The following is a 49,088-nucleotide window of genomic DNA, read 5'->3' on the forward strand; positions in this document are numbered from 1 at the left end:
AAACAAGAAAGATCGGACAGCTGCTTCATAACAACAGCTCAAGTAAGGTTGTCTTCAATGATATCTGCGCGGTGCTGACAGATATTCTGGAATCGAATGTCCTTGTCATCAGCCGTAAAGGAAAGGTTCTGGGGGTCGGGCTCTCGGATCACATCGAGGAATTGAACCAGCTGATTGTTGATCATATCGGGGATTTCATAGATGAGATGCTGAATGAGCGCTTCCTGAACATCCTCTCGACGCAGGAGAATGTGAATCTTGAGACGCTGGGATTTACAGGAGAGAATCTTCATAAGTTTCAGGCAATTGTCGACCCGATTGAGATTGCGGGAGAACGTCTGGGAACTGTTTTCATGTACCGGATCGACAAGCCATTTGAGATTGACGATATTATCCTCGCCGAATATGGGACAACGGTTGTCGGTTTGGAGATGATGCGTTCTTTGAATGAGGAAAGCGCAGAGGAAAACAGGAAGGTACAGATAGTCAAGTCTGCGATTAATACACTGAGCTATTCAGAGCTGGAGGCGATCGTACATATTTTTGATGAGCTGGGAGGATCCGAAGGAGTGCTGGTTGCGTCCAAGATTGCAGACAGAGTCGGCATTACGCGCTCCGTCATCGTGAATGCGCTTCGAAAGTTTGAGAGTGCAGGTGTTATTGAGTCAAAGTCATCCGGCATGAAGGGAACCTACATCAAGGTACTGAACGATGCCGTGTATGATCAGCTCAAGGAAATCAAGAAAACGAAGAAACTGTAAAACTGAAAAAAGCAGCAGACTGGCTCCGGAGGTATCTGCAGAATGCGGGATCTTCGGAGTTTTTCTATGTGTATTTTAAAATGAAGATATATAGAGAATAATTGAGGATAAATGAGAATTAATACAATATACGCTGAAATATAAAAAATGAGGATACTTGCAATCTTCGCTGATTTTGTTATTATAGGCAATGTGATTTAGCACTCGAATATAGTGAGTGCTAGCAATAATAAATGACATCAGAGTAATGGAATCAAGAGGATGTGTCAGGAGGTATTGGTTATGAAACTCTATCCGTTGGGTGACAAAGTTGTCCTGAAGCAGCTTGAAGCTGAGGAAACTACTAAATCCGGAATCATTCTGGCAGCAAAGAGTCAGGAAAAGCCGCAGGAAGCGACCGTTCTCGCAGTGGGAGACGGAAAGGTCGATGGCAAGGAAATCGCAATGACGGTGAAGGAAGGCGACAAGGTTGTCTATTCCAAATATGCCGGAACAGAAGTTAAACTTGGTGAAGAGGAGTATGTGATCTGCAAGATGTCCGACATTCTTGCAAAGGTTGAGTAAGAGACGCAATGCGGTTTGAAGGGACATTAAAGGAGGATTAAAACAATGGCAAAGGAATTGAAATATGGAGATGACGCCCGCGAGGGACTGAGAGTTGGCGTTGATAAGCTGGCAGATACGGTTCGTGTTACACTGGGACCGAAGGGCAGGAATGTTGTCCTTGACAAGGAATATGGCAGCCCGGTGATTACGAATGATGGTGTCACGATTGCAAAGGAGATCGAGCTGAAGGATCGCTTTGAGAATATGGGTGCTCAGCTGATCCGTGAGGTTGCTTCCAAGACGAATGATGTTGCAGGTGATGGTACGACCACAGCAACCGTCCTTGCTCAGGCGATGGTTCATGAAGGCATGAAGAACCTGGCTGCAGGTGCTAATCCGATCGTCATGAAGAAGGGGATGAAGAAGGCAACCGATGCGACCGTGAAGGCGATCAAGGAGATGAGCCAGAAGGTAAAGGGCAAGGAGCAGATTGCGAAGGTCGCGGCTGTTTCTTCCGGAGATGAGCAGGTCGGTGAGATGGTCGCTGATGCGATGGAGAAGGTTTCGAAGGATGGTGTTATCACTGTCGAGGAATCCAAGACCATGCAGACAGAGCTGGACCTGGTTGAAGGAATGGAGTTTGACAGAGGATATCTTTCCTCCTATTTTGCAACCGATACCGAGAAGATGGAAGCAAACCTGGATGATCCGTATATCATGATCACGGATAAAAAGATCAGCAATGTCCAGGATATTCTCCCGCTGCTCGAGCAGATCGTACAGTCTGGCAAAAAGCTGCTCATCATTGCGGAGGATGTTGAGGGTGAGGCCCTTACAACCCTGATTCTGAATAAGCTGAGAGGAACCTTCTCCGTTGTTGCTGTCAAGGCTCCGGGATATGGCGACAGAAGAAAGGATATGCTGCAGGATATCGCAATCCTGACAGGCGGCACAGTTATTTCTGATGATCTTGGAATCGAGCTCAAGAGCGCAACGATCGATATGCTTGGCAGAGCAAAGAGTGTAAAGGTCACAAAGGAAAACACTGTTATCGTCGATGGAGAAGGCGACAAGAACAAGATTCATGAGAGAGTCGACCAGATCAGAGCACAGATTGCGGAAACCAAGTCTTCCTTTGATAAGGAAAAGCTTCAGGAGCGTCTGGCAAAGCTTGCCGGCGGCGTTGCAGTTGTCCGTGTCGGAGCAGCTACCGAGACAGAGATGAAGGACGCAAAGTTCCGTATGGAAGATGCGCTGAATGCAACCAGAGCTGCTGTTGAGGAAGGAATCGTTGTCGGCGGCGGCGCTGCACTGATTCATGCGGCAGCAAAGGCGGCAAAGGAATTGGAAGGACTGACAGGAGATGAGAAGACGGGTGCTCAGATCGTGCTGAAGGCTCTCGAGGCGCCGCTGTTCTATATCGCAGAGAATGCCGGACTTTCGGGTGCGGTTGTTGTCAACAAGGTCAAGGAGTCTGCTGATGGAATCGGCTTCGATGCATACAATGACAAGTATGTTGACATGATCGAGGCGGGCATCATCGACCCGGCAAAGGTGACACGGTCCGCTCTTCAGAATGCGGCCTCTGTTTCCTCTGAGCTTCTTACCACAGAAGCAGTTGTCGGAGACATCAAGGAACCGGCTCCGGCAGCACCGGCACAGCCGGCAGGCGGAATGTATTGATCAGAACAGATCAATGGTCCGGCCACTGACAAAAGCTCGCTTCAGGTGATATTACGGGCAGGGGATTCCCCTGCCCGTTTTCAAACCAGATTGTTAGCACTCGACGATTGACAGTGCTAACAATCTGTGCTAGAACAAAAACACAGGGTGATCTGAAGAATTACAATCCCTTACAGGAAAGGGGGCGGAAAGGATGAACATACAGAAATTCACACAAAAATCGGTTGATGCGGTCAACCAGCTTGAAAAGGTCGCTTCTGACTTTGGAAATCAGGAAATCGAGCAGGAGCATCTGCTGTATGCACTTTTGCATCAGGATCAGTCTCTGATTGCACAGCTGGTATCGAAGATGGGAATCGATGAGCGGCTGTTTGACCATGATCTGACGCAGATGATTGAGGCACGGCCGAAGGTTTCCGGCGGGCAGGCCTATATCGGACAGTATCTGAACAAAGCACTACTTGGGGCAGAGGACGAAGCAAAGAAGATGGGGGACAGCTATGTCGCTGTTGAACATCTGTTTCTCAGCATGTTCGATTTTGCATCTCCGTCGATGCGCACATTTTTCCAGAAGGAGAATGTCACAAGAGAGAAATTCCTCCAGGCATTGTCGACTGTCCGGGGTAATCAGGTCGTCAATACAGATACACCGGAAGACACCTACGACGCTCTGGCTAAGTATGGGACGGAGCTTGTCGCGAAGGCAAAGCAGCAGAAGATGGATCCGATCATCGGCCGTGATGATGAGATTCGGAATGTCATTCGGATTCTCTCAAGAAAGACGAAGAACAACCCGGTTCTGATCGGTGAGCCTGGCGTAGGAAAGACAGCCGTCGTAGAAGGACTGGCAGAGCGCATCGCAAGAGAGGATGTCCCGGATTCTCTGAAGAACAAGAAAATCTTTTCACTTGATATGGGTGCCCTCGTGGCAGGAGCCAAGTACAGAGGCGAGTTTGAGGAACGGCTGAAATCGGTGCTGAACGAGGTGTCAAAGAGCGAGGGGGAGATTATTCTCTTTATCGATGAGCTGCATCTGATTGTCGGGGCTGGTAAGACCGATGGCGCCATGGATGCCGGAAACATGCTGAAGCCAATGCTCGCAAGAGGCGAACTCCATTGTATCGGGGCGACAACGCTTGATGAGTACCGGAAGTACATCGAAAAGGATGCGGCGCTGGCAAGGCGTTTCCAGCCTGTGATGGTGGATGAACCGACCGTGGAGGATACCATTTCTATTCTGAGAGGACTCAAGGAACGGTACGAGGTTTATCACCATGTGAAGATCACAGATGGCGCGCTCGTTGCGGCGGCGACCCTTTCGCATCGATACATCTCTGACCGGTTCCTTCCGGACAAAGCCATCGACCTGGTCGATGAGGCCTGCGCCCAGATCAAGACGGAGATGGATTCCCTTCCGGCCGAGCTGGATGAAATGAACCGGCGTATCATGCAGATGCAGATTGAGGAGACCGCACTGAAGAAGGAGACAGACAATGCTTCAAAGGAGCGTCTGGCAAATCTTCAGAAGGAGCTGGCAGATCTACAGGAAAAGTTCAAGGCTGAGAAGGTACAGTGGGAGAATGAGAAGGCAGTGGTCAGCCGCCGCAGTCAGCTGCGCGAACAGATCGAGCAAATCGGCAAGCAGATTGAGGCAGCCAAGCAGAGATCTGATCTGAATGAAGCGGCACGCTTGCAGTATGGGGAACTTCCGAAGCTGAAAGCGGAGCTTAACAAGGAGGAGGACAGCCTGAAGAAGAAGGATTTGTCCCTTGTTCATGAGGCGGTAACGGAGGATGAGATTGCTCGGGTGGTCAGCAGGTGGACCGGTATTCCGGTTGCAAAGCTGAACCAGGGCGAACGGCAGAAGATTTTGCAGCTTGGGGATAAGCTTCATGAACGTGTCATCGGTCAGGATGAGGCGGTGACAAAGGTTGTGGACGCGATCCTCAGGTCCAAAGCCGGGATCAAGGATCCGACCCGCCCGATCGGCTCCTTCCTGTTCCTCGGCCCGACCGGCGTCGGGAAGACAGAGCTTGCGAAGGCGCTCGCACAGAATCTGTTTGATGACGAGAACAATATGGTGCGGATTGATATGAGTGAGTACATGGAGAAGTTCTCCGTGTCCCGGCTGATCGGTGCGCCTCCGGGATATGTCGGGTATGATGAGGGCGGACAGCTGACAGAGGCAGTGAGACGCCACCCGTACTCGGTTGTCTTGTTCGATGAAATTGAAAAGGCACACCCTGACGTCTTCAATATTCTGCTCCAGGTTCTGGACGATGGACGAATCACTGATTCACAGGGCAGGACGGTCGACTTCAAGAATACGATCCTGATCATGACCTCGAACATCGGGTCGCAATACCTTCTGAATGGTATTGAGAAAAATGGCGTGATATCGGAGGCTGTCCGGTCAGAGGTAGATGCAGAGCTGAAGGCCCACTTCAGACCGGAGTTTTTGAACAGGCTGGATGAGATTATTCTGTTCCACCCGCTGTCGAAGGAAAATATTAGCGGGATCATAGACCTGATGATGACGGAGCTGAACCGCAGACTGAAGAGCCAGGGAGTAACGTTGAAACTGACAGAGGCGGCGAAGCAGTCTGTCATAGAGGGCGGATATGATCCGGCCTTCGGTGCTCGTCCGCTTCGACGGTATTTGCAGAAGAATGTAGAGACACTTGCTGCTAAACTGATCCTTCAGGGCGACGTGCTGGACGGAGATACCATCCTTGTAGATGCGAAGGATGGAAAGCTCAGTGCAGGAGTGGTGCATGCAGGCAAAGATGCCTGAAACAGGACAGATTACAGTGGCTGAAGAGCCGGATAGCTTCTCTTCACCGGTTCTTCAGCCAGTCGATCAGAATGGACGCTCCGGAGGTGACCGCGGCATAGAGAGAAAGCGGAAGGAGTGTCGATGCTCCGTGAAGCGTTCTGAGATAAAAGGCTGTCGGAAGGACTGCCTGCAAAGCCGGGATGATCTGAAGATCAAAAAATACCGGCGTCAGGAACAGACAGCCCATCACGACGATTGGGATCGAGGCGGAGAGAAGTGTCATCTTCCCTGTAAGGACACGGACCAGATTGCTGAATCCGCAGACTGCAGGCAGGTAGAGAAGAAATGGTGCCAGCTCTGACAGGCCGGATCCGACGCCGGAGACGGACAGTGCGATGAAGACAAAGAGACCTCCATCCAGAACCGGGATCAGGAGATACAGGTAGTGAAGCCAGGGCCTGAGCGAGGGGGACAGCCACACGAAAAGCTGCCGCTGGTTATCCTGCATCAGAAAGAGACAGGCGGCGAAGCAGATCAGGATCAGTGTGATCGCAAGAAGGCCTCTCAGCGGGGACAGATAGTAGGTGTTGAGTTCCTGGTCCTGAATCAGGTCGCCATTGAGATAGGAGAGCTGGAAAAAATTGCCGGTCACCGTGGAATCCGAAAGCAGTCTATCAAGCCAGGCATCTCTCTTCTCCTTATCGGTCGAAAAATCGTCTGCATGGACATCCATCCATGCTTTCAGAACATATCTTTCGATTTCTGGATATAGTTTTCCAAATAATTGTTCTTTTTCCATCTTCGTGACGATGTCATTGCTACCGCAGATGACGCGAATCGCGTTTTTTTGCATTCCTTTTTTGTCAACTGCCTCGGAATCAGAAGCCCCGAAGGCCTGGCCGAGGATGCTGAGTGCGCCTCCTGTACCCGATGCAGGCACAGCAGCAAAGGATGAAAACAGAGCAGAAAGATCCTTTGGAAACAGGAAGCCGAGGCGGACATCTCCGTCGAATACGGCTTGCCTGAGTTGTTTTTCATTATGATACCGGATATAACGGACTGCGCTGCCCTGATCAGACTGCGTCAGCTGAGCCAGCACCCTGGCGGTCAGCTCATCCTCTGCCTGGCCGGCGCAGACCCCGACAGACAGCAGTGATGTGCTTTCACCGGGAATCTGGCGTGCCAGCAGGGTGGTCAGCGGGATCAGGCACAGAATAAAAAGAAACAGCGGTTTTTTCAGAAAGCGGCGGTTCAGCAGGAAAGACCAGAGAAAAAATTTTTTGATAGATCTCATGCGTGACTCCATGACAGTTTTCTCTTTCTCAGACAGATTGCAAGCAGGATGAAAACAGCAGTTTCTGTCAGAAGGTATACAAGCGGGATCAGTATGCTGTTACCGCGGATCAGGCTCTTCCGGAGATAAAGCATCGCCTGCCCCGTCGGAAGATAGGGCGACAGCACCCGGATGGCTGATGGAAGGCTGGAGAGCGGATAGAAGACGCCGGAAAGGTAAGCCAGCAGAACAGAGGCCAGAAACTGAAGCAGAACGCCGGAGATAAGGCTGTCGGCGAGCTCATAGAGAAGAAGGTCCAGTGCGGCTGCCATCAGGACGACAGGAAACGCCTTCAGGGAGAAGAACAGATAGTTCCGGAAAAATCCGTGAGTTCCGCTGCTCAGCTCTGAGAAGACGATCGGCATCTTTGAAAGCCCCAGCCCGCTGGCAGGCATGAAGACCGCACCTAATAGCAGCATGAATAAAACCAGGGACAGATATTCAGATACGATCTGACTGAATGCATGAAAACCCCGGATATGCAGCAGGACCTCGATGGAATGGTCGGTGCGTATATAGTTACCGGCACACATGACACCTGTCAGGAGCACGAGCAGAAGAAACATGGCACAGAGATAATAGCTTTCAATTGTGAGTGTCCCTGCCGTTTTCATTCGCCGGAGTGTGAACATCTGGCTGCGCGAAAGCAGCTTCCGGATACTCATGTAGAGCAGGTCCGTCTGGGCATCTGAGATGTCCTCCGCACTGGTGACACCTGAAGCTGTATAAAAGTCTGCGAGCGCATAGGAGGCCGATTCCATCTGACCGATTATAACGGAGACGCAGGCTGACAGCTCGCGAATCAGAAGGGGCTCCAGCGATGCGCCCGAATCCGGAAGGATCAGCGTCATTTTAGATGAGACGTCTCCACTCAACAGTTTGTCGGTAAGTCCCTCAGGAATGATAATCACGGCATTCAGTTTTCCCTTTTTCAAAGAGGCAAGGGCGTCTTTATGGCTGAGCTGCTGAAAGCGGACTGCGACCTTGGACGGATCCAGATTCTGGAGCAGCCGGATTCCCATTTTCAGATAGGGGGATGAGTCGGAGCCGACGATTCCGATGGCTGCCTTGCTGTCCTCATCACCGGTCATCGTACTGGCCGCCTTTGAAGACTGCAGATAGAGCATAGCCCCCAGGATCAGAGCCAGCAGACAGGTCATCAGCAGCATGGCTGGATAGGTACGGAAAACTTTTTTAATCTGGAGTTCAGTATAGATAATCAGTTGTCTCATGAGTTTCACTTCCGGTCAGAGTGCATGAACCAGCTTGCCGATGTCGCCGTCAAATGTATATGGTTTCAGAGTGCCATCCTTCAGAATGAAGGTCCTGGAGCAGGAGACAATTTCCTGGATCTCATGGGAGGCCATGATGACAATGCCACCCTGTCTGCAGAATCCCTGCAGGTAGTCGAGAATGACCTGCTTGCAGACCAGGTCCAGCGCCGCGCCTGGTTCATCCAGGATCAGAATCTGCGGGTGGTTGGCAACTGCACAGCCGATGGAAACCCTTTTTTTCATGCCGCCGGACAGCTTCAGAACCTGGCGGTTCAGAAAGTCGTGAACCTGCAGGTCTCTCAGTACACCGGACTTCAGCTCCTGCGAAAGGGTGTCACTGCCTCCGGGGTACCACAGGCGCAGGTTGTCTTTCACAGAAAGCTCCTCAAGGAGCGGTGTGGTTTGGGGAACGTAGCCGACTACATGCGAACGAAGAGCAGGGCGGTGGAGAAGATCGCCGGTCTCCGAGAGAGAGGGCTCTTCAAGAAGAAATTCCCCTTCATCAGCCTTCAGTGCACCTGCAAGGATTCCGAGCAATGTCGACTTTCCGCAGCCATTCTCCCCGAGAATGCCGATTGAGGTTCCTGAGAATGCGGAGAACGTAATATCCTTCAGAACTTCTTTGTGCCGGTAGCTTTTTCGGATATGGGATATCTGGATTTTCATATATGCCTCAGTGACGATCTCTCATTGAACTGTGTCTCTCCTACTTTAACATAGAAGGAACAGGGGTGCACACAGGAAAATGTTTTTATCTGTGACAGAATCGTGTGTAATTGTTGGGCACTCTTACAGTTGTAATCCCTGAATAAGTCTGATATATTGGTCGTACTCATCAAGGAGGCAGGTATATGAAACACAGACGCAGGTTGTTCTGGGCATATGCGCTTGCAGCGGTGATTGCCCTGTCATTTGTCCTTCCGGCAGCCATTGCATCACAGCCGGATTCAGAGTCACATCCGGGAGCTTCTACAGAAAGCACGGAAGGATCCGCAGCGGGGAACGAGACGGAGACGGAAGCGCTCTCCCAGGTGATCGGACAGATTCTATCCAGAGGATATGATCTTTCGCTCGATGTAAGCTTTGAGGAGCCGATGCGGGAAGCCATTTCCAGTGCAGCGAAGGGTTTTGACATGTCCTGGGCAAAGGAAGCGGCCTTCACAGGAACATCATCCGGAAACGACGACGGAGGCATTGATGCATCCGGCACGCTTTCACTCAACGGAACCGATCTTTATGACGGAAGCATATCTGTTGACGTGAATGACCAGATTGTCTATCTGGTCTGTCCGCAGTTTCGGAAGACGCCGTTTGCCGTCGATCTGAAAAAGCTGGCGTCAGCAGCTCAGGGTGCTGCTGCTCAAACGGCAGGGAAAAGTACCGCCGGGAAGAAGGCCGTAAAAGCTGCCGGGAACTTCAAGGCCAGCTATATGAAGCTTCTCCAGGAGGGAACGGATCTGGTGAAGGGGATTCAGCCGGAGGAGTTGACGGCTTTTTCGAAGCGTTATGCGGATGTGTTCGCACAGAACGCGGAGCAGGTTGACCATGAGAAGGTGACTGTCACAGCGGGGGCGCTTTCCGAGGCAATCAGTACACACACTATCACAGTCGATCAGGATGCAATGTCAAAGATCCTTTCTGCCAGCCGGGATGCGCTTGCAGACGACAGCCTGGTACGGAAGATATTGAAGAGCGACTTTTCGGTGGATGCCGCAAACACGATCGTGACGGCAGTCAAATCAGATGGACTGTTTGATCAGGAGACGCTGTACAAGGGGTATCAGGGCCTATTAAAAAAGGCAGATGAAGGGGTTCTCTCGAAAGTTCCGGGCTTTTCTCTGACGTATGGAATGGACGGGGAGGGACGGCTGGCAAGCCTTGATCTGAACCTGCTGTATTCTGGCGTAGAGGTAAATCTGTTTACATTGAAGATGCTGGTGCACGATATCCATGCGGCGATTCAGTTTGATCTTGGTACGCTTGTATCTGCGCTTGCGGCATCAAAGTTTGGCGGAGACGCAAACGGAGAGACCGGAATTCTCCTGGAGGCTGATACAGAAGAAAATCAGTTCAATGGCACGGCTTCCCTCACAGTCGCGGGTCAGCTGCTGGGCCAGCTGGAGGCGAAGAATTTTGCGATTGATGACGCAGGGCATGGGAAACTGAACGGAAGTCTTTCCCTCACAGCCGGCGAAGCTGTTTTCGAAGCCGTGTTTTCCAGTGAGAAGGCTGGTGAAGTCAAGGTGACAGGACGGTATAATGGGACTGATTATCTGACGGTCACTGCCAGTGCAGCAGCAACGGATCATGCAAAGGTCAAGAAAATAAACCGGAAAAAAGCAATGGAGGTGTATGATCAGTCAACCTGGGATGCGTATATTAAGGACGCAAGGCTGACGAAGATGATCAGAAAACTGGCATCAGGTGGAGTCCCTGACAGCATTGTTGATACACTGACCAGTGGGGAAGCCGTGACAGAGAAATCAAGAGAGAATACAGTTGAGCGCGATGGCACCGGTGAGCTGGAGAATGGTGAAGTCGGCGGTGCGGATATTGGGCATGACAAGTAACTGCAAAAAAATTGTAATGAATAAAAAAAGGGGCATCGGGATGTGTTCAATCCTGGTGCCCCTTCCTGTATGGAGTTGTATTACTCTGCCCAAGCAAGGCAAAATTCTTCAAGCCTCTGCCTCGTCTTGTCCGGATCCTTCAGTGGACTGACAAGGCTGGTGGTGACACTGACGGTGTTGTCACGCCCGACAAAATGCCGGATGCGGTCGATCATTCTGTCTGCTTTACCGGAGGCAGAGCAGGCGCAGATGACAACTTCCTTACCGGAAAAAGATTCCTTGTTCAGGAAGGTTTCCATTGCCGGCGGACAGGTACCGGCCCATACCGGGGAGGCAATGACAATCGTTTCGTAGTCTTCAAGATTATGCCGGAGTCTCTTGATTCTGGGTTTATAGTGGATGAGAGCCTGAAAACCACCTGCGGCAAGCTTGCGGAATCCCTTCCGGACAGGTTCATGCTCCGGAATCAGCTGTTCCAGGTCTGCACCGGTGATATCCTTGATCTGATTGGCAGCGAGTTCTGTATTCCCGTCAAGCGAATAGTAGACGACAAGAATTTTACTCATACACGTATCCTTTCCATGTACAGTGAGCGTGAATTCAGCAGAAACGGTTCAGCCTTGCATCGTATCTGTAGTCGATCGAGCGCAGTTTGTCTTCAACCGTTTTTCTGTCAGCCCCGTGATTCTTGCAGAAGGCATCAAGGCTATGGTAACAGTCTCTCAGCTCGGTATTGACAAAGCTGAGAAGAATCATCGGACTTTCCGGAAGATCACCCATATGTATTCTCCTACTTTTTATAGAAAGGTTGTCTGAAATATGATTGCACAGCCATGAAGTATTATAGAGGGATTGAGTCGCTCCGTCAATTGGCCCATTCTTGTCAATCGGAGAAGTGGCTGATATACTTGGGAGAAAAGATCCAGGGACGATTCCAGCCGTTTCAGCTGGTTCAAAGGGACATTGTCAGGAGGCGTTATGGCAGGTGTGATGAAACAAAAGACGGATGAGAAAGAGCGGCTGACGAGAGAGGAGGAATTTCGGATTGATCAGAGAATTCGGATTGGTGTCATTCTCGGGGCGGCGCTGATTCTTGCATATCTGGCATACTGCGCCGTGAAGAAAATCCAGATCGGTGTCGTTTACTATGTAATTGTCGGAGCCTTTATCGTGCTTTATTGGCTGTTTTCAGATGTCATCGCGCTGAAGCTCAAGCATGGCTTTGCGGGCAGAACGGCAGCTCAGAAGTCAGCTTACCTGAAGATGGCGGCAGTCGATCTTGTCGGAGTGATCGGACTCGGAATGTTTCTGGTGAGCGGTGTCGGAGATTCGAGGAACAATGGCAATTCCGGGAGCAGCTCTCTGATCGGCGCGGTGATCTATCTGGTCTGTTTTATGACAGCAAAGCGTCTGCGCCTGCAGTATGAAAAGGAACCTTCCGCGGATGATGAGACGAAAGCGGCGGAAGATAAGAGGGACGAAATGAGTCCGTTGCCAACAGCTGCAGACAGAGAGAAGCGTCAAGTGACAACGGCGGAGCGGCTTGCGGCGCTGAATCGGCAGGCCCAGGATGCATGCGAACCAGAAGAACAGTCATCTTCTGCCGGGAAGGAAGATGACTGAGTATGGATTTATTTGAGTATGCCGCGTCGAAAAAGAGGGAATCTTCGGCACCGCTCGCTTCGAGAATGCGTCCAAGATCACTGGATGAGATCGTGGGACAGGAACAGATTATCGGACGAGACCGGATGCTCTATCGCGCCATCAAGGCTGACCGGCTGAGGTCGATCATTCTGTATGGCCCGCCGGGAACCGGGAAGACGACGCTGGCGGAAGTGATTGCACACACAACAGCTGCTGCATTTACAACGATCAATGCCACCTCTGCCGGAAAGAAGGATATGGAGGAGGTTGTCTCGAAGGCGAAGGAATCGCTTGGCATGTACGGCAGGCGCACCATATTGTTTATCGACGAGATTCATCGGTTTAATAAAGGACAGCAGGATTATCTTCTTCCGTTTGTGGAAGACGGAACCATCATTCTGATCGGAGCAACGACCGAGAATCCTTTTTTTGAAGTGAATGGAGCTTTGCTTTCAAGATCGTTGATTTTTGAGCTGAAGCCTCTTTCAAAGGAAAACATCGAAACCATTTTGAGGCGTGCGGTTTCTGATCCGGAGCGCGGGATGGGAAGCTTTGATGCGGTTCTTTCAGAGGATGCCTGCAGCTTCCTGGCGGACATGGCAGATGGGGATGCCAGGGCGGCACTGAATGCGCTGGAGCTGGGGGTACTGACGACAGAGCGGTCCGAAGATGGACAGATTCATGTGACGCTTGAAGTTGCACAGGAATGCATCCAGAAGCGGATGGCAAGGTATGACAAGGACGGCGATCAGCATTATGACACCATATCAGCATTTATCAAGAGCATGAGAGGGTCAGATCCGGATGCGGCTGTTTTTTATCTGGCCAGAATGCTGAATGCCGGAGAGGACATCCGGTTTCTGTCAAGGAGAATCATGATCTGTGCGGCGGAGGATGTGGGCTGTGCGGACCCGATGGCGATCGTCGTGGCTGCTTCTGCCGCACAGGCTGTTGAGCGGATCGGCATGCCGGAATCTCAGCTGATCCTTGCGGAGGCGGCGATTTATGTGGCGACTGCACCAAAAAGCAATTCCGCCACGGAGGCAATCTTTAAAGCTGAGAAGGCAGCTGCTGAAACAAAGATTACCATTCCGTCCTATCTTCAGGATGCTCATTATGGCGGATCCTCGAGGCTGAAGCGGGGGATTGGGTATGAGTATGCTCATGATTTTCCAAAGCATTTTTCCAAGCAGCGGTACCTTCCGGAGGAACTGGGAGATACCCGGTTTTACCAGCCATCCGGGCAGGGGCATGAGAAGACCATTCAGAGATATCTGAACTGGCTGCATGAGGATCTGACGGAAGACAGTGCAGGCGGTTATCATCACAAGAGGGAGAATTGACATGGAACATATACTGGATCTGATCAGCAGCTATGTGTCGGAAGCCTTTGAAATTGCGGGGTATGACAGAAGCCTGGGCAAGGTGACGGTGTCCAACCGTCCGGATCTGTGCGAGTATCAATGCAATGGAGCCATGGCTGGCGCAAAGCTGTATCACAGACCTCCGCTTCAGATTGCGGAGGCGGTTGTCGATATCATTGACGGAATGGATGCATTTTCGAAAGCAGAGGCTGTTCGGCCTGGTTTTATCAATCTGAGTCTCTCGCCGTCCTTCCTGAGCAGCTATCTGCAGGAGATGGGGCAGGAGGATTATTTCGGGGTACACAGGGCAGAGAAACCTGCCAGGATTATCATTGACTACGGCGGAGCGAATGTTGCCAAGCCGCTTCATGTCGGCCATCTGCGCTCGGCAGTCATCGGGGAAAGCATCAAGCGGACTCTTCGCTATCTGGGTAACGATGTTCTGGGCGATGTCCATCTGGGAGACTGGGGGCTTCAGATGGGACTGATCATAACGGAGGTGCGGCACAGACACCCGGAGCTTCCGTACTTTGACGAAGCCTTCACAGGAGAGTACCCGAAAGAGGCTCCATTTACAATCAGCGAGCTGGAGGAAATCTATCCGGAGGCGACAAGAAAGTCGAAGGAAGATGAGGCATACAAGGCGGAAGCCCTCGATGCCACCTATCGTCTGCAGCACAAGCAGAGAGGATACTATGCCCTCTGGCAGCATATTCTGAACGTTTCCGTGAAGGATTTGAAGCGCAACTATGACAGCCTGAATGTCACCTTTGATCTTTGGAAAAAGGAATCGGATGCGCAGCCTTATATCCCGGGGATGGTGGATTATCTCAAAAAGAACGGCTATGCACATGTAGATCAGGGGGCGCTGGTCGTCGATGTCGCCGAGGAAGGGGACACCAAGAAAATACCGCCATGCATGATCCTGAAGTCGGATGGTGCGTCTTTGTATAACACAACGGACCTGGCGACGATCGTTATGCGCAGGGAGAAGTGGGATCCGGACGAAATCATCTATGTTGTCGATAAGCGCCAGGAGCTTTATTTCACACAGGTTTTCCGCTGCGCCCGCAAGACGAAACTGGTGAAGGATGACACAAAACTCGAATTTCTGGGGTTCGGGACGATGAATGGGAAAGACGGGAAGCCGTTCAAGACCCGCCAGGGGGGGGTCATGCGCCTGGAGCTTCTGATCCGGGACATCAATGAGGAGATGTACAGGAAAATCATGGAGAACCATGAGACCGATCCGGATGAGGCCCGGAAGACAGCGCAGACTGTCGCTTTGTCTGCCATCAAGTACGGGGATTTGTCCAATCAGGCTTCCAAGGATTACGTCTTTGATGTCGATAAGTTTACCTCGTTTGAGGGAAATACCGGACCATACATTCTGTATACCATTGTACGCATCAAGTCGATTCTGAGAAGATACCTGGCGGAAATGAAGCTGCCTGCAGAAGCAGTCGAAGAGTGCAGCATCCTTCCGGCAGCAGGAGAGGCGGAGAAGGCGCTCTGCCTGGCGCTGACAGGATTTGCGCCGGCAGTGGAGGAGGCTGGTGCACAGCTGGCTCCGCACAGAATCTGCGGGTACCTGTACCAGCTTTCAAATGAGTTTAACCGTTTTTACCATGAGACAAGGATTCTGGCAGAAGAGAAGGAGGAGCAGCGAAAGAGCTATATTGCAGAGCTGGAACTGACAAGGAAAGTTCTGGAGCAGGGCATTGACCTGCTGGGATTTTCAGCCCCGGATAAAATGTGATGACCATGCTCTGAAGAATTTCTGAAATTCGAGATTGCGTGAGAAAGCAATTTGTTTTATACTGTGGCCATGGATGGAGAGACTTCGCAGGGAGTCTCTCCTTTTTGTGTCTATGGGGCGAAAATTGCACAGTGTCCGAAAAGACATCTCTCAGATACCTGATGCACGGGTTTGACAGGAAAACAGGAGAAGGAGGAGTCGAATGCCGGAACAAATTATCACTCTGTCAGGACGTTACAGGCTGCTCAGAAAACTGGGAGAAGGCGGATTCGGAGAAGTCTATCTGGCAGTTGACAGCAGGACGGACCGGTTCTGCGCAGCCAAGAAGCTTTCAGAAGAAAGCGGAGGGTGCTTCCGTGAACTGTGGATGATGAAAAAACTGAGAAACCCACATTTACCGCAGATCTATGATGTCCTGAATGAGGAAGAGGGCTGCTGGATGATCATGGAATATATACGCGGAATCCGTTTTGACAGATATCTGGAAGGGGACAGGACACTGCCCGAGGTGCAGACGCTTGAAACGGCAATCCAGCTGTCCGAGGTACTCTGTTATCTTCAGGAGCAGGATCCGCCGATTTTTCATCTGGATATTAAGCCTGGGAACCTGATCCGTGCGAGAGATGGGACTATAAGACTTGTTGATTTCGGCGCAGCATTCTCAAAGCCTTTTCCGATGGCAAATGAGGGGACAGTCGGGTATGCGGCACCGGAGCAGTACGATAAAAACGCTGTGAAAGATGCCTGGACGGATATTTATGGTGCGGGGGCGGCTATCTATCGGCTGGTATCAGGAAAAATGTATCGTAAAAATCTGTCGGGAAACAGGGTACCAGGCTGTGGAGAAGCATTTTCAGCGGTGATTCTGAAGTGCCTGCGGGAGCAGCCGAAAGACCGTTTTCAGAGTGCGAGGGAGCTGAGGACAGCACTTGTGGCTGTCAGAAGATCCTATGGGCGGGAGAAAGCAAAGAAGCAGCTTCTATCGGCGCTTGCGTTTATGCTTCCGGCGGCTGCACTGTGTGTGACCGTCTTCCCGGATACTCTGAATTTTTCCTCAGATGAAGCGTGGAGCGTCACAAAGCTGCTGGAGGAAGCGAAGGTTTCAACAAAAGGAGAAAGCCAGGAGATGTACAGGAAAGCGGCATTCATGGAACCGGGGAATCCGGAAGTTTATCTTGAATATCTTCAGGATGCGGGGAGAGATGGGGTGTTTTCGGAGAGCGAGGAGCTGTTTCTCCGGGAGATTCTCCATACTGTTCCACTTGGCAGTCAGGATACGAATGAGGAAAGCCTGAAGCAGGACCATGAAGCATATGGGAAAACAGCAGCAGCGATCGGAGGCATGTATCTGTATGAATATAGTGGCACAGATGCAAGTCGTATTGCAGGCGGGTGGTTTGCAAAGGCGGTGGAAGCGGGGGAGAAGATGGTGGATGAACGAAGCAGACAAAAGACGGCTGACAGAGCGACATCGGAGGAGGAAGGGTGGCTGAAGGAAGCCAGGTACTGCCTGAAAATGCTCTCTGTCGAGGAGCTGGACGGGGCAGGGCAGGAACGGGAGACCGTTCGCATTCTGGAGTGGTGGAGGGGCTTGAAAGAAGGGAAGGAATTTCTTGGTCAGGATCAGAATTCCCTGCTTCGCCTGCATAGAATCCGTGACACTGTCTGGAAGGTAGCCTTCCGGATTGCGGATTTGCGGAAGGCTGGAATTGAATCCAATCAGATCCGGGAAGAAATTCGGGACCGTATCAGACTGGCAGAACAGCTGAGCCTTGGTGCAGGTGATTCGGAGGATGCGGGAAGAAAGGAAGCTGTCCGTAAGGTTTATGATCAGATCCGGGAAGCAGAACAGGCAGTGCTTCTGCGCCTGGAAGGATGGGAGACGGAGAACTGAGCTGCCCGGCGGACTCGGGATAAGGAGAGAATATGAGGGGAAAGTGGAGATTCGCAGTCTGCAGAAGCAGGGGAAGGTGGGGAATGGAGAGCGTCTGGTAGGATAGATGAATCATAAAACAGGTCTTTATCGTTTCGATGAGTTTTCCTTAAGAGCGGCACGGACATTGCTGATCTGTGCACTGGCGCTTGTGACGGCATGTCCGGTGGCATTCAGTGCACCGGCAGCTGAATGGAAGCGGCAGGGCACAGAAAAGCAGAACGGAGAAAGAACGGGGAAGCCGGGAGAGAAGACCGAACAGGCAGAGAAGCAGACAGAACCGGAGACAGAGAGCCCGTCGTCAGAGAGGCTGAATCCCGGAGCGGGCTTGAAGAACGATAGAAACGAATCAGAGCGGGGGAGATCAGCAGAAGAAAAAGACCGGGATACGGAAGAAGAACTGAAAGACGGCGACAGAGAGCCGGTGACAGACGACCAGAAGGAGGCTGATGGCAGAGAGACAGAAACCCCTCAGCAACAGGAAACGGAGGCTCCGGAATGGGAGGTTGTTCTGTCAGACATCCACCCGGAGCTGACGGAAGGGGGAAGGATTTATGATGGAACGGACCAGATTCGTATTGCATTCAGCTGGAAGATAAGGAGGAGGGTCGCTCAGACTGACACAGATTCCGAAGAAACATCTGTCAATGCAGAGGAAAACAGGACATCTTCCGAGGAGCTGCCGATGCCGCCGAAGGTGTCAGTAATATGTGACGCCCGCCTTGAGAGCCCGGATGCAGGACGACAAAAGGTTCTTTATGAGTTCAGAATATCCTCGGAGGATCCGGAAACGGCAGACCGAATTCATTTTGCAGATGGTTTTACAAAACCGGATCTGGTGGTTGAAGTAAAGAAAAAACTGCTTTCCGTCACAATCCCGGATGGAAAGAAGGTGTATGGGAAGCCGGCGCAGATGGCTTATATCTGGCCGGATACAGCCTCAGAGCCTGAAATGAACGCTGATGTGAATGACAGGACAGGGGGAACTGTTCCGCCAGACAGAATTTTACGGGCAGAAGTCACCGGTTTTTTGACGGATGAGAAGGGACACGCGGTCATCCCTGAGGATTTTGAAGCGCCGGAGATTACGGTCGATCAGGCGGTGCTTCAGAGCGACAGCCCGATGTACATGGATGGAAAGGATGCGGTGTATGAGGGAGCACTTGTCATGAAACGAAGGGACGGCCTCCGGCTGACTGGAAATCCGACAGAAAACTATGAATTCTGTGAGGATGAAAAGAGTCCGCTGTACAGGAGGGGCTCTGTCAGAATCATGCATGAGATAGTACGGGAAGGGGTACATTTTGAGATCGAAGGAGAGCGCATTGTCAGGAGAGACGAGAAGCTGATCATCAGGAGAGGAGGGGGACTGGAGGTCAGAATCAAGAAGAACACTTATTATAACAGAGGGTATAAAATCAATGAAATCAATGAGGATGGGACCTTGCAGTTCAGACTGACAAAGACAAACCGAAAGGGAGAGCTCCTTGCCAGATCCCTTCCGGTTGAGCTTTCTGTGATGGCAGACGGACAGGTGCCGCCCGCAAGTCTCATCATCAACGATGCGCGTATGAACGATGGAATTGCGTTTACAGCGTCGGGCTGCCAGGTCAAAATGATCCCCCAGCCAGATGACAGAAGCGGGATGAGGGGCGTCCGATATCGGGTCAGGAGGGGAAGTCAGGTGCAGAGAATCCTTCCAGATCCGGGCAGCTGGGTTGAAGGACAGCCAGATGCTGCGGCAGCCATTAGCCTTCAGGAGGAAGGAATCTGGCAGATTGAGGCGGAATCACAGGATCTTGCAGGCAATGTCGCAGCTGCCTACAGTAATCCGATTGTTGTTGATCATGAGAGCCCCCTGATTGAGGTCGATGGTGTTTCGGATGGAGGAGCCTATTCCGGAATCGTGCGGATTGTCTGTTCCATCCGGGACCGCTGGTACCAGAAGGGATCGGCCTCCATTCAATTCTCCTCGTTGTCAGGCGGAAAGCCTCCGTTAGAAACCGGTAGGAGAGAATCAGAGGAGGGTGTGGAAATACAGTTTGCAGACTTCGATCATACGAAAGAAGCGGATGCATGGTATCATATGACTGTTTCCGCTCAGGATCTTGCCGGAAGTGTACGGAGGGAGGAGCTGATATTCTGTATCAATCGGCATGGCTCAGTATATGGACTTGAGCCGGAAAGCCTGAAAAAGCTGCGGACCTATTATCACACAGAGCCATTTGACGTGGTATTTTTAGAGTCCAACATCAGTGATGTCAAGAATACGACGGTTCTTGTGATGAAGGATGGGAAAAAGACAAATGCAGAAGCAAGACGGGAGATGCTTTCGCATGCAGCCGGAAATACCGGGATACGGCGATACCGTCATGTGGTTGCAGCAACTCAATTTCAGGAAAGCGGTGTATATGATGTCATACTGATGACCTCGGATCAGGCAGGCAATCATGCAGACAGCCAGAGGCAGAATCTTCCGGTTCGGTTTGCCATAGATACAGAACCTCCTCAATGTCTTGTAAGCGGAATCGAAAAATTCGGCGTATACAGGGCGGATGAGTTGACGGTCGGGGTGCATGTGCGTGATAATCTGGCACTCAGGCGGGCAGTGGTGTACCTGAACGCGGAACCCTTAATGACATACTCTGCCCGCCAGCTTCGGGGAAATGGCGGCATCCTCAAGATCACACTAGATGCGAGTCAGACCTGGCAGCGTCTCCAGATTTTTGCGGCAGATGAGGCAGGCAATGAAGGATGGACCGAAGAATATCCTCTCTTGATTTCAAGGAACGGAGCGGTTCCTGAGAGAAAAGTTTCCGGTGAGAGTGCGAGGGAGCTGGCCGACCGGAGAAAGACCAGTGAGACGGAAGAAGAGGTGACGCGTGTTGAGTGGTATCGGCGCGGACAATTCGAGGCGGAGGAAAGTGCGCTGAACAGGGACAGCGCCCGGATCACTCATGGGGACAGCCACCTGGATAGTCGCAGAGAAAAACAAAAATGGACACACAGACAAACGATTTTGACTCTCATCCTGCTGTCTGTTTGCGGATCAGTCTGTCTTTTCATTATCAGGAAGGTCAAAACGAATAGAGAGGGGAAGCTGAAATAACAAGGAATATGGACAAAAATAACCCGAGTGCGATATTTCCGATACTTCTGTGGCTGCTTGTGTCGGGCATCATCATGGCTGCCTTCCAGGCTGCAGCAGAAAAAACAGGAGCCTTTACAGATGTGGATACAGCCGCAGCAGGTGCTGCGTCGGCGCTGCTGATTCCTGCTTATGTCTTGATGCTGAGGAGGTGGAAGCTGCCGGCTTATCCTATAGAGAGAAAGAGGCCCCTCAGCAGAGGACCTTGGCTTCTGGCAGCAGGGGGCGCCGGGGCGGTTTTATCCTTGCTTTATGGGTGGCTGACAGCAAAGCTTCATCTTTCAGAGTATTTTACAGACGACGTACAGCAGCATTTTTATTCTGCACCGCTCTGGCAGCAGCTGATCGTTTTGTGTATGCTGACACCTGTGTGTGAGGAGCTGCTGTTCAGAGGGCTTGTTTTCGGCAGCATGAGAAGAAAAATCTCAGGATGGAAGGCGGCAGTTTTCACATCTGTGTTGTTTTCGGTTCTTCATGGGAGCCCGATTCAGATGCTCTATGCGTTTCCGATGGGACTGGTTCTACAGGCTTTTCTGCACATGGAGGGAGGCCTGGAGGCACCGATTCTTCTCCATATCTGTGCAAACCTGGCATCCGTTCTGACAGAGTACATCCTTCGTTGACTTTTCGGATTAATTCTGCTTATATTTGTAGAAATGCACAAGATGTTGGGTTCAGCCTGTATAAAAAGGAGAGAATGCTATGTATTCGCTTGATGAAGTAAGACGAGAAGATCCGGAAGTTGCTTCAGAAATTGAATCCGAGATTGCCAGACAGAACAGCCATATTGAACTGATTGCTTCAGAAAACTGGGTATCCCATGCGGTTATGGCAGCGATGGGAAGCCCGTTGACTAACAAGTACGCGGAAGGGTATCCGGGACACCGGTTCTACGGCGGCTGCGAGTGCGTGGATGTCATCGAAGACATTGCCAGGGAAAGAGCAAAGCAGCTCTTTGGCTGCACATATGCCAATGTCCAGCCTCACTCCGGTGCACAGGCCAACATGGCGGTGGAGTTCGCCCTTCTGAAGCCGGGAGATACACTGATGGGCATGAATTTATCAGAAGGAGGACATCTGACACACGGAAGCCCGGCTAATTTTTCAGGAGCTTATTTCCACGTTGTTCCTTATGGAGTCAACGCAGATGGATATATTGATTATGATGAAGTTGAGCGGATTGCAGAGGAATCGAAACCAAAGCTGATCATTGCGGGGGCAAGCGCATATCCGAGGATCATTGATTTTCAGCGGTTTGCGGAGATTGCGCATCGTGTGGGCGCCTATCTGATGGTTGACATAGCCCATATAGCAGGACTGGTTGCAACAGGACTTCATCCGAGCCCGTTCCCGTATGCGGATGTTGTGACGACGACAACCCACAAGACGCTTCGCGGACCGCGCGGAGGGCTGATTCTGTCCAGTGAGGAGTTTGCGAAGAAGCACAAGCTTAACAAGGCTGTGTTCCCAGGCATCCAGGGAGGCCCTCTGGAGCATGTGATTGCAGCCAAGGCTGTCTGTTTCAAAGAGGCGCTTCAGCCGGATTTCAAAGTATATTGCAGCCAGGTGGTGAAGAATGCAAAGGCTCTTGCAGACGGACTGACAAAAAGAGGAATCCGCCTTGTCTCCGGGGGAACAGATAATCATCTGATGCTGGTAGATCTGACGAATACAGGGAAGACAGGGAAGGAAGTGGAGACTGCGCTGGATGCAGTCGGAATCACTGCCAACAAGAACACTATCCCGAATGATCCGCAGTCCCCGTTTATCACATCCGGACTCCGCCTCGGAACACCTGCGGCGACGACAAGAGGGCTGAAGGAAGCAGACTTTGATGTTGTAGCGGATGTGATCGCGAAGACAATTCTGGAAGGAGATGCACAGGCGGAAGCCTGCAGGAAACTTGTGAAAGCGCTGACAGCCCGGTATCCGCTGAGCTGAGTGAAGCGTACGGATGTTATATGACAATCCCGATTGAGGAGTAAGACGGTTTATACATGAAAATACTTGACGCAATTTGGGACGGAACACTGGACACCCTGAAGCTGATTCCGTTCTTGTTTATCACCTACTTGGTAATGGAGTGGGTTGAACATCGGACATCGGATCATACAAAAACAGCAATCAGAAAAGCCGGGCGTCTGGGACCGCTTGTGGGAGGCATTCTGGGCGTGATTCCGCAGTGTGGTTTCTCCGCTGCAGCAGCCAGCCTGTATGCCGGGAAGGTTATAACCGCGGGAACCCTGATTGCAGTTTTTCTGTCGACATCGGATGAGATGCTCCCGATCCTGCTGTCTGAACGAGCAGGAATCGGTTTTATCGCAAAGGTTCTGATTGTGAAGGCACTCTATGGGGTGATCGCAGGATTTTTGGTGGATTTTCTGTTCAGAAAACTGAATGAGAGAAGAATCGGGGTTGGTATTCACGGAATCTGTACACAGGAGCATTGTCACTGCGAGAAGGGAATCGTCCGGTCAGCGCTCAAGCATACTGTAAGCATTACATTCTTTATTCTGCTGATTTCCATTGCGCTGAATATTCTTCTTTCGATCGTAGGGACAGAGAATCTGTCGAACCTGGTTCTGAACCGGCCTGTAATCGGAGAAGTACTCGCCGGCCTGATTGGGCTGATACCGAACTGTGCGGCATCAATAGCGCTCACGCAGCTGTATCTGGAGGGGGTCATGAGTGCCGGAGCGATGGTTTCCGGGCTGATGGTAGGAGCAGGCGTCGGACTGCTTGTGCTGTTCCGCACAAACCGGCATACCAGGCAGAATATCCAGCTGACAATCCTTCTTTATATACTGGGTGTTGCCGGAGGGCTGATTGTACAGGGGCTCCGGATATTTTGAGCGTGGATGTTTGAAGGGAAAACAGACGGAACCGGGGACTTAGGACTTGATCCGGCAGAGAGTATTCGGACAGATATGACGAAACGAGGGGACCGCTTCGTGCGCGTCCGGGAGGGCAGATAACGAATGGATTATATGGTGCGGGCGGTTGCAGCGGATGAGTCAATCCGTGCATTTGCCGCAACGACAAAAGAGACAGCGGAATACGCACGGCAGGCGCACAGAATGACGCCTGTCTGTACGGCAGCATTGGGACGGCTGCTCACAGGGACGGTCATGATGGGCAGCATGATGAAGGAAGACAAGGGAGTTCTGACCATCCAGGTAAAGGGCGACGGACCGATTGGCGCTCTCACAGCAACTGCCGATTCGAAGGGGCATGTGAAAGGATATGTGAATCACCCGGGAATAGAACTTCCCCTGAAGGACAATGGTCATCTGGATGTTGCCGGAGCCGTCGGGGCAGGGACACTGACTGTCATCCGGGACCTGGGGTTGAGAGAGCCATATGTCGGAACCATCCAGATGCCAAGCGGTGAAATTGCGGAGGACCTGACCTATTACTTTGCAGAATCTGAGCAGGTGCCAAGCTCTGTCGGGCTTGGTGTTCTGGTTGATACGGATCTCAGTGTCAGGCAGTCCGGCGGCTTTATCATACAGGTGATGCCTCAGGCGGACGGACAAGTCATTAACCAGCTTGAGACAGCACTCAGGTCAATGCCGTCTGTTACATCCATGCTCTCTGATGGCCTGACACCGGAGATGATTCTCGGCCAGGTGCTGGGAGAGTTTGATGTAAAGATCGAAGAGAAGATGCCAGTATCATTCTCATGTGATTGCTCCAAGGATCGTGTCAGGCATGTCCTGTCGACGTTGCAGATGAGTGATCTTGAGAGTCTGGCTGCAGATAACAAGCCGATCGACATTGCATGCAATTTCTGTGGGAAGTCCTACCGGTTTGACGCCGGTGAACTCAGGGAAATCGTAGAGAGACGGAAGGGCTGACAAGACCCTGACGGATGAGCCGGTATCTGGATGATGAAGAAACCGGAAGAGGGGATCATTCATGTGGGATGGATTTATCAAGACAGCTGCTGTTACACCAAAGATCCGCGTTGCGGATGTTTCCTATAACGCGGAAGAGGTCATACGGCTTGCCAGAGAGGCAGCTGCAGAAGGGGCAAAGATTATCGTTTTTCCGGAGCTGGTACTGACTGCTTACACATGCGGGGATCTGTTTCTGCAGGCGCCATTGATCCGGAAGGCCGGCAGGGCGCTCCTTGATGTTGCACATAGAACAGCGGACCTGGAGGCATTGATCTTTGTCGGGCTTCCCGTCGAGATTTGCGGAAAGCTGTATAATACTGCAGCTGTTCTTCAGAGAGGGAAGATTCTTGGGCTTGTTCCGAAACGGTCGCTCCCCAATTACAACGAATACTACGAGGCCAGATGGTTTCACCCCGGCGTTGAGGAAGTCACGGAGATTTCATTCTTCGGGCAGACGGTCCCGTTTGGTATGAACCTGCTGTTTCGGTGTATTCCCAAGGAGGAAGGACTACAGGGCGCGGAAGCTGAGTCCTCCGGGAGTCTTGCAGGCCTGATGATCGGCGCAGAACTTTGCGAGGACTTGTGGACTCCTGATCCGCCATGCACCAGAGCTGCGATGGCCGGTGCAAACCTGATTGTGAATTTATCGGCATCGGTTGAGGTGACAGGCAAGAACATTTACAGAGAGCAACTGGTTTCGATGACCTCCGCCAGGCTGATTGCAGGTTATGTCTATGCCAGTGCGGGAGAGGGAGAATCCTCACAGGATCTTGTTTTTGGCGGGCAGAGGCTGATCTGCGAAAATGGAACGATGCTTGCAGACTCCGGCAGGTTTACGTGCGGAATTACGTATGCAGAGCTTGACATAGACAGGCTTCTGGCGGAGCGCAGGAGAATGACGACCTATCCTTCGGAGCCATCCCCGGTTTACAGAGTGGTTCCGTTTACTCTGAAGATGGAAAGAACGGTTCTGACAAGGATCTATAACAGGAGACCATTTGTCCCGGATGAGCAGGCTGACAGAGAACGCAGATGTGAGGAGATTCTGACAATCCAGGCATTGGGATTGAAGAAACGGATTGAACATGTGCACAGCAAGGCGGCTGTGATCGGGATATCGGGAGGACTTGATTCAACACTGGCGCTGCTTGTGACTGCCCGGGCCTTCGATCTGCTTTCCATGGATCACAGTGGGATTCTTGCTGTCACAATGCCGGCATTCGGAACGACTGACAGGACATATCACAATGCGGTTGAGATGTCGAAAGCACTTGGCTGTACGTTGAAAGAGATCAATATCAAGGAGGCCGTCCAGATTCACTTCCGGGATATCGGACATGATCCGTCGGTGACGGATGTAACATATGAAAACGGACAGGCAAGGGAGCGGACACAGATCCTGATGGACCTCGCCAATCAGTATGGCGGGATGGTGATCGGAACAGGGGATATGTCGGAGCTGGCGCTGGGATGGGCAACCTACAACGGCGATCATATGTCCATGTACGCAGTCAACTGTTCGGTTCCGAAGACGCTGGTCAGGCATCTTGTACATTATGCTGCAGATACCTGCGGGGATAAACGGCTGCAGGAAACACTCCTGGATGTTCTTGACACGCCGGTGAGCCCTGAGCTGCTTCCTCCGAAGGATGGAAGGATCGCACAGATCACAGAGGATCTGGTAGGACCATATGAGCTGCATGACTTTTTCCTGTACTATGTCCTGAGGTTCGGATTTGATCCGCTAAAAATCTACAGACTGGCGAAGCTTGCGTTCAAGGGAATTTATGAGGATGATGTCATCCTTAAGTGGGAGAAGACATTCTACTGGAGGTTTTTCTCGCAGCAGTATAAGCGGTCTTGCATCCCGGACGGCCCGAAGGTCGGGTCTGTTGCACTGTCTCCGAGAGGGGATCTGAGGATGCCGTCAGATGCAGTGGTTTCAATCTGGCGGGAGAAACTGGATCTTCTCTGAAAAGATGCGGGAGAACGGTAGAAATGGAGGATGAGGGAGGTAGGACATGACGGACAAATCGGATATTGAGATTGCGCAGGCTGCTGAAATAAAGCCAATCCGGGAGATTGCAGAAAAACTTGACATAGATGAAAAATATCTGGATTTATATGGAAAGTATAAGGCGAAGATCGACGACAGGCTTCTGAAAGATCAGAAAGATAAACCGGATGGAAAGCTGATCCTCGTGACAGCCATTACGCCGACACCTGCCGGGGAAGGGAAGACGACGACCTCTGTCGGTCTGGCAGATGGTCTTTCTGTGATCGGGAAGAAAGCCTGTGCGGTTCTCAGGGAACCATCGCTCGGACCGGTATTTGGACTCAAGGGCGGCGCGGCAGGTGGTGGGTATGCGCAGGTTGTTCCGATGGAGGATATCAATCTTCATTTCACGGGAGACTTCCATGCGATCGGCGCAGCAAACAATCTGCTCGCGGCTATGATTGATAACTCAATCTACCATGGCAATCCGCTGAATATAGATCCGAGAAAGATTACCTGGAAAAGATGTGTGGACATGAACGACCGTCAGCTGCGGTTTATTGTTGACGGATTGGGTGGAAAAGCCAACGGAGTACCCCGAGAGGATGGATACGATATTACGGTTGCTTCGGAGGTGATGGCGGTATTGTGTCTTTCCTCTGATCTTTCGGATCTGAAGAAAAGACTCTCAAAATTGATTGTCGGGTATACCTATGGAAAGCTTTCGGAACAGAAGCCTGTAACGGCGGGGGATCTGCATGCGGAAGGCGCAATGGCGGCGCTTTTGAAGGACGCAATCCGCCCCAATCTGGTTCAGACACTGGAGCATACCCCGGTGATCATCCATGGCGGACCGTTTGCAAACATTGCACACGGCTGCAACTCTGTGATCGCGACAAAGATGGGCATGAAACTGGCGGATTATACCGTGACGGAAGCTGGTTTTGGCGCAGATCTGGGAGCTGAGAAGTTTCTGGATATCAAGTGCAGGAAAGCCGGGATACATCCTGATGCCGTGGTAGTGGTGGCGACCGTGCGTGCGCTCAAGATGCATGGAGGGAAGGCAAAGAACCAGCTTGGCGAGGAGGATCTTCAGGCCCTGAAGGAAGGACTTCCGAACCTGCTCCGTCATGTCAGTAATATCCGGGATGTCTTTGGTCTGCCCTGCGTAGTCGCGCTGAATGCATTTCCGACAGATACACAAAAAGAGTGGGAGCTGGTTGAAACAGAATGCAGAAAGCATGACGTGAAGGCTGTCTTGTCTGAGGCATGGGCAAAGGGCGGGGAAGGCAGCAAGGTGCTTGCACAGGAAGTCGTCAGACTATGTGAAGAGCCGAATCATTTTCGGTACGCCTATGAGCTTGAGGGAACGATTGCAGAGCGGATTGATCAGATTGCCCGAATAGTTTACAGGGGAGACGGCGCACTGCTGAATGATGCTGCGGAAAAGGAAGCAGCACAGATTGAGCGAATGGGCTTTGGAAATCTTCCCATCTGTATGGCAAAGACACAGTATTCATTCTCAGATGACCCGAAGAAGCTTGGAGCTCCGGAGCATTTCAAGGTGACAGTCCGCAGTCTCAGGGTGAATGCCGGGGCCGGGTTTATTGTGGCACTGACAGGCGACATTATGACGATGCCCGGCCTGCCGACACATCCGGCAGCAGAGAATATTGATGTTGATGAAAACGGAAAAATCACTGGACTGTTCTGAGGTAGTGTGATGAGATTTCGTCCCTGTATCGATATCCATAACGGGAAAGTAAAGCAGATTGTCGGAGGCTCGCTCAGAGATGACGGAAACTGCGCCATAGAAAATTTCGTGGCGGAGAAATCAGCGGCGGATTTTGCACGTTTTTATCACAAGGACCATCTGAAGGGCGGCCATATCATCCTTTTGAATCCGGCTGGGTCGCCATATTACGAGGCAACCAGAGCGGAAGCACTCGAGGCGCTTCATGCTGAACCGGGAGATTTCAGTCTTGGAGGAGGAGTGACGCCGGAGAATGCGCAGGACTATCTGGATGCGGGAGCATCTCATGTCATTGTAACTTCATATGTTTTTTCAGAAGGACGGTTTAACCGTGAGCACCTTGAACAGATGGTTTCAGCGGTAGGAAAAAAACATCTGATTCTGGACTTGTCATGCAGACGGAAGAATGATGGATTTTATATCGTTACAGATCGGTGGCAGAAGTGGTCGGATGTGAGGCTGAGCGTTCAGGTCCTGAGAAGGCTGTCCGAATTCTGCGATGAATTTCTCATCCATGGAGTGGATACGGAGGGAAGGCAGAGTGGGCCGCAGCTGGAACTGGTTGAATTAATTGCAGCGGCGTGCGCAGGAGAAGAGCAATGTCTCTTTCCGGTCACATATGCAGGCGGAATCGGAAGCTTTCAGGACCTTGAAGCCGTCCGGAACCATGGAAAAGGCATGGTCGATGTGACGATCGGAAGTGCGCTGGACTTATTTGGGGGCAGAATGGCGTATCGGTGCGTCCTTGAGATGTGCGGAGGGGAAACAAAATAACCGGTGTTGTATTTTCACCTCCGGAAGGCCTTTTGCGAGTAGAGTTATTTCTTGAACACAGCAGACGAGCGATGAATATGACAGGTAATCCAGAAGAACTGAAGGTCAACAGACGGGAAATCTACAGATATCTGGGGATTCGGAGCGGAGAGCCGGATCAAGCAACACAGGCGCTGGTGGAGAGTGTTCTCAAAGAGCTGACAGATAACGTACAGCTGAGAGAATTTCATCAGATGTTTCCACTGCATGTTCCACAGGACGAGCTACATACAATTGATATGACCTGTTTTCGGACACACAGCCGCAGCCTGGAGAAAAACCTGAGAGGATGCAGCGATATCATTGTGATGGCCGCTACAATAGGGTCGAAGGTTGACCTGCTGCTGCGCAGGTACAGCCTGACAAATGCAAGCCGGGGTGTTGTAATGCAGGCGGCATCGGCGGCCATGATCGAAGCGTGGTGCAATCTGACAAATGATGCCATCAAGACAGAGGCGGCAGGCAGAGGGCTGTATCTCAGACCGCGGTTTTCACCGGGATATGGAGATTTCCCGCTTGACAATCAGCGGGATATTTTTCAAGCGCTTCAGGTTGAAAAGAGGGTCGGAATCGCATTGACTGAGTCCCTGCTGATGATTCCAAGCAAGTCTGTAACGGCTGTGATTGGGGCGGGAAGAGATCATTTGCCTTGCGTCAGAGAAGGATGTGAGGTGTGCAGCAAGGCGGACTGCCTCTATCGAAGACATTCAGCAGCCGGGTAAGCACACGGCAGAACGAGGAAATCATTTTCTACAGGGGCTGTCGGCCAGACCCGGGAACAGGAGTGCATATGGATATACGCAGAGTGATGAAGGAGAGGATCATCCTGTTTGATGGGGCAATGGGTACAATGCTCCAGAAGGCGGGAATCGGGCTGGGAGAACTTCCGGAGTCGTGGAACCTGCTGCACCCGGATACAGTCGTTCGGATTCATAAGGATTACCTGGATGCCGGAGCGGACATTATCAGTACCAACACATTCGGAGCGAACCGGCTGAAGATCCGGGGAGATGGATTTACGCTGAGCCAGGTTGTCAGGGGAGCCTTCGACTGCGCACACAAGGCAGTTCGGCAGGCCGGACACGGACTGGTTGCGCTCGACCTGGGACCGACCGGAAGACTTCTGAAACCGATGGGAGATCTCGATTTTGAGGAAGCTGTCTCTATCTATGCAGAGGTGGTGGAGCTTGGCGTTCAAAATGGGGCGGATGCAATCCTGATTGAGACAATGAGCGACATGCACGAGCTCAAGGCAGCTGTTCTGGCTGCAAAGGAACACTCCTCCCTGCCCGTGTTTGCAACTTGTGTTTTCGACGAATCCGGGAAGATGCTGACAGGCGGAACTCCGAAGTCGGTTGTTGCAATGCTGGAAGGGCTGCACGTAGATGCACTTGGAACAAACTGCTCGCTTGGCCCGAGACAGATACTGAAGGCAGCCAGGGAACTGCTTCGATACGCATCTGTTCCTGTTATCTGCACACCGAATGCAGGACTGCCGAGATCAGAGAACGGGGAAACGGTCTATGACGTCGGACCCGAGGAATTTGCGGGGGATATCGCCGCCCTTCTTGACGAAGGGGTGTCTGCGGTCGGGGGATGCTGCGGGACGACACCGGCTCACATACGGGCTGTGAAGAAAGTGGCCGAGGGACGAAAAGCTCCGGACATCGTTCAGAAACAGGAGACAATCGTTACCTCGTACGCAGTTGCACAGACAATTGGAAAACGGCCGGTTATTGTCGGAGAAAGGATCAACCCGACCGGAAAAAAGAAGATGGCACAGGCTCTTCGGGATCAGAACTATAGTTATATCCTTGACATGGCACTTGAACAGCAGGAGAAGGGAGCTCATATTCTGGATGTCAATGTCGGGGTACCGGGAACAGATGAGACAAGCGCACTCTGTGAAACAATCCGGCAGATTCAGAGCATTTCGGAGCTGCCGCTTCAGATCGACACATCCAGCATCCAGGCAATGGAAGCAGCGATGCGGATCTATAACGGAAAGCCGATGGTGAATTCAGTTTCCGGGAAAAAGGAGAGCATGGATGCGGTCTTCCCGCTGGTAAAAAAATATGGCGGTGTTGTTGTAGCCCTGGCGCTTGATGAGAACGGCATTCCAGACACTTCAGAAGGGCGTGTCAGAGTAGCAGGAAAGATTCTCGAGGAAGCGAAGAAATATGGAATTCCGGAAAAGGATATAATCATCGACTGCCTGTGCATGACAGTCAGTGCTGATCCCAGAGGGGCGCTGGTGACGCTAGACACCCTGAAGAGGGTTCAGGAGGAATTGAGTGCAAAGACAATCCTTGGTGTTTCCAACATTTCATTCGGGCTCCCGCAGCGGGCGTTCATTAACCAGACCTTCTTTACAATGGCGCTGCAGAAGGGGCTGAATGCTGCGATTATCAATCCCTGCTCAGAGGGAATGAAGGGAGCTTATGATGCATACCTGGTGCTGGCAGCAGAGGATGAGAACTGCGGTGCATACATCAGCACCTATGCTGATTTCAAACCAGCGCTTCCGAGGGGGGCTGTGTGGGAAGAAGATCTGCGAGGAATCCTGAAAGAAGGAAACACCGCTGCATTTGATTGCCATGCCGTTCAGGCTGGAAAAAAGACAAAAAAGGAGCAGGGGTATTTAAACGACAGTGGAGAGCTGACAGAAAATCCAGATGCTTCCAGACTGATTCAGTGCATCCGGAAGGGACTTCGAGAGGAAGCGCAGAAGTGTGCGGAAGGCCTATTGCAATCCCGGGAGGCTCTGGAGATTATCAACCACTGCATGATTCCGGCATTGAATGAAGTAGGAAAAGATTTTGAGTACGGAAAAGTGTTCCTTCCACAGCTTTTGATGAGCGCTGAGGCCGCAAGAGGAGTATTTGCGGTATTGAAAGAGAAGATGGAAGTCTCCGGGCAGGGAGGAAACAGGCGTGGGAGTGTGATCCTTGCGACTGTGAAGGGAGATATCCATGATATCGGGAAAAATATCGTAAAAGTGCTTCTGGAGAGCTACCGTTTTGATGTGATTGATCTGGGCAGGGATGTTCCGCCGGAGACGGTTGTGGAGACTGCAGTCAGGCGGAAGGTCAGGCTGGTCGGTCTGTCTGCGCTGATGACGACAACCGTCGCGAACATGGAGGAGACCATTCGTCAGCTGCATGAGAAGGCGCCGGATGTGAAGATCATGGTAGGAGGTGCCGTGATGACAGAAAGCTATGCAGCTTCTATACATGCGGACCGGTATTGCAAGGATGCGATGGCCTCTGTTCAGTATGCTGAAGAAGTCCTTGGATAACGGAGACTGTGAAATATGCCAATCTTCAAATTGGCATGTTGTTCACACACGTTCGCTGTAGTATAATAATTGTAAGAAAATTCTCCAAAGGAGGCTGTGCTTATGAGATTTACAATCAGCGGAAAAAACATCGATGTGACAGAATCCATGAGAAGGTCGGTCACGGAAAAACTCGGAAAGCTGGAGCGCTACTTTACAGAGGATACACAGGTCATCGTCACGATGAGTGTTGAGAAGGACCGCCAGAAGATCGAGGTGACCATTCCGATGCGGGGAACCGTCATCAGATCTGAACAAGTCTCGAATGATATGTATGTTTCGATTGACCTGGTGGAGGAAGTGATTGAACGGCAGCTTCGAAGATATAAGCAGAAGCTGATCGAGGGACACCGGGATGGAAGCTTCAGAAGAGAGTTTATTGAGAAGGAGGCAGAGCCGGTCGAGGAGATCCGGATTGCCCGTACAAAGAAGTTTGATATCAAACCGATGTATCCGGAGGATGCCTGTGTTCAGATGGAGCTTCTCGGACACAGCTTCTACGTTTTCCGCAATGCGGAGACGGATGAGACCAATGTTGTCTACAAACGTAAGGGCGGGACATATGGTCTGATTGAGCCGGAGGATTAACAGATCGCTGAGTGACAGATGAGATGGCTGCCGGCTCTGTTCCTTTTTACCAGAAGGAACAGAGCCGGCAGTTCCTGTCCCCGCCTGTTCACATGTCATATCATTTTCTGTCAAATATTGTCACGTCTGCCTCCCATATGTTAGAATAAAACAGATTAGGTTTATTGAATATGTAAACGAAAGCGGCCGGGGAGCAATTGCGGGACCGGCGGTCAAAGGAGCAGAAAATATATGGGATTCGCAGATAAGATTTTCGGTACACATTCTGACCGGGAATTAAAAAGGATCATGCCGCTTGTAAACAAGGTCGAAGCACTTCGGCCGGCGATGCAGGCTCTGTCAGATGCTGAGCTGAAGGCCAAGACGGATGAGTACAGGAACCGTTATCAGAATGGGGAGACGCTTGATCAGCTTTTGCCGGAGGCATTCGCAACTGTCAGGGAAGCAGCCAAAAGAGTGATTGGCCTTGAGCCATACCGCGTACAGATCATTGGTGGAATCATTCTCCATCAGGGGCGTATTGCGGAGATGAAGACGGGTGAAGGAAAGACACTCGTCTCCACGCTTCCGGCCTATCTGAATTCCCTGACTGGTCAGGGCGTTCATATTGTGACGGTGAACGACTATCTGGCAAAGCGTGACCATGACTGGATGGCGCCGGTTCATGAGTTTCTCGGGGTGTCCTGTGGCGTAATTCAGAATTCGATGGAATCACAGGAAAGACGCGCAGAGTATGCGAAGGACATCACGTATGTAACGAATAACGAGGATGGATTTGACTATCTTCGTGACAACATGGTTATTTATAAGGACCGACTGGTTCAGAGAGAGCTGAATTATGCCATTATCGATGAGGTCGACTCTGTCCTTATTGATGAAGCAAGAACACCTTTGATCATTTCCGGCCAGAGCGGAAAGTCTACAAAGCTGTACGAGGTCTGTGATGTGCTGGCCGGCCAGCTTCAGAAGGGAGAGGCAAGCGGCGAAGTCACAAAGATGACCGCTATTATGGGCGAGGAGATCACTGAGACAGGTGATTTCATCGTGAATGAGAAGGACAAGATCGTCACACTGACTCAGCAGGGAATTGAGAAGTGTGAGAAGTTCTTCCATATCAACAATCTGTCTGACCCTGAAAATATTGAGATTCAGAACAACATCATTCTTGCACTTCGCGCACATAATCTGATGTTCCGTGATCGTGATTATATCGTGAAGGATGACGAAGTCCTGATTGTCGATGAGTTCACAGGACGTGTACTTCCGGGAAGACGATATTCTGACGGCCTTCACCAGGCAATAGAGGCGAAGGAGCACGTCAAGATCAAGAGGGAGTCGAAGACACTTGCAACCATCACGTTCCAGAACTTCTTCAACAAATACGCAAAGAAAGCAGGTATGACCGGTACAGCGCTTACAGAGGAAGAGGAGTTCAGAGACATCTACGGAATGGATGTCATTGTCATTCCGACTAATAAGCCGGTTATTCGAAAAGATCTGGACGATGCCGTCTATATGACAAAGAAGGAAAAGTACAAGGCAGTCGTTGAGCGGATCAAGGCAGCCCATGAGAAGCATCAGCCTGTCCTGGTCGGCACGATCACGATTGAGGTTTCCGAGCTTCTCTCTGATATGCTGCGCAGGGAGGGAATCCCGCATAACGTGCTGAATGCGAAGTTCCATGAACAGGAGGCAGCCATCATCAAGGATGCCGGTATTCATGATGCGGTCACCATTGCAACCAATATGGCAGGCCGTGGTACCGATATCAAGCTGGATGAGGAGGCAAAGAATGCCGGCGGTCTGCTTGTAATCGGCACAGAGCGGCATGAGTCCCGACGGATTGATAACCAGCTGCGTGGCCGTTCCGGCCGACAGGGTGACCCTGGTGAGTCCCAGTTCTACATTTCCCTGGAGGATGACCTGATGCGGCTGTTTGGCTCTGATAAGATGATGAGCACATTCAGGGCACTTGGCGTTCATGAGGGTGAGCAGATTCAGCATAAGATGCTGTCCAATGCCATTGAAAAGGCACAGAAAAAGATCGAGTCGAATAACTTTGCGATCAGAAAGAACCTGCTGGAGTATGACCAGGTCAATAATGAGCAGCGGGAGATCATCTACGCAGAACGCCGCAAGGTCCTGGATGGCGACAACATGAAGGCTTCGATTATGAAAATGATCGAGGATTGTGTCAATGAGGGTGTGGATCGCGTTGTGAGTGATGAGAAGAGCTCCGGCGAGAACAAGCCGGATCTGGAGGAGCTCAATAATCTGATCTGCCCGGTCATTCCGCTTTCGCCGATTACGGAGGAAACAATAAAGGGACAGTCCGCGCGTGAGCTGAAGGAAAAGCTGATCAGGGAAGCAGATGACCTTTATGAGGCGAAGGAGAAGGAGCTGACGGATGCTGGCGCTGATATTCGCGAAATCGAGCGTGTCGTCCTGCTGAAGTCTGTGGATACACACTGGATGAACCATATCGATGATATGGATCAGCTGCGGCAGTCGATCGGGCTTGCAGCATACGGACAGAAGGATCCGCTTGTCCAGTACAAGATGATCGGATACGATATGTTCAATGAGATGACAACCTCCATCCAGAATGATACGCTGAAGATGATGTTCCATGTTCAGGTACAGCAGAAGGTGGAACGAGAGGAGGTCGCCAAGGTAACCGGTACGAATCGGGATGATTCTGCGCAGAAGCAGCCGGTGAAGCGCAAGGCTAAAAAGATTTATCCGAATGACCCGTGCCCGTGCGGGAGCGGTCTGAAATACAAGCAGTGCCATGGGAGAAAGCCGGTCTGATACGGAAAGCCTGGACCAGTATCTGAAGCCAGAAGGCAGAAACTAGCCTGGCTGGATTGCTATGTGTAAAGGAAAGAGAGATTGACAAGTGGTCGAATTAGACGATCTGAAGACGAAACTGAAAACATATGAGCAGCCACTCGCGGAGATGAAAAGTTCACTCGATCTTGAAAACAAGGAAAAAAGAATCGAGGAACTTCACATGACGATGTCTGAACCGGATTTCTGGACGAATACAGAGAAGGCGACCAGAACCCAGAAGGAGCTCGGTGCGCTTCAGAATGACATCGCGGATTACAAGAAGCTCAGTGGGCAGTATGAGGAGCTGATGCTGCTGATTGACATGGCCAATGAGGATGAGGATGCATCTGTCATTGATGATGTAAGAGAAAGCGAGCAGGAATTCGAAGAGAATTTCGATTCTGTCCGAATTCGCACGCTGCTCTCCGGCCAGTATGACAACAGCAACGCGATTGTTACCCTGCATTCCGGAGCCGGCGGGACAGAAGCCTGTGATTGGTGCAGTATGCTCTTCAGAATGTACTCACGCTGGATTGAGCGGCATGGGTTTTCGATGGAAGTGCTTGATTCGCTGGAAGGTGACGAGGCAGGGCTGAAGTCGGTTACCTTCCAGGTGAATGGAGAGAACGCCTATGGACTTTTGAAGTCGGAGATGGGCATCCACCGCCTGGTTCGGATCTCACCGTTTAATGCAGCAGGAAAACGCCAGACGTCCTTTGTATCCTGTGATGTCATGCCGGATATCGAGGAAGATGTAGATATTGAGATTCGCCCGGAGGATATCAGAATCGATACATACCGTTCAAGCGGAGCCGGCGGACAGCATATCAACAAGACGTCGTCTGCGATTCGAATTACGCATTATCCGACCGGCATTGTTGTCACCTGCCAGAATGAGCGCTCCCAGTTCCAGAATAAAGCGAAGGCAATGCAGATTCTGAAATCGAGACTTTACATGCTGAAGCTGGAGGAGAATGAGGAGAAGGCAGCAGATATCCGCGGAGAGGTCAAGGATATTGCATGGGGATCCCAGATTCGCTCTTATGTCTTTCAGCCATACACAATGGTGAAGGACCTGAGAACAGGCTATGAGACCGGGAATGTGCAGGGCGTAATGGATGGCGATCTGGATCCATTTATCAATGCGTACCTGAAGTGGGACAGCCTGGGCAGACCGGATCGGAAGGCTCAGACAGCGGACTGAGCCTGCAGGCAGGATTACAGAATCTGAAAAGACAGCAGAAATACAGCAGAATCACGATAAATAGGAAGTCAGACCTTTGGCTTTCGGGGGAGTTCATCTGAAAAGAGAATAGCCGACCGGAGCTGAAGGTCTTTTTTACAGGCGGCAGTCTGCAGCCAGAAAAGGAGAAACTATGGGAATTATTCGTGCGGCAGTTGGCTCTGTGTCAGGAGCGCTGAGAGACCAGTGGAAGGACGCGGTAGAACCCGTTGATATGGGGGCTCAGACGCTTTTTACAAGAGGCCTGCAGAAAAAAGGACAATCTTATGTGAAGGGCGGAGAGGTGATCTCCAATGGCTCTGTCATCCATGTCTACGACAACCAGTTTATGCTTCTGACAGACGGAGGGAAGATCATCGACTATTCTGCAGAGCCTGGGTATTTTGTGGTGGATAATTCCTCACAGCCGTCTCTGTTTCAGGGAGAGATCAAGAAAAGTCTGAAGGATGTATGGGAACGTTTCAAGTTTGGCGGGACAACACCGCAGAACCAGAGAGTTTATTATATCAACCTGCAGGAGATCAAGGGGATTCGCTTTGGAACCAGGAATGCGATCAATTATTTCGACAGTTTCTATAATTCAGAATTGTTCCTGAGAGCGTTTGGCAGTTACTCGATCCGTATCACCAATCCGCTTCTGTTCTATGCAAACTGTGTGCCGAGGAATGCATCCCACGTTGAAGTGGAGGATATCAACGAGCAGTTCCTGAACGAGTTCCTTGAAGCACTCCAGACGGCAATCAATAAGATGAGCGCCGATGGAGTCCGGATCTCCTATGTGGCCGGCAAGGGGACGGAGCTTTCCAGGTACATGGCGGATGCTCTCGACGAGAGTTGGACAAAGATAAGGGGAATTGAGATTGTATCGGTAGGGATTGGAAGTATCTCCTACGATGAACAGTCGCAGAAGCTGATCAATATGCGCAATCAGGGCGCCATGATGCAGGATCCGACCATCCGGGAAGGCTTTGTGCAGAGTTCGATTGCGCAGGGGCTGCAGTCTGCAGGATCGAACCCGGCAGGCGCAGGGGCAGCCTATATGGGAATGGGGTTTGGCATGCAGTCGGCAGGTGCTTTTTCCCAGTCTGCAAGCCAGATGAATCTGATGCAGATGCAGATGAACCAGGCAGGCGGACAGAATCCGTACGGACAGCAGAATCCATATCAGCAGCCGGGGCAGTATGCACAGAACACACAGGGCAGCCAGCAGGCATCGGGAGCTCCGGCAGGAGCTCGTGCCAAGCAGCCAGGAGAATGGTTCTGCCCAAACTGCGGGCATCTGAATGCCGGAAAGTTCTGTACGGAGTGCGGGACGAAAAAACCGGAGTAACTGAAAGGATGAGGCGGCCGGGATGAACCGGAAGAAGGAGTGCTTGTATGGCAACGATTACATATAAGTGTCCCAATTGCGGCGGCGGGCTGAGGTTTGATCCGAAGCTGCAGAAGTTCAAGTGCGATTTCTGCCTGTCAGAGTTTACCCAGGAGGAATTGGAAAAGCTGGCACCGCAGCAGGCAGGAGATCAAACAGTTTCAGAAGAGGAAGCCGCATATCTCGGACAGAAGGAGAAAGAGCCATCCACTGAGGGAAAGAATGAGGGCCAGACGGGGGCGGTTTTGTATACCTGCCCGAGCTGCGGTGCGACCGTGATCACGGATGAGACAACCGCTGCGACCTTCTGCTATTATTGCCACAATCCGATCGTTCTGGAAGGGAAGCTGTCGGGGAAATATCTGCCGGACAGACTGATCCTATTCAAGTACGATAAAAAGAAAGCGGAAGAGATTTTTCTGGACTATGTCCATCATAAACGCTTCGTGCCGAAGGCTTTTTTCACAAAAGACCAGGTTGAGAAGCTGTCAGGCGTGTATTATCCGTTCTGGGTATATCATGCTTCCGTTGATGGACAGATGAGTGCAGCTGCAAACCGAATTCGGACATGGGTGACAGGCGACATGGAATACACAGAAACCAAGGTATTCCATGTGGAGAGAGGCGGACAGATTGACATTCAGAATCTGTCCAGAAATGCACTTCAGGAAAGCGATAAAAATCTGATCAATGCGGTTATGCCATTCCGGTTTGGAGAGGCAAAGCCATTTACCATTGGCTATTTGCAGGGATTTGTTGCCCAGAAGCGGGACATCGAGTCGGAACAGATCGCAAAAGAGATGCAGGACAGGGCAAAACGATATGCAGAGCATGCTCTGGAGAGGACGATGGAGGGATATTCAGTTGTCACTGGAAAACAATCGTCCTTCAGCATAAAGTCGGAGCAATATGCATACATGCTTCTTCCGGTCTGGCTGCTGACATATAAGGCTCTGGACGGAGCAAAATATTACTTTGCCATGAATGGTCAGACAGGAGAAATTCATGGAAGGCTTCCGGTCGACATGGTGAAGCTGTCGGCTTTTGCCGGGGCACTCGGAGGGAGCCTGTTTGTGATTGTCCTGGCACTGTTATATTTTCTGATGTGAGGAGGACTGTCCATGAATATCAGAAAAAACAGAGAAGACAGCATTTTCAGGCTGGGGACGATATTTTTCCTGCAATTGGCTGCAGCAGTCCTGGTCATTTCGGGCGTGTACAGCGCAAATGCATTCGGAGCAGAGCCGGAGGAGAAAACAGAGCTGATCTATGCATCCGGCAGCAGGCTGGCCAGTGTGGAGGATCGCGCACAGCTGCTGACGGAAGAGGAAGAGACAGAGCTGCTCAAGCAGGCAGCAGAGCTCTCCCAGAAGACCGGATATGAGCTTCGACTTGTCACAACAGATCAGACGGAAGGAAAGACAACGCAGCAGTTTGCGGAGGCGTACTTTGAGTCCCTGACGGATGATGGCCCGGAAACAGCAAGCGGAGCCAGCTATGTCATTGACATGGATAACCGTCAAATATACATTGCAACCTATGGCGGTCTGCAGTATTATCTGACAGATACAAGGGTCGATGCACTATTGGATCATGCGTATGAGTATGTCAGCGAAGGGGAATACGATCAAACATTCGAGAGTATGCTAAAGGACACAGGCCGGTATTACAGGAAGGGAATCCCGGATGGAACTCGGATCGTAAACCAGGATACAGGGGAAGTGACCGTTTACCATAAGCCGAAAACCGTTACGCCTGTCAAGGTGCTGATTTCCCTTCTGGCAGGGACAGCCGGTTTTCTGGCATTTTTCGCATCTGTGAAGAGCGCGTACTCCATGAAGGGAATTTCGGGAGACGGGTTTTCGGAGAGAGATCAGGTTGGGCTTACCCTGAAAAGACGAGATGACAGGCTTGTAAATCAGTTTGTAACCTCCAGGAGGATCCCTAGAAATGATGGCGGCGGAGGGTCATCCGGCGGCGGAACAACGTCAACGCACACGACATCAGGTGGCTATTCGGCAGGCGGAGGCGGAAGAAGTTTCTGAAGATGCAGAATGAGCAGAAAAAGTATTATGTAGTGACACAGAATGCGATTCCGGAGGTCCTGTTGAAGGTTGTGGAGGTGAAAAGACTCCTGGAGGGAAAGAACCCACCTTCAGTGATGGAGGCAACCGATCAAGTTGGAATTTCGAGAAGCTCCTTTTACAAATATAAGGATGATATATTTGAGTTCCATGAGAATGTAAGGGGAAAGACCATCACATTTCTGATCGAAATGAGGGATGAGCCGGGGCTTTTGAGCGATGTACTGATGATTGTCGCCAAATCAAGAGCAAACATTCTGACAATCCATCAGTCTATCCCGGTATCGGGAATGGCTTCGACGTCGATCAGTGTTCAGGTGATGCCTGAGACCGGGGATGTGACGGAGATGATGGACCAGATCGATGCGATGGATGGGGTAAAGTCGCTGAGAATTCTCGGAGCAGAATAGACAGACAGTTGACAGATATCAGGAGGAGAAGTGACATGAATATCGTTTGCCTGGACCTTGAGGGAGTACTTGTGCCGGAGATATGGATTGCATTCTCTCAGGCGAGTGGAATTCCCGAGCTGAAGCGGACGACTCGTGACGAACCGGATTATAATAAGCTGATGCAGTGGAGACTGGGTATTCTCCGGGAACATGGGCTGGGACTCCGCCAGATCCAGGATACAATTGCAACGATTGATCCGCTTCCGGGAGCCAGAGAATTTCTGGAGAGACTTCGCGCACAGACGCAGGTAATCATTATCAGCGATACATTCACACAGTTTGCTTCACCGCTGATGGAAAAACTTGGATGGCCGACGTTGTTCTGCAACACGCTCGAGGTTGCTCCGGATGGAATGATTACAGGATTCAGAATGCGGATTCCGGATTCCAAGCTGAATACAGTCAGGGCGCTTCAGTCTATCGGCTTTGATACCATTGCGTCCGGGGATTCGTTTAATGATCTTGCAATGATCAAGGCAAGCAAGGCGGGATTTTTATTCCGCACGACCGATCAGATCCGGAAGGATTATCCGCAGCTGCCGGCTTTTGAAACCTATGATGAATTGCTGGAGGGCATCCAGAAGGCCCTGGCAGAGTAATAGAAACAATCGTATAAAAAGAGGAATCCCGCTTCCATAAGGAGCGAGATTCCTCTTTTTTCTTGTTTTGCAGCTGCGGCTGGTATTGATGGAAAATCAAGTACCGTATGGGTCACGCTGTCCGGACAGCTCTACATAAAAGAGCGCTTTTGTGACAGCTATGTATGGCTTGACACAGATATAGGCTGTGCCAAGGGAGAGAATGGAAAGCACCCAGTAGCCAATGAAAGAAAGGTTCAGCACAAACAGCTGCATACGGTGACCGTACATCATCCTCCGGCTTTCCCGGAGGCACTGCAAAAAACTGTAGTCCTGATGGTCAATGAATAAGAACAGAGCCTGGTCATATAACAGATAGAATACGCCATAGAGCAATGCGGACACCAGCAGACAGAGAATTGCGATTCCCGCAAACTGAAGGTCTGATGAAAGCGAAACACCAAACATTGAAGTTCTTGTCCCCTGAAGAAGAAATGCAAAAATCAGATAGACAAGAGGGAAGGCACACAGGTACTTTATGACGGTCAGAGCCATGGAAAGAAGCACCAGTCTTCCGGTGTGATAGCGGAAACCGAGAAACAAGTCTCTGATTCTCGCGTGACCTGTTCGCGCAATGTTCAGGGAAAGAAAGCAGTACCCGGTCTGCAGCAGTGTGGAGACAGCAAACAGGATCAATGAAATCAGCAGATTCAGAGAAGAACCGAGAATATTTCTCCTGGAGGAAAAAGAAGCAAGATCTCCGAGACAGAACAGGACTATGTTCAGGACACTCATGATGATGGAGGCAAACACGGCGAATGCGTAGCAATCGATCAGGATTGCGCGGCTGCGGGCCTTCAGACTGAAACTGGTCATATCACACGGCCTCCGTTCAGTGTAGCAGAGACTTCATTTGCGCTCTGAGAAGCAGTGCCAGACTGGGCAGTATCGGACGAAGTACCATTCTGCTTGTCCGCTCTGTACTGGCCTGACAGAATCTCCCGCAGAAGAGCTTCTCCGCTCTTGGGTGATTCGTCGGTTGAACCAGTCTCGGCATCCGGATCAGTGTAGTACTGGTAAAGCTGCTCCACCTCAGCACGAAGCTGTGGATTATGCATATATGTATAGACGGCAGACACTGTCAGAACAGTTGTCAGTACGGCAGCCGCACTTGCACAGGCCAGAGCAGCCTTGGCACGAGGAACAAGAGGACCATCGCCTCTCGAAATGAGTGCCAGGATGATTGAAACGGATGCACATGGAAGCGATATAAAGAAAATCTGAAATGACGCAAAAGCGACAAGCGCCAGGACAAAGGATACTGTGACCATGACAGATCGGTTATCGGAATGATTCATAAAGGGCCACCTCCCGGTATATTGAGATACAACAAGGGACTGCCTTGTTATTTATTTCCTATCTTAACACGCAGTTTTTTTATGAACAATCCGGATGGGTTTAATTCATGAAATCTTCACATCTCATCGCGAAAACGCTGCAAAATGGCATCCGTCCCCTTGCTTGACAAAGGGTTTTATCGAAAGGATAATAGGAACACTGGACGGAATTCCGGCGCCCGGCAGCAAAGGCGCAGACAGAATATAATGAAAGGGCAGATATCAGAAAAGATGGCAGAGGTAGACCGTGTCAGTCAGGTTACAAATAATCGGTTTCTGAACTATTATGAGCTCAACACGACAGACCGGATTGGCAATCACAAGAAATATTATATGTGTTCAAGAAGAGAGTCGGCAGAAAAACTGGATCTGATGACCGGAGCTGACAGACCTGATGGTGTTGTCATGTTCGCTTTATACGGGGAGGACGGAGACCGGGTGGTTCTGGTTCATCAGTACAGATACCCGCTTGGCGCCTATATCTATGAACTGCCTGCCGGCCTTGTCGAGGATGGAGAGCGGGTTGATGAGGCTGCCCTGCGCGAGATGCGGGAAGAGACAGGACTTGAGTTTCATCCTGTGCTGTCTGACTCCGGATATGAGCGGCCGTTCTATTCATCGGCAGGAATGACAGATGAAAGCTGCTGTATGGTTTTTGGAACTGCCGGTGGGACAATCAGTCAGAGTGGCCTGGAGGATACGGAGCAGCTGGATGTGGTACTCGCGGACAGACAGGAGGCAGCACGGATTCTGAGGGAAGAGAATGTTGCAGCAAACTGTGCATTCATGCTGATGAACTTCATCAGCTCGGCAGATCCGCTTGCGTTTCTGCATCAGCGTGCCGGAGAGGGGCAGTTATGAAGAAGGTGGCAGAGGCATTCACTCCTGATGATACGTTCAGACTTGGGTTTCAGATGGCGGAGAAAGCGGCTCCGGGAGATGTCATCGCGCTCCTGGGCGATCTTGGTGTTGGAAAAACTGTATTCACAAAGGGATTTGCAGCAGGTCTTGGCATACAGGAAGACATCAGCAGTCCGACATTTACCATCCTGCAGCTTTATGAGGAGGGACGGTTGCCGCTGTATCATTTTGATGTATATCGAATCGGCGACCCGGAGGAAATGATGGAAGTCGGGTGGGACGACTATGTCTATGGGAATGGCGTCTGTCTGATTGAGTGGGCAAACTTGATAGAAGACCTGATGGAGGAAATTCCGGACGGGAAGCTGAAGCGTGTCACGATTGAAAAAAATCCGGAAAAGGGATTTGATTACAGAAAAATTACGGTAGAGGGATAAGAGATGAAAATACTCGCGATTGACTCATCTGGAATGCCTGCGTCAGCTGCCGTCGTGGAGGATGGAAAACTGATTGCGGCGTATACTGTGAATTATCAGAAAACGCATAGCCAGACCCTGCTTCCGATGATTGATGAACTTTCTCGTGCGATTGAACTGGATAAAACAACCCTGGGAGCAGTAGCTGTCTCAGGCGGACCGGGTTCCTTTACAGGATTACGGATTGGATCAGCAACAGCAAAGGGAATTGCGCTTGCATTGAAGATCCCGATCATCAATGTCCCGACATTAGAGGGGCTCGCATCCAATTTTCATGGCTGCGGCGAGCTGATCTGTCCGATGATGGATGCCAGAAGGACGGAAGTATTTTCCGGGGTTTACACGTATCAGGATGATTTATCATCTGTCAGCCCGGATAAAACCTCACTGGTTGTTCTGATGGATCAGAAGCCTGTTTCAGTTGAAAAATTGTGTATCAGGCTGAACGAGATGGCAGAAAAAACCGGGAAGAGACTGATTCTTCTTGGGGATGGATGCGTGAAATACCGGGACATCCTGAATGAGAAGCTGATGGTACCATACCGGATTGCTCCGTTGAATCTTCTTGAACAGAGGGCAGCATCTGTTGCATTGAGGGCGGAAGAGCTGCTGGCAGCCGGAAGGACAGAAACGGCGGAGGAACACAGGCCGATTTACCTCAGAGTTTCACAGGCGGAGAGAGTCAGAAGCTGCAGACTTGCGGAAAAGAACCCCATCCGGATCAGACCCGCTGAGGAAAAGGATCTTCCACGGATTGCGGTGATGGAGAAACTATATTTTTCTCTGCCATGGAGCGAGAAGATGCTGCGGGAATCCCTGCATCAGGCGCAGTATACGATGCTGGTTGCCGAGGACTGCACAGATGGCGAGTTTGCGGGGTATGTGACATTACTGAATGCTGCCGGGGAAGGCAACATCATGAACGTTGCAGTCTCGGATGCTCTGAGAAGACAGGGAATTGCCGGAAAGCTGCTGACCGAGGCTATGCGGCGTGGAAGAGAACAGGGGATCAGCGACTATACCCTTGAGGTGCGTAAAAGCAACAAGGCTGCTGTATCACTTTATGAAGGGCTGGGATTCCGGACAGAGGGAGTTCGGAAAGACTATTACGAACAACCCAGGGAGGATGCACTGATTATGTGGAAGAGGAAGGAAAACTGACCCATGCTTGATGTCTGTCTGCTCGGCTGCGGCGGAATGATGCCGTTGCCGTACCGCCATCTGACAAGTCTGATGGTGCGATATAACGGAAGCAGTCTTCTGATTGACTGCGGGGAAGGAACCCAGGTTGCGCTGCGCAAGAAGGGATGGAGCTTCAAGCCGATTGATGTCATCTGCTTCACTCATTTCCATGGGGATCATATCGGCGGCCTTCCCGGTCTTCTTCTGACGATGGGAAATGCGGAAAGGACGAAGCCACTGACACTGATCGGACCGAAAGGGCTTCCCCGGGTTGTGAATGCACTGAGAGTCATAGCACCGGAACTGCCATTTGAAATTCAATATGTGGAAATACAAGGGGATGAGCAGGAATTCACGCTGAATGGTTATCGCCTCAAGGCATTCAAGGTCAATCACAGAGTGCCCTGTTATGGATATACAGTGGAGCTGGACAGAAAGGGCCGGTTTGACCAGGAACGCGCAAAGCGAGAGGAAATCCCTCTGAAATACTGGAACCCGCTTCAGAAGGGGATGACGATTACAGCAGAGGATGGCAGGATTCTGACGCCGGATTTGGTGCTGGGACCGCCAAGAAAGGGACTGAAGCTGACCTATACGACCGATACACGGCCGACAGCCTCGATTGTCCGCAATGCGGAAAAAGCAGATCTGTTCATCTGTGAAGGGATGTATGGTGAGGAGGAGAAGCTGGTGAATGCAAAGGATCACAAGCATATGATGATCCGGGAGGCAGCTTCTTTAGCAGCGGATGCGGGGGTGAGAGAACTCTGGCTGACGCACTATAGTCCCTCACTGACACACCCGGAGCAGTACCTGAAGATGGCAGAGACAATTTTTCAACAGACAAAGTGCGGAAGTGACGGACTGAGCTGCGAGCTTGACTTTGAGGACTGAACGAAAGATGGAAGACACAAAAGAAATCAGAATATTGGGAATCGAAAGCTCCTGTGATGAAACAGCAGCTGCAGTTGTTGTCAATGGACGGGATGTGCGGTCCAATATCATTTCCTCGCAGATTGATATCCATACGCTCTATGGCGGTGTCGTGCCGGAAATCGCTTCCAGAAAGCACATTGAGCGCGTCAGTCAGGTTGTGGAGAAGGCGCTTGAGGATGCACAGATGACGCTCGATGATATCGATGCTGTCGGGGTGACCTATGGGCCAGGGCTTATCGGTCCGCTTCTGGTCGGAGTATCTGCAGCAAAGGCGATTGCATGGGCAAAGGATCTTCCGCTTGTCGGGGTGCATCACATCGAAGGACATATCAGCGCAAACTACATTGAGAATAAAGAACTTGAACCGCCCTTCGGGTGTCTGATTGTTTCCGGAGGTCATACGCATCTTGTGCTGGTAAAGGACTACGGAGAGTATGAGATCCTGGGGAAAACCTGCGATGATGCAGCCGGGGAAGCATTCGACAAGGTAGCCCGCGCAATTGGCCTGGGTTATCCGGGAGGTCCCAAGATTGACAAAGTGTCCAGAGAGGGCGATGCGGACGCCATTGTGTTCCCGCAGGGGAAGGTCAGAGGGTCGGAGTATGACTTTTCGTTCAGTGGCTTGAAAAGTGCGGTGCTGAACTATTTGAACGAATGCCATATGAAGAGAGAGGAAATATGTGTACCGGACGTAGCGGCATCCTTTCAGAAGGCAGTGGTGGATGTGCTGGTTTCACATGCCATGAGAGCGGTTGAGGAGTTTCATTTCCGGAAATTTGCGATTGCCGGAGGAGTTGCGTCCAACAGTGCTCTGAGGCATGCGATGGAACAGGCCTGCCAGGAGAGAGGGGTAGCTTTCTATCGCCCGTCCCCGATCTTGTGCACCGATAATGCAGCTATGATCGGCGCTGCAGCATACTATGACTACAGAAAAGGGATTCGCTCCGACTGGAGTTTGAATGCCATTCCGAATCTCAGACTTGGAGAAAGGTGATCGTATATGCAGAAAAATGCAGCCGTGATTCTGTCTGCGGGAGCAGGAAAAAGGATGCATCAATCGATGCCGAAGCAGTATCTCAGCCTTTGTGGAAAGCCTGTGATTGCCTGGACAATCGAGGTATTTCAGCAGAGTCCTGACATTGATGAAATTGTACTCGTAACGGGACCGGACCAGGTCATGAAGTGCCGGGAAGAGATTGTGAAGCGGTATGGACTGACCAAGGTATCCAGGATCGTTCCGGGAGGGGAAGAGCGGGGAGATTCTGTATTATGCGGTCTCCATGCACTAAGTGACGATATTTCCTGCGTGCTGATTCATGACGGGGCCAGGCCGCTTGTCAGCCAGGAAGTGATTGTACGTGCGGCAGAAGCTGCTGCTTTATATGGGGCTGCAGCAGTCGCTGTACCGGCCCGGGATACAGTCAAGATTGTGGATGAGCAGGAGATGGTGGTCAGCACACCTGACAGAAGGACACTTCGAATGATGCAGACACCGCAGGCTTTTTCTTATCCACTGATTTTGGCTGCGTATGAGAAGGTCTTTGCAGATGGTGTAACCGTGACGGATGATGCCATGGCAGCAGAATACGCAGGGGCGCGTGTGAAAATTGTAGAGGGCGATGTCCGAAATATTAAAATTACGGTGCCTCAGGATCTATTACTGGCGGAACTGTTAATCAAAGAGTGGAAACGCACATGATACGTGTTCATAAAAATTCCAAAACGCCAAAAACCATAAAAGTAAAAAACCGTAAAAAATCGTAAAAATCTTGCTCATAAAAATGAAAAAGAGTGTTGACATTCTATCAGTAGGATGATATATTAATCGAGCGCTGCAGAAAAGAGCAGCACGAAACGGTTTTGGAGAGGTATCGAAGTGGCTATAACGAGGCGGTCTTGAAAACCGTTTGTCCGCAAGGGCGCATGGGTTCGAATCCCATCCTCTCCGTTTGATCGGAGATGAGATTCGATCATAATCAATAATATGTGACGAAGGCAAAGTCATTAAATTGTAGGGCAACAAGTATTTCTGGAGAAGTACCCAAGCTGGCCGAAGGGACACCCCTGGAAAGGGTGCAGGTCGTTAAAAGCGGCGCGAGGGTTCAAATCCCTCCTTCTCCGCTGCATCGGAGTGATATCGATGCTTTGAGCACCTTGATAACTGAACAGTGAAACAACCTTGAAAGTTCTGAAAAGTTTTATTTTAAGGAACTGACCTTTAAACAGTAAAAGGGATAAGAGATGTCGGCAGCATCTTTGATCCGAATCAAATTTTATTCGAGAGTTTGATCCTGGCTCAGGATGAACGCTGGCGGCGTGCTTAACACATGCAAGTCGAACGAGGTATAAGGACGGAAGTTTTCGGACGGAAGATCTTGTACTGAGTGGCGGACGGGTGAGTAACGCGTGGGAAACCTGCCCTGTTCCGGGGGATACCAGTTGGAAACGACTGTTAATACCGCATAAGCGCACAGCACCGCATGGTGCAGTGTGAAAAACTC

Annotated in this window: 40 protein-coding genes, 2 tRNA genes and 1 rRNA gene (1 of these 43 cut by a window edge); 36 read left to right on the top strand and 7 right to left on the bottom strand. The window is 51.1% G+C overall.

What is annotated here, in order from left to right:
• The 4 genes from codY to clpB all read left to right on the top strand — a co-directional run.
• Positions 1-761 carry the 3' portion of a GTP-sensing pleiotropic transcriptional regulator CodY gene (gene codY, locus FYJ35_RS11475; protein WP_154526664.1) on the top strand. The gene continues 22 nt to the left of window position 1, outside the view, so 761 of the gene's 783 nt are visible here — the last part of the coding sequence; its start codon lies beyond the left edge, outside the window; it ends in the stop codon at positions 759-761.
• A gap of 282 nt (positions 762-1,043) precedes the next feature.
• On the top strand, positions 1,044-1,325 hold the full coding sequence (locus FYJ35_RS11480) for a co-chaperone GroES (RefSeq protein ID WP_154526666.1): 282 nt from the start codon (positions 1,044-1,046) through the stop codon (positions 1,323-1,325).
• A gap of 45 nt (positions 1,326-1,370) precedes the next feature.
• Complete coding sequence (gene groL, locus FYJ35_RS11485; protein WP_154526668.1) at positions 1,371-2,990, top strand: chaperonin GroEL; 1,620 nt, start codon at positions 1,371-1,373, stop codon at positions 2,988-2,990.
• Positions 2,991-3,183: 193 nt separating this feature from the next.
• Positions 3,184-5,784, top strand: a complete 2,601-nt coding sequence (clpB, locus tag FYJ35_RS11490; RefSeq protein ID WP_154526670.1) for an ATP-dependent chaperone ClpB — start codon at positions 3,184-3,186, stop codon at positions 5,782-5,784.
• Positions 5,785-5,827: 43 nt separating this feature from the next.
• Here clpB and FYJ35_RS11495 read toward each other — a convergent pair whose 3' ends face one another.
• Genes FYJ35_RS11495 through FYJ35_RS11505 form a run of 3 tightly spaced genes read right to left on the bottom strand, consistent with a single transcriptional unit; the run spans position 5,828 to position 9,039 of the window.
• Positions 5,828-7,060 (bottom strand): hypothetical protein, encoded by a 1,233-nt coding sequence (locus tag FYJ35_RS11495; protein WP_154526672.1) that lies wholly within the window; start codon positions 7,058-7,060, stop codon positions 5,828-5,830.
• A complete protein-coding gene (locus FYJ35_RS11500; RefSeq protein ID WP_154526674.1) occupies positions 7,057-8,331 on the bottom strand; it encodes an ABC transporter permease in 1,275 nt (424 codons plus the stop codon). The genes FYJ35_RS11495 and FYJ35_RS11500 overlap by 4 nt, the downstream gene beginning before the upstream one ends.
• A gap of 15 nt (positions 8,332-8,346) precedes the next feature.
• Positions 8,347-9,039, bottom strand: a complete 693-nt coding sequence (locus FYJ35_RS11505) for an ATP-binding cassette domain-containing protein (protein WP_154526676.1) — start codon at positions 9,037-9,039, stop codon at positions 8,347-8,349.
• 185 nt (positions 9,040-9,224) lie between these two features.
• Between FYJ35_RS11505 and FYJ35_RS11510 the strand changes: the two genes are divergently transcribed.
• A complete protein-coding gene (locus FYJ35_RS11510; protein ID WP_154526678.1) occupies positions 9,225-10,943 on the top strand; it encodes a hypothetical protein in 1,719 nt (572 codons plus the stop codon).
• A gap of 80 nt (positions 10,944-11,023) precedes the next feature.
• On the opposite strand, the gene FYJ35_RS11515 is transcribed toward FYJ35_RS11510, so the two are convergent.
• Together FYJ35_RS11515 and FYJ35_RS11520 are read right to left on the bottom strand one after the other, a co-directional pair.
• Complete coding sequence (locus tag FYJ35_RS11515) at positions 11,024-11,509, bottom strand: flavodoxin family protein (protein ID WP_154526680.1); 486 nt, start codon at positions 11,507-11,509, stop codon at positions 11,024-11,026.
• A gap of 34 nt (positions 11,510-11,543) precedes the next feature.
• Positions 11,544-11,723 (bottom strand): DUF4250 domain-containing protein, encoded by a 180-nt coding sequence (locus tag FYJ35_RS11520; protein ID WP_154526682.1) that lies wholly within the window; start codon positions 11,721-11,723, stop codon positions 11,544-11,546.
• Positions 11,724-11,921: 198 nt separating this feature from the next.
• Between FYJ35_RS11520 and FYJ35_RS11525 the strand changes: the two genes are divergently transcribed.
• The 22 genes from FYJ35_RS11525 to thrH all read left to right on the top strand — a co-directional run bounded on the left by FYJ35_RS11525 (position 11,922) and on the right by thrH (position 41,756).
• Positions 11,922-12,566: a hypothetical protein gene (locus FYJ35_RS11525; protein ID WP_154526684.1), complete on the top strand. Its 645-nt coding sequence runs from the start codon at positions 11,922-11,924 to the stop codon at positions 12,564-12,566.
• Positions 12,567-12,568: 2 nt separating this feature from the next.
• Positions 12,569-13,930, top strand: coding sequence for a replication-associated recombination protein A (locus tag FYJ35_RS11530; protein WP_154526686.1), 1,362 nt, complete (start codon positions 12,569-12,571; stop codon positions 13,928-13,930).
• A gap of 1 nt (position 13,931) precedes the next feature.
• The gene (gene argS, locus FYJ35_RS11535; RefSeq protein ID WP_154526688.1) at positions 13,932-15,710 is read left to right on the top strand and encodes an arginine--tRNA ligase; all 1,779 of its coding nucleotides are present in this window, start codon (positions 13,932-13,934) and stop codon (positions 15,708-15,710) included.
• A 202-nt stretch (positions 15,711-15,912) separates the two neighbouring features.
• Positions 15,913-17,604 carry a serine/threonine-protein kinase gene (locus FYJ35_RS11540; RefSeq protein ID WP_154526690.1) on the top strand — a complete coding sequence of 564 codons (1,692 nt, stop codon included), beginning with the start codon at positions 15,913-15,915 and terminating at the stop codon, positions 17,602-17,604.
• Positions 17,605-17,710: 106 nt separating this feature from the next.
• Positions 17,711-20,752, top strand: a complete 3,042-nt coding sequence (locus tag FYJ35_RS11545) for a hypothetical protein (RefSeq protein WP_154526692.1) — start codon at positions 17,711-17,713, stop codon at positions 20,750-20,752.
• An 8-nt stretch (positions 20,753-20,760) separates the two neighbouring features.
• On the top strand, positions 20,761-21,414 hold the full coding sequence (locus FYJ35_RS11550; RefSeq protein ID WP_154526694.1) for a CPBP family intramembrane glutamic endopeptidase: 654 nt from the start codon (positions 20,761-20,763) through the stop codon (positions 21,412-21,414).
• 79 nt (positions 21,415-21,493) lie between these two features.
• Positions 21,494-22,732 carry a serine hydroxymethyltransferase gene (gene glyA, locus FYJ35_RS11555; protein ID WP_154526696.1) on the top strand — a complete coding sequence of 413 codons (1,239 nt, stop codon included), beginning with the start codon at positions 21,494-21,496 and terminating at the stop codon, positions 22,730-22,732.
• 56 nt (positions 22,733-22,788) lie between these two features.
• Positions 22,789-23,643 carry a putative manganese transporter gene (locus tag FYJ35_RS11560; RefSeq protein WP_154526698.1) on the top strand — a complete coding sequence of 285 codons (855 nt, stop codon included), beginning with the start codon at positions 22,789-22,791 and terminating at the stop codon, positions 23,641-23,643.
• A 126-nt stretch (positions 23,644-23,769) separates the two neighbouring features.
• The gene (gene hslO / locus FYJ35_RS11565; protein WP_154526700.1) at positions 23,770-24,648 is read left to right on the top strand and encodes an Hsp33 family molecular chaperone HslO; all 879 of its coding nucleotides are present in this window, start codon (positions 23,770-23,772) and stop codon (positions 24,646-24,648) included.
• 61 nt (positions 24,649-24,709) lie between these two features.
• Positions 24,710-26,665: an NAD(+) synthase gene (locus FYJ35_RS11570; protein ID WP_154526702.1), complete on the top strand. Its 1,956-nt coding sequence runs from the start codon at positions 24,710-24,712 to the stop codon at positions 26,663-26,665.
• 46 nt (positions 26,666-26,711) lie between these two features.
• Positions 26,712-28,400 carry a formate--tetrahydrofolate ligase gene (locus FYJ35_RS11575; RefSeq protein WP_154526704.1) on the top strand — a complete coding sequence of 563 codons (1,689 nt, stop codon included), beginning with the start codon at positions 26,712-26,714 and terminating at the stop codon, positions 28,398-28,400.
• 9 nt (positions 28,401-28,409) lie between these two features.
• Entirely contained in the window at positions 28,410-29,213 is an 804-nt protein-coding gene (gene hisA / locus FYJ35_RS11580) for a phosphoribosylformimino-5-aminoimidazole carboxamide ribotide isomerase (RefSeq protein ID WP_154526706.1), read from the top strand.
• Between the two features lie 71 nt (positions 29,214-29,284).
• The gene (locus FYJ35_RS11585) at positions 29,285-29,974 is read left to right on the top strand and encodes a vitamin B12 dependent-methionine synthase activation domain-containing protein (protein ID WP_235906559.1); all 690 of its coding nucleotides are present in this window, start codon (positions 29,285-29,287) and stop codon (positions 29,972-29,974) included.
• A 68-nt stretch (positions 29,975-30,042) separates the two neighbouring features.
• Positions 30,043-32,550 (top strand): homocysteine S-methyltransferase family protein, encoded by a 2,508-nt coding sequence (locus FYJ35_RS11590; protein ID WP_154526708.1) that lies wholly within the window; start codon positions 30,043-30,045, stop codon positions 32,548-32,550.
• A 102-nt stretch (positions 32,551-32,652) separates the two neighbouring features.
• A complete protein-coding gene (hpf, locus tag FYJ35_RS11595; RefSeq protein WP_154526710.1) occupies positions 32,653-33,177 on the top strand; it encodes a ribosome hibernation-promoting factor, HPF/YfiA family in 525 nt (174 codons plus the stop codon).
• Between the two features lie 231 nt (positions 33,178-33,408).
• Positions 33,409-35,988, top strand: coding sequence for a preprotein translocase subunit SecA (secA, locus tag FYJ35_RS11600; protein WP_154526712.1), 2,580 nt, complete (start codon positions 33,409-33,411; stop codon positions 35,986-35,988).
• A gap of 88 nt (positions 35,989-36,076) precedes the next feature.
• Positions 36,077-37,213: a peptide chain release factor 2 gene (gene prfB, locus FYJ35_RS11605; RefSeq protein WP_328597082.1), complete on the top strand. Its 1,137-nt coding sequence runs from the start codon at positions 36,077-36,079 to the stop codon at positions 37,211-37,213.
• A 172-nt stretch (positions 37,214-37,385) separates the two neighbouring features.
• Positions 37,386-38,582 (top strand): SPFH domain-containing protein, encoded by a 1,197-nt coding sequence (locus tag FYJ35_RS11610; protein ID WP_154526714.1) that lies wholly within the window; start codon positions 37,386-37,388, stop codon positions 38,580-38,582.
• 47 nt (positions 38,583-38,629) lie between these two features.
• Positions 38,630-39,730 (top strand): TFIIB-type zinc ribbon-containing protein, encoded by a 1,101-nt coding sequence (locus FYJ35_RS11615; protein ID WP_154526716.1) that lies wholly within the window; start codon positions 38,630-38,632, stop codon positions 39,728-39,730.
• Between the two features lie 12 nt (positions 39,731-39,742).
• Positions 39,743-40,666 (top strand): TPM domain-containing protein, encoded by a 924-nt coding sequence (locus tag FYJ35_RS11620; protein WP_154526718.1) that lies wholly within the window; start codon positions 39,743-39,745, stop codon positions 40,664-40,666.
• A gap of 2 nt (positions 40,667-40,668) precedes the next feature.
• On the top strand, positions 40,669-41,115 hold the full coding sequence (locus FYJ35_RS11625) for an ACT domain-containing protein (protein ID WP_154526720.1): 447 nt from the start codon (positions 40,669-40,671) through the stop codon (positions 41,113-41,115).
• A gap of 35 nt (positions 41,116-41,150) precedes the next feature.
• Positions 41,151-41,756 carry a bifunctional phosphoserine phosphatase/homoserine phosphotransferase ThrH gene (thrH, locus tag FYJ35_RS11630; RefSeq protein WP_154526722.1) on the top strand — a complete coding sequence of 202 codons (606 nt, stop codon included), beginning with the start codon at positions 41,151-41,153 and terminating at the stop codon, positions 41,754-41,756.
• Between the two features lie 96 nt (positions 41,757-41,852).
• Here the strand turns inward: thrH and FYJ35_RS11635 are convergent, their stop codons facing one another.
• Both FYJ35_RS11635 and FYJ35_RS11640 read right to left on the bottom strand, forming a co-directional pair.
• Positions 41,853-42,611 (bottom strand): DUF975 family protein, encoded by a 759-nt coding sequence (locus FYJ35_RS11635; RefSeq protein ID WP_154526724.1) that lies wholly within the window; start codon positions 42,609-42,611, stop codon positions 41,853-41,855.
• Positions 42,608-43,093 (bottom strand): hypothetical protein, encoded by a 486-nt coding sequence (locus FYJ35_RS11640; RefSeq protein WP_154526726.1) that lies wholly within the window; start codon positions 43,091-43,093, stop codon positions 42,608-42,610. Before FYJ35_RS11640 ends, FYJ35_RS11635 begins: the two co-directional genes overlap by 4 nt.
• Before the next feature lie 270 nt (positions 43,094-43,363).
• On the opposite strand from FYJ35_RS11640, the gene FYJ35_RS11645 reads away from it, so the two are divergent.
• The 9 genes from FYJ35_RS11645 to FYJ35_RS11685 form a co-directional block, all read left to right on the top strand.
• A complete protein-coding gene (locus tag FYJ35_RS11645; RefSeq protein ID WP_154526728.1) occupies positions 43,364-43,993 on the top strand; it encodes an NUDIX hydrolase in 630 nt (209 codons plus the stop codon).
• Positions 43,990-44,430, top strand: a complete 441-nt coding sequence (gene tsaE, locus FYJ35_RS11650) for a tRNA (adenosine(37)-N6)-threonylcarbamoyltransferase complex ATPase subunit type 1 TsaE (protein WP_154526730.1) — start codon at positions 43,990-43,992, stop codon at positions 44,428-44,430. The genes FYJ35_RS11645 and tsaE overlap by 4 nt, the downstream gene beginning before the upstream one ends.
• Before the next feature lie 3 nt (positions 44,431-44,433).
• Positions 44,434-45,630 (top strand): tRNA (adenosine(37)-N6)-threonylcarbamoyltransferase complex dimerization subunit type 1 TsaB, encoded by a 1,197-nt coding sequence (tsaB, locus tag FYJ35_RS11655; RefSeq protein ID WP_154526732.1) that lies wholly within the window; start codon positions 44,434-44,436, stop codon positions 45,628-45,630.
• Positions 45,631-45,633: 3 nt separating this feature from the next.
• Complete coding sequence (locus tag FYJ35_RS11660) at positions 45,634-46,545, top strand: ribonuclease Z (protein ID WP_154526734.1); 912 nt, start codon at positions 45,634-45,636, stop codon at positions 46,543-46,545.
• Positions 46,546-46,552: 7 nt separating this feature from the next.
• Entirely contained in the window at positions 46,553-47,581 is a 1,029-nt protein-coding gene (tsaD, locus tag FYJ35_RS11665; RefSeq protein ID WP_154526736.1) for a tRNA (adenosine(37)-N6)-threonylcarbamoyltransferase complex transferase subunit TsaD, read from the top strand.
• A gap of 6 nt (positions 47,582-47,587) precedes the next feature.
• The gene (gene ispD, locus FYJ35_RS11670; protein WP_154526738.1) at positions 47,588-48,286 is read left to right on the top strand and encodes a 2-C-methyl-D-erythritol 4-phosphate cytidylyltransferase; all 699 of its coding nucleotides are present in this window, start codon (positions 47,588-47,590) and stop codon (positions 48,284-48,286) included.
• Between the two features lie 163 nt (positions 48,287-48,449).
• A tRNA-Ser gene (locus FYJ35_RS11675) sits at positions 48,450-48,535 on the top strand.
• Between the two features lie 83 nt (positions 48,536-48,618).
• Positions 48,619-48,708: transfer RNA gene (locus FYJ35_RS11680), tRNA-Ser, on the top strand.
• 152 nt (positions 48,709-48,860) lie between these two features.
• Positions 48,861-49,088, top strand: a 16S ribosomal RNA gene (locus FYJ35_RS11685); the annotation flags it as partial.

It is taken from the genome of Porcincola intestinalis, from assembly GCF_009696445.1.
GTDB lineage: Bacteria > Bacillota > Clostridia > Lachnospirales > Lachnospiraceae > Porcincola > Porcincola intestinalis.

Coding starts and splice junctions, on each gene's coding strand:
- secA (WP_154526712.1), top strand. CDS start 33,409: ATGGGATTCGCAGATAAGATTTTCGGTACACATTCTGACCGGGAATTA.
- FYJ35_RS11540 (WP_154526690.1), top strand. CDS start 15,913: ATGCCGGAACAAATTATCACTCTGTCAGGACGTTACAGGCTGCTCAGA.
- thrH (WP_154526722.1), top strand. CDS start 41,151: ATGAATATCGTTTGCCTGGACCTTGAGGGAGTACTTGTGCCGGAGATA.
- FYJ35_RS11550 (WP_154526694.1), top strand. CDS start 20,761: ATGGACAAAAATAACCCGAGTGCGATATTTCCGATACTTCTGTGGCTG.
- tsaE (WP_154526730.1), top strand. CDS start 43,990: ATGAAGAAGGTGGCAGAGGCATTCACTCCTGATGATACGTTCAGACTT.
- FYJ35_RS11505 (WP_154526676.1), bottom strand. CDS start 9,039: ATGAAAATCCAGATATCCCATATCCGAAAAAGCTACCGGCACAAAGAA.
- FYJ35_RS11610 (WP_154526714.1), top strand. CDS start 37,386: ATGGGAATTATTCGTGCGGCAGTTGGCTCTGTGTCAGGAGCGCTGAGA.
- FYJ35_RS11525 (WP_154526684.1), top strand. CDS start 11,922: ATGGCAGGTGTGATGAAACAAAAGACGGATGAGAAAGAGCGGCTGACG.
- FYJ35_RS11545 (WP_154526692.1), top strand. CDS start 17,711: ATGAATCATAAAACAGGTCTTTATCGTTTCGATGAGTTTTCCTTAAGA.
- groL (WP_154526668.1), top strand. CDS start 1,371: ATGGCAAAGGAATTGAAATATGGAGATGACGCCCGCGAGGGACTGAGA.
- FYJ35_RS11515 (WP_154526680.1), bottom strand. CDS start 11,509: ATGAGTAAAATTCTTGTCGTCTACTATTCGCTTGACGGGAATACAGAA.
- tsaD (WP_154526736.1), top strand. CDS start 46,553: ATGGAAGACACAAAAGAAATCAGAATATTGGGAATCGAAAGCTCCTGT.
- FYJ35_RS11660 (WP_154526734.1), top strand. CDS start 45,634: ATGCTTGATGTCTGTCTGCTCGGCTGCGGCGGAATGATGCCGTTGCCG.
- FYJ35_RS11590 (WP_154526708.1), top strand. CDS start 30,043: ATGGATATACGCAGAGTGATGAAGGAGAGGATCATCCTGTTTGATGGG.
- FYJ35_RS11575 (WP_154526704.1), top strand. CDS start 26,712: ATGACGGACAAATCGGATATTGAGATTGCGCAGGCTGCTGAAATAAAG.
- FYJ35_RS11620 (WP_154526718.1), top strand. CDS start 39,743: ATGAATATCAGAAAAAACAGAGAAGACAGCATTTTCAGGCTGGGGACG.
- FYJ35_RS11495 (WP_154526672.1), bottom strand. CDS start 7,060: ATGAGATCTATCAAAAAATTTTTTCTCTGGTCTTTCCTGCTGAACCGC.
- hisA (WP_154526706.1), top strand. CDS start 28,410: ATGAGATTTCGTCCCTGTATCGATATCCATAACGGGAAAGTAAAGCAG.
- FYJ35_RS11510 (WP_154526678.1), top strand. CDS start 9,225: ATGAAACACAGACGCAGGTTGTTCTGGGCATATGCGCTTGCAGCGGTG.
- FYJ35_RS11520 (WP_154526682.1), bottom strand. CDS start 11,723: ATGGGTGATCTTCCGGAAAGTCCGATGATTCTTCTCAGCTTTGTCAAT.
- ispD (WP_154526738.1), top strand. CDS start 47,588: ATGCAGAAAAATGCAGCCGTGATTCTGTCTGCGGGAGCAGGAAAAAGG.
- hslO (WP_154526700.1), top strand. CDS start 23,770: ATGGATTATATGGTGCGGGCGGTTGCAGCGGATGAGTCAATCCGTGCA.
- FYJ35_RS11500 (WP_154526674.1), bottom strand. CDS start 8,331: ATGAGACAACTGATTATCTATACTGAACTCCAGATTAAAAAAGTTTTC.
- FYJ35_RS11645 (WP_154526728.1), top strand. CDS start 43,364: ATGGCAGAGGTAGACCGTGTCAGTCAGGTTACAAATAATCGGTTTCTG.
- FYJ35_RS11585 (WP_235906559.1), top strand. CDS start 29,285: ATGAATATGACAGGTAATCCAGAAGAACTGAAGGTCAACAGACGGGAA.
- FYJ35_RS11480 (WP_154526666.1), top strand. CDS start 1,044: ATGAAACTCTATCCGTTGGGTGACAAAGTTGTCCTGAAGCAGCTTGAA.
- FYJ35_RS11635 (WP_154526724.1), bottom strand. CDS start 42,611: ATGACCAGTTTCAGTCTGAAGGCCCGCAGCCGCGCAATCCTGATCGAT.
- FYJ35_RS11625 (WP_154526720.1), top strand. CDS start 40,669: ATGCAGAATGAGCAGAAAAAGTATTATGTAGTGACACAGAATGCGATT.
- glyA (WP_154526696.1), top strand. CDS start 21,494: ATGTATTCGCTTGATGAAGTAAGACGAGAAGATCCGGAAGTTGCTTCA.
- FYJ35_RS11615 (WP_154526716.1), top strand. CDS start 38,630: ATGGCAACGATTACATATAAGTGTCCCAATTGCGGCGGCGGGCTGAGG.
- clpB (WP_154526670.1), top strand. CDS start 3,184: ATGAACATACAGAAATTCACACAAAAATCGGTTGATGCGGTCAACCAG.
- hpf (WP_154526710.1), top strand. CDS start 32,653: ATGAGATTTACAATCAGCGGAAAAAACATCGATGTGACAGAATCCATG.
- argS (WP_154526688.1), top strand. CDS start 13,932: ATGGAACATATACTGGATCTGATCAGCAGCTATGTGTCGGAAGCCTTT.
- FYJ35_RS11560 (WP_154526698.1), top strand. CDS start 22,789: ATGAAAATACTTGACGCAATTTGGGACGGAACACTGGACACCCTGAAG.
- tsaB (WP_154526732.1), top strand. CDS start 44,434: ATGAAAATACTCGCGATTGACTCATCTGGAATGCCTGCGTCAGCTGCC.
- FYJ35_RS11530 (WP_154526686.1), top strand. CDS start 12,569: ATGGATTTATTTGAGTATGCCGCGTCGAAAAAGAGGGAATCTTCGGCA.
- FYJ35_RS11570 (WP_154526702.1), top strand. CDS start 24,710: ATGTGGGATGGATTTATCAAGACAGCTGCTGTTACACCAAAGATCCGC.
- FYJ35_RS11640 (WP_154526726.1), bottom strand. CDS start 43,093: ATGAATCATTCCGATAACCGATCTGTCATGGTCACAGTATCCTTTGTC.